Raw genomic sequence first — 57,380 nt, 5'->3', positions numbered from 1 at the left:
TTTTATCAAATTTTAATTCTTGTAGAAGGGGACTTAATTTAGTAACAGCCTCGTTGCCTGTGAATTTCACATCTGTTTTATGGTCTTCAATTTTTGCTTCCATTTTCTTATCGGCTGCTACATTTTTATAATCAGCTTCGTAATCTTTCTTCGTATCTTGATAGTCTGCTTTTAAATCAAATTCATTAAAGTTTAGTTTTAAATCTGCAGGAGCCTCATTTTTTGCTTCTTCAGTCGTTTTCTTATTAGAAGTTGTATCTTCTTTTGCAGGAGCTTTACATCCTGTTAATACAGGTACTAGCATAAGAGCTAATAAAGCTGATAGTAAAATTCTCATTATAAATTCCTCCTTATGTAATTTCTTTCTATACAAGTTTTTCCCAATTTCATGTAATTATGTATAAACCTAATAAATTATTTCCTTAAGGGGGACACATGCTTATTAATTAAATTGAAAGTAATTTGTATGTATATGATTCTTTTTAAAGAATGCCTTTGCGCTTTCTTATCATTAACATAAATAGACATCACTGTATTTGGAAATACAGTGATGCTTTCTAAAACATATTAAACAATCGGCGAATTATTTCCCGCAACATACGTAGCGAATGGTTATTACACAATAATATTTGGTGGAGTTAATTTAGAGAAAAATATTATTTCGTTATTATTTATTATACTAGTTACATAATTGGTAGCGAGAATCACTATAGGTATAACAGGAATAGTAAAGGGAAGAGGTTTTGTAGCTAAAGACGTATAAAGTAAAAAAGGTATCCTTCATGTGGATACCTTTTTTACTAGCGTTTGTTATTTTGCAACTTCTGTCCATTTGTAGTTAAATTCACCGCCGAAGTCAGTTGTTACAAGTCCTTTAATAAATCCGCGTTGTAAGTAAGAACGACCTTGTTGGTATAAAGGAGCGACAGCACCATCTTGTAATAAGATTTTTTCAGCTTGCTTCATTGCTTCAAAGCGTGCTTTTTCATCACCAGCTAAATCAGTTTTTACTTTACGAATAAGCTCGTCGTACTCTTTGTTAGAGTATTTATCGAAGTTATAAGCACTATCTGTTGTGAATAGATCTAAGAATGTAATAGGATCCGCGAAGTCAGGGCCCCAGCCATCGATTCCGATTTCGTAATCACCACTTAATAGTAGTTTTAACTGTTGTTTACGTGGTTGAGGTTTTAAATCCACTGTTAATCCATCTAGATTCTTTTCTAATTCACCTTTTAAATATTCACCAGTCTTTTTAGCTAAAGCATTATCACTTGTTAATAGTTCAATTGTTACTTTGTCAGTACCAAGTTCTTGTTTCGCCTTTTTCCAGTTTTCTTTTGCTGTTTTCACATCATCTTTAACTAGGTTTCCGTTTTCTTTACGGAAGTCATTACCGTCCGGACTTTTTGCGAATTTTGCAGGAACCATTCCTTCTGCCGAGATTGCACCGTTATTTAAAATTGTTTCTACGTACGCTTTTTTATTCATTGCTCCGTTAATAGCGAGGCGTGCATGTTGATTTTTTAATACTGCATTTTTTTGATTTAGTCGTAAGAATTGAATACCGACTTCAGCGCGTTCCTTAAAGTTTGCATCGTTTTTATATTTATCAACAAACTCCGCAGTTAAAGCAACACGATCAATTTGTCCTGAATCATATAAGTTAACTTCTGTAGACTTATCTTTAACGACATTGAAGTTGATTTCTTCTAGTTTTACAGTTTTAGCATCCCAATAGTTAGGGTTCTTCTTCAATTGGAAGCTTTGTTCATGTTTCCAGTTATCTAACGTGAAAGCCCCGTTGTAAATTAAATGATTCGTTTCTAAACCGTATTTATCACCTTGAGATTTTAAATACTCTTCATTAATTGGTAAGAATGTTGAAAATGTTGTTAAGCTTAAGAAGTAGGGAACAGGGCGGTCCAGTTGTACTTCTACAGTTTTATCATCAAGAGCTTTAACACCTAATTGATCGATCGCTGCTTCTTTTTGGTTTATTTGTTTCGCATTTTTTATATCAAAGAATAAGAATGCATATTCAGCAGCTGTTTCAGGATTTACGGCACGTTGCCAAGCGAAAACAAAATCTTTTGCTGTAACAGAAGTACCGTTTGACCATTTTGAATCACGAAGATGGAATGTGTATTTTGTTTTATTTGGACTAATGTCAACCGATTCAGCAACACCAGGAATCGGTGTATTATCTTCCCCCATTGCATATAAACCTTCAAAAACATTTCGCATTACGTTCATAGATTCCCCGTCCGTTGCTTTTGCAACATCCATTGTTGGAATTTCTGAAGCAAATGATAAGTTAATTGCTTGTTTATTAGGTGCTTTATCGTTTGCTTTCGCTCCGCCTGCATTTTCTTTATTTCCCCCGCAAGCAGTTAGTAGTAGACTCGCCCCTAAAACTGATGCAACAACAGGTACAACTTTTTTCTTCATTGTTCTTTCCTCCCTAAATGTGTTGTTCGTAACGTCATAATGTCCATGTCTTAAAGTGTAGCTATAGAAGAAGAGAAAACCTATTATAAATATGTGTATGTAGGTAATCAGGTGTTCTATATGTATATACATGTCGAACTATAATCTATCGTTATATGTTTCAACTTAGTAGACATTACATTTTGGTGGTGAAATATTTCGTTTCTTTGATTATTTAGAATATTAACACTGGAAAGAACTATATGTCAATAATAAAAACAGAATGTTAATTTCTTGAAATAATATATTGAAAAAGTAGATTCCCGTGTATTAAGGAATCTACTTTTAATGTATTTTATGAAAAAATAATTAGTATGGTGGAATAACGTTGATCAAAGTTACAATTTATTTTTCGATTTTTGCCCACTTGAAGTTTAACTGGCCTGCAAAGTCAACTTGCACAATTCCTTTTACATAAGAACGCTCTAAATAAGATTCTCCTTTTTGGTAAAGAGGAGCGATAACAGAGTCCTTAAATAATATTTTTTCTGATGCTAGTAACGCTTCCCAGCGAGCTTTTTCATCACCAGCCAAGGTAGTTTTAACTTTTTCAATTGTGTCATTAAACTCTTTATTAGAGTAATGATCTAAGTTGTAAGGGTTATTCGTCGTAAATAGTTCAAGGAATGTAATTGGATCAGCAAAGTCAGGACTCCAACCGTCAATTCCAATTTCGTAGTCACCTTTTAATAAGAGTGAAACTTGCTGCTTACGCGGTTGAGGTTTTATATTTACTGTTAAGCCGTCTAAATTTTTTTCTAGTTGTCCTTTTAAGAATTCACCAGTTTTCTTTTCAAGGTCACCATCACTGGTTAATAATTCTAATGTGATTTTTTCAGATCCAAGTTCTTGTTTTGCCTTTTTCCATAATTCTTGTGCAGATTTTGTATCGATTTTTGTTAAATCGCCGTTTGCAGTACGGAAGTCTGTTCCGTCAGGTCCTTTTGCAAAGTTTTTTGGAACGAGACTATTAGCTGGTGTAGAGCCATCGTTTAATAACGTATTTACAAAGGATTTTCGGTCAATTGTCTGAGCAATCGCTTGGCGTGCAGAGACATTTTGAAGTACTTTGTTTTGTTGGTTCATACGTAAAAATTGTACGCCTACATTTGGACGTTCTTTAAAGTTCCCATCTTTTTTATACTTATCAACGAAATCAGACGTTAATTTTATACGGTCTAATTGTTTTGATTCAAATAAATTTACTTCCGTTGATTTCTCTTTTACAACGTTGAAATTGATTTCTTCGAGTTTGACATTATCTTTATCCCAATAGGTAGGGTTTTTCTTAAATTTAAAGCTTTGTTCATGCTTCCAATCGTTTAGTGTGAAAGCTCCGTTGTATAAGATTTTATTATCTTCTAAAGCGTACTTATCACCTTGTGCTTTAAAGAATTCCTCGTTGATTGGTAGAAATGTTGGGAACGCCGTTAAGCTAATAAAATACGGAACAGGACGCTCTAATTCTACTTCAAACGTATGGTCATCAACTGCTTTTACACCAAGTTGATCGGCTGGAAGCTCTTTACTATTAATTTTTTTAGCGTTTTTAATATCAAAGAATAAAAAAGCATATTCAGAGGCTGTTGCTGGATCAACAGCTCTTTGCCAAGCGAAGACAAAATCTTTCGCTGTTACAGGTGTGCCGTTCGACCATTTTGAATCTCGTAAATGGAATGTGTATTTCGTTTTATCGCCACTCACTTCATGAGATTTTGCAGCGCCAGGAACAGGTTTATTACCTTCGCCAAGATTGTATAAACCTTCAAATACGTTTCTCATTACTTGACCAGAATCAGTATCTGTAGCACGAGCCGTATCCATTGTTCGAATCTCAGTAGGTGAAGATAAGTTTAAAACTTGCTTACTAGGTGCCTCATCTTTTGCATTTGCTCCGCTTGCTTCGTTTTTATAACTACCGCAACCAGCTAATAAAATACTTACTCCTACAACTGATGCAATACCGGGTACAAACTTCTTTTTCATTTGATTTTCCTCCTAAATAGTTAATAAGATTGGATGATGATGAGGGAATGAAAAACAAAAATCCCTCTTTTCGTATTGAGAAAGAGGGATTTTTACGTACAAGTTATGCACCCGTATATAAACGAAGTCCCTCATTCTATCTTTCAAGCATAAAGCTTGCAGGAAGTGGCACAGTATTCAAAATGAACCTGTTGCCGAGGTTTCAAAGGGCCAGTCCCTCCACCTCTCTTGATACAATGAGTAAATGAATTTTATTAATTTTTGCGTTTCTTTGATAATTCAAAATCTTACACCTTAGATAATGAAGTGTCAATCAAATGGAATATAGTTTAAATTTTCAGTTTTATTTAAAATAAAAAAACCACTGCATATGGCAGTGGTTTCCCTACTAGAAGTTAAAGTTATCTGGATCTGGACCAACGCGATGATTTTCATTTAAAGCTTGAATTGCTTTCATATCCTCCGAGCTTAATTCAAAGTCGAAGATGTTCGCATTTTCAATAATGCGGTGTTCTTTAATAGACTTAGGGATTGTTACAACTTCATTTTGCAGATCCCAACGTAAAATAACTTGTGCAGTTGATTTATTATGTTTTGCAGCAATTTCTTGTAGTGTTGGATTATCCAGTAGCTGCCCTTGCATTAATGGTGACCAAGCCTCAAGCTGGATGTTATGTTCTTTACAGAAAGCATGTAATTCTTCTTGTGCTAAGCGAGGGTGGTATTCCACTTGGTTGACCATTGGCTTGATTTCAGCAATTTCAAATACGTCTTGTAAGTGGTGAATGTGGAAATTACTCACACCGATAGCACGAACACGACCATCTTTATAAAGCTGCTCTAAAGCTTTCCATGATTCATTGTATTTTCCTTTTACAGGCCAATGTACTAAGTATAGATCTAAATATTCTAGACCTAATTTTTCTAATGTAGTTTCAAATGCTTGCAATGTTGACTCGTAACCTTGATCACTATTCCACACTTTTGAAGTGATGAACAACTCTTTACGAGGAATACCAGATTCTTGAATTGCCTGTCCAACGCCTTCTTCGTTTTTATATATCGCAGCAGTATCGATACTACGGTATCCATTTTTTATAGCTGCTTTTACAGAATCAATTACTTCTGTACCATCTTCTACTTTAAAAACACCTAAGCCGAACCAAGGCATTTTTACGCCGTTATGTAATGTTGTATAGTCGTTTAAACTTGTTAAAGTCATATTAATTCCCCCTAGCTTTTTTATTGGTTGCTTCCACTGCTTGTTGAATGACTTCTGAAAAATTATTTTCATATAGAACTTTTAAGCCTTCAGCCGTTGAACCTCCTGGTGTTGTTACTTGTTCGCGGAGCATAGCTGGATCCTGATTTTGCTGAAGCATAGCGGCAGAGCCAGCAATCATTTGAATGACAAGGTGTTTTGCTGTTTCCTCATCAATACCATAGCTTTTCGTTGCTTCAATTAAACCTTCAGCAAAGTGATAGAGAAAAGCAGGTGCACTACCAGTAACTGCGGTAAGTTGGTGAACTTCTTCTTCGGTACAAAACTGTGAGGTACCGATACCCTTTAAAAGAAGTTGTAACGTTTCTTGATGTGTTTCATCTACAGAATGTCCCGTCGTATATAAGGAGATAGACTTTCCGATTTCAGCAGCTGTATTTGGCATAATCCAAGCAACAGGTGTCCCTTGGGGAAGCCTTTCTTCTAGATAAGATGGTCCGATTCCGGCAGCAACTGTCACGACAAATTGATTAGTTAGAAGAGGGGATAGATCCGCTAATAGCTGTTCATGTGCGACAGGCGGCATTGCTAAAACGATTGTATCTACAGATTTAATATGCTGCTTCCAATCAGTTGTAATCGATAGATCATATTGAGTTTGTAATTGCGTTAGTTTTTCTCTGTTGCTTCGGTTGGAAACAATAATTTCTTCGATGTATTCTTTACTTGTTGTAAGTAGTCCAGCAAATATGGCTTCTGCCATACGACCGGCACCAATAAATAAAATTCGATGTTTATTAGGCATATCCTTTATTCCTTTCTGATGAGAATATGTTATAAAAAACGATACCATTTTTAAGAGAATTTTGTAAAAAGAAACGGCTTATAGTGGAGGGAATACAATTGGATAAAAAGGAGTATGAAGATTATTATACTTGAAAAATAGTTATAATTAAAAATCCCTGAAGCATTTATGCTTCAGGGATTGATAAATTATAAGTTTATGCTTTCGTCATACCAAGCAATACAGCGCCGCCGATAATTAAAACACTACCTAGTGCAATAAAGATCAATTGACGTTTTGTTTTCTTTTCACCTAAGAAGACAATCGCACCGAATGTTGAGATAACGATTCCAGTTTGAGATAATGGGAAGCTTGTTGCTACTCCAACACGTGGTAATGAAAGAAGTAAGAATAAGTTTCCTGTTCCCCATAGTAAACCAGATAAAGCATTACGAATTGCATATTTGTTAAATGGTTTATGTTTAGATGTCAGTACAACCGCACCAACAAACATACCAACTGCCTGTGGTAAAATAGCAGACCAACCATCGATGTTATACCAACGAATAATAATTACATATACAAGATAACCGAAAGTAGAAACAATTAAAGTAAGAAGTCCCTTTTTCAATTGTCCTGGTGGCTGTGCATTTTCTTTATCATCTAGTGATGTGAATACAACACCAACTACGATTAATAGGATTGCAATCGTTCCCAGAACAATCGTTGTAGTAGTAGTCCACTCACGAAAAGCGATAACTCCAAAGATAGAAGTTGCAACAAGTTGCATACCAGTAGAAATAGTTACAGTAGTTGAAACACCTAGTTTTTCAACTGTTTTTAATTGGTTTACTTGTCCTAAAGCCCAGAATAAACCTGAAATAAAGCCAACAATCAAGACTGTCATTGTTAAAGTTGGTTGAGTAAATACATACATAGTTGTTGCGAAGAATAGAGCACCGATTGTCATACCTACCGTTTGGCTATATGCACCACCGCCCATTTTTACGCTTACTAATAAGATGTTTCCCCATGCGATTGCAGGAAGAAGCGCTAATAAAATGTCCATTACAAGACTCCCTTCGGTTTTCTATACCAATATAATTACATATCGTTCTAACGATCGGTAATGCCCCACTAATAGAGTAGAAGATTACCGATCGCTAAAACAGGATGAAGAATTTACGATATAAATGCGTTTTCATTTCTTCATTTTTTGAAACACTTTCATATAATAACAGGAAATTACCTATTTTAGAAAGTGAATTCAAATAAAATGTATATTTAAATAAGAGGTAAAAATCAGTCAATTATTAAATCATTTTATTTTTCGGGAAATAAAAAGCAACTTTTGTCGAAAGTTGCTTTAAGAAGTAGTAATTCTTCTATTAATGAGTTGAATGCATAGTAAGAATAGAAAGGACATACTAATCGTTATGATTACAAGCGTCCAAGCTAGTTGCATATTACTTGCATCAATAGCCATATAAATCGCCGTTGGAATCGTCTGAGTTTTTCCAGGTATATTTCCTGCAAACATTAAAGTTGCACCAAATTCACCGAGTGCGCGAACAAAGCTTAAAATCATACCACTTAGTAACGCAGGAAATGCAAGCGGGAGTGTGACATGTAAAAAAACTTGATATTCACTTGCACCAAGATCGCGCGCGCCATCTTCGATTTGTACATTTGCGATAGAAAATCCTGTTTTTGCTGATTGGTACATGAGCGGAAATGCAACAACTGTAGAAGCAATGATAGCAGCAGTAGATGTAAACATAATGGACTGCTGAAATAATGATTCAATCCACTTTCCAATGGGACTGTTATTTCCGAAAATGATAATTAGAAAAAAGCCGATGACAGTTGGTGGAAGCACCATTGGTAATAAGAAAATAGTTTCTAGTAGTACTTTATATCGCCACGAGGAGCGCGCTAATGCTCGTCCAATAATCGTTCCCAAAATCGTAACGATAATGGTGGCGCACGCAGCTACTCGTAAAGATAGAAAGACAGGTGGCAAAATTGTATCAAAGCTCATAGTAATTATGGCAGGATTGTAAATCCATATTTCTTAAAGATAGATTGTGCATCTTTTGACTGCAAATATTCATAGAATGAAGTCGCCTCTTTCTTATGCTTAGATTCCTTTATAACACCTAAAGGATAGTGGATTGGCTCATGAGAATTAGCCGCTGCCGCCTCTACAATTTTCACCTTGTCTGAAACGAGAGCGTCTGTTTTATATACAATACCAGCATCAACATTACCTGTTTCTACATATGTTAACACTTGGCGAACATCTTTTGTAAATACGATTTTATTTTGAACGTCATTCCAAAGATTTTCATGTGTGAGAGAAGCTTTTGCGTATTTTCCTGCAGGTACAGATTCGGGTGTACCAAGTGCGATTTTCTTGATTTTCTCATCTTTTAAATTTTGAAATTTTGTAAGAGAACTATCCTTTGGAACGACTAGAACTAGTTCATTTCCAAGAAGGTTTTTCCCTTCTTTTTCATTAATGAATCCTTTTTTAACAAGAGTTTGGAATTTATCTTCTGCTGCAGAGAAGAATAAATCAGCGGGCGCACCTTGTTCAATTTGTTGTTGCAGCGCACCAGAAGCACCGAAGTTAAAGGAAAGCTTAATATTTGGTTCTTTCTCTTTATATTGTTTTTCAATTTCTTTTAATGCATCTTGTAAACTTGCAGCCGCTGATATAGTCAGCTCCACTGATTCTCCTTCTTTAGCAGCTGACTTTTCTCCGCGTGAACAAGCTGCACTGAATATAAGAAGAAAAGAAAGTATAAGTACCCCAATGGATCGTAATGTAAATTTGTTCATGAAAAAATCCCCCTTTGTTTACTAAACTAATTATAACTAATTATAATTAGATATAACTAGTTATAATTGAATATAATTTGAACGATATAGTTGTTTTTAAAACTAGGAGAAATATTCTTTTCTTTGTTACAATGAAGGGAGAAAGTGAGGAATCGTCTATGGATCATCATTCCTACACAACGGAAGAAGTAGCAAAGCGATTAAAAGTATCAAAATTAACTGTATACGACCTAATAAAAAAAGGAGAACTTCCTTCTTATAGGGTTGGTAGACAAATGCGCATTGATGCAGCAGATTTAGAACAATATATAAAGCAAATGAAAACAGGTAAGGTGCAATTTACTTCTGTAAAGAAGGACGAAATTAGTAGTTCGAATACACGCATCATTAGTGGTCAAGAACTAACGTTAGATATGTTGGCAAAACACATAGAAAATCGTCTGCCAAATTCTAATATATTAAGAGCATATCAAGGTAGTTTAACGAGTTTAGTGAAGATGTACCAAGGAGAAGGAAGCGTCGTTAGTTTGCATTTATTTGATGGCGAAACAGGTACATATAATGTTCCTTACGTAAAACGTATTTTAGTTGGACAACCATATATTATGATTAATTTATTAGCGAGAAATGTTGGGTTTTATGTGCAAAAAGGGAATCCACAAAATATAAAAACATGGGCCGATTTAGCTCAGTCATCTATACGATTTGTAAATCGAGAAAAAGGTTCTGGTATTAGGGTGTTAGTGGATGAGCAATTGCGAATTCAAAAATTAAGTAAAGAAGATATTAGCGGGTATGAATGGGAAGAATCGAATCACCTTGGTGTTGCCTCGCAAGTCGCGAATGGAAAAGCTGATGTTGGGGTAGGATCAGAAAAGTTTTCCCAAATTGTAAATGTAGACTTTATTTCAATAATGAAAGAACAGTATGATTTAGTACTTCTGAAGAATAAAGAAAATGAGGAACTTATTGAGGTTATAAAAGGAATTTTGCAATCTGAAGAGTTTCACAATGAATTAAAAGCAATTGGTGGATATGATATAAGTAAAACAGGCCAAATTATATATGAAACAAACTAAAAAGCTGCTTGTCTATAAGACGAGCAGCCTTTTCTATATAAAGGGGGTTTGGGAAACAAATTGTTAAACGAGACTTTGAGCAAGTGTGTAAATGAAAGCTGTAAGAAGAGTTGCTCCACTTACAAGTCCGATAAAGTGAAACTTTAATCAGTGAGGGGGTTTATCCCCCGCTGATTATTAGTTGAACGAATCGGGCTTTTACGGGCAGTTGATCCCAAACCTAACTTCTTTGATTTCGCTGAATTTTGAGGTAGGAGTCTTACTGCCCGTTAATGCGGGATAAAGTCTGATTTGTTAAATGTAATATTGTTCATAATAATCTCTCCTTATTTGTTTAATGTAGTTGCAACTGCTTTTGCGTCGATAAGTGCGGATAGCACCATGCCCATTGTATTGAAAAATTTGTTTGCTTTCATTTTGTTCATCATGCGTATCCGCTCCTTTTCGAATTGTTGTTACCCTGCTTTCTGTCTTAATTAGATGAAATATGGCCGCCTGCAACTATCGAATTAGCTTACGAAAGACTTACACTTTTGTAAGAAAAAAAGACATTCGTGTAAGAATGTCCTTCACAGCATATTGATATGATGGTGCTCTTTAATTGTTTTTAAAAAGCTGCGCATCGAATTGGTCATGTAACTATCTTTACGGCGTATGAAAACAGTTGAAATACTACCGTATTTCTCGGGAATCGGATGACAGTGTACTTTACCTGCTGTAGAAAGGTGCTGCACCGCAGACTGGGGGACGAGTGTAATCCCAAGACCGAGCGCTACGCTATTTAATATAGTTTCTAATATGTTAAATTCCATAATTCTTTTTGGTAGCAAACCTTCATCTTTAAGCCATCGTTCAAGCTTGGAACGGTATCCACATCCTTGATTAAAAACGAGTAGGGGCGTCGTAGTAAATTCTTCTATATGAAAAGCTTTATTTTGTGTAACAAGCATTAATTTCTCAGTACTAACATCGTATTGTTCAATTAGTGGATGTTTAATAGGACCTGATATAAAGGCACCATCTAATTGGTGATCGAGTACTTCTCTAATAAGTTCTTCTGTTAGACCAGCTTGTAATGATAAATCGACATTTGGATAGCTTTTATAATAAGAAGACAAAATGGTAGGTAATGTACTGACTGTTTCGACTGTACCAATTTTTAATATACCAGATGGTGTTTCACTATCTAAAAACACTTGTTTTAGCTCTTCAACATCTTGCAAAATTTTATGAACATAAACGAGCATTTTTCTTCCTTCAGCTGTTAAAGCCATGCCTCGTTTATGACGGTAAAAGAGTGGTGTTTTTAGCTCGTTTTCTAACAGTTTAATACGTGCGGTTACATTTGATTGTACGTAATTTAATTCTTTTGCTGCGCCGCTTACACTACCGCGGTTGGCAACACTTTGGAAGATTTGTAAGTCTCTTAATTCCATTTTATGCTCCCCCTTGATGTTAACTATCATTATAAATGATAGTTAACATCATTTTGAATCATTTTACGTGATATATTTTTTCTTTTACAATTCTCCTTGTGCAAATAGAAAGAAGCGAGGGATTGTGGTGAGAAAAGGTCAAATGATAATAGGTGCTTTAGCGTGTTTAATTGCAAGTATGTCATGGGGAGCGATGTTTCCGGTTGCTGATCATGCGCTAGAATACATAGATCCGTTTTATTTTTCGTTTATTCGTTATGGGGCGGTAGCAATTGTACTGATTGTATTATTGCTAATGAAAGAAGGAAAGAAAGCATTTCGCTTAGAAGGAAGAGGAAAGTTACTCATCTTTTTTGGAACAATGGCGTTTACCGTATACAATGTATTAATTTTTCTAGGACAAATGTTAATGGGAAAATCAGGTGTAATGGTAGCTTCTATTATGGAGGCGCTTATGCCGATGATTTCAATTTGTATTTTATGGGGATATAAAAATATAAAGCCGAAGAAGTATATGATAACGAGCATGATTATCGCGTTTGTAGGGGCTGTATTTGTTATTACGAAAGGTGATATGAGTTTCTTTTTAACATTGAAAGATAATATGTTTTCACTAGCATTTATATTTGTTGGTGTTGTAGGCTGGGTTATTTATACGATGGGTGGTCAAACGTGTAGCGATTGGTCAACATTACGTTATTCAACATTAACTTGTGTATTTGGGACAGCAGTTACAGGAATTATAACTATGATCATTACCTCACTTGGATATGTATCAGTTCCAAGTATGGGAACGATTTCTGTTGTGAAGTATGATTTGTTATTTATGATGACATTACCAGGTATCGTAGCACTACTTGCTTGGAACTACGGTGTGAAAATTTTATCATCAATTAATGGTATTTTATTTATTAACTTTGTGCCAATTACTACGTTAGTTATTATGATGATGCAAGGATATAAAATAACGACATTTGATGTATTAGGAACATTATTTGTTATTGCAGCGCTTATTCGTAATAATGTTTGTCAGAGAAAAGAAGAAAATATAAATAAACAAGTTTTACAAGAAGAGCAATTGCGTCAAGCTGTTTAATAGGCAACTGGAGGATTTTTACATGTTAGAAAGTTTATTGTTTTTCTTTGCTGCTGGAGTTGCCTGCGAGCTTGCAGCAATTAATCGAAATGGTCGTAAGAATATAAAACAACAAGCTGAACTGATACAGCTTTTAAAAGAATTGAAGGAAAGAAAAAATTAAAAAGACGACCGGCATAGACGGTCGTCTTTTTCTATATAAAGTGAAACTTTAATCAGTGGGGATTTTGTTCATTCCCCACTGATTATTAGCCATCACCAATCGGGCGTTTACGGGCAGTGGATCTCTCACCTAACTTCTTTGCTACAGCCGAATTTTGAGGTGGGAGTCTTACTGCCCGCAAATAGCGGGATGAAGGGGAAAGGGGACACAAAGTTATATAAGCGTAGCAGCGTAGATGAAAGCAGTAAGAAGAACCGCGCCGCTAGCTAGGCCTAAAAAATCTAATTTGTTAAAAGTTATGTTATTCATTATAAATTCTCCTTACTTGTTTAATGTAGAAGCAACAGCTTTTGCATCGATAAGAGCGGAAAATACCATGCCCATTGTATTTAAGAAATTGTTTGTTTTCATTTTGTTCATCATATAAATCCGCTCCTTTTCAAATGGTTGTTGTTACTTTCTAACTTGATTGTATAAGATATTGGGGGGAGTCACTATCGAATTAGCTTACAAGAAAATTACACTTTTGTAAGAATTGAAATTTAACAATAAATACTTATTTTTATTACCAACTCCTAAAACTTAGTGTTATAATTGTTGTGAGAATATGATTCCAATTCGGATGTTTAGAAAGGAACGAAATGAATGTATAAACCAATTACATTTTCGTTGAAATATATATTTAAAATGGCTGGGAAGGTAGAAGTACAAGGGAGAGAGAAATTACCGGAAGATGGCCCTTACGTTGTTGCGTGTACCCATACAAGTTTTATGGACGTTTTAATGTTAGCAGCAGGAATGTACCCAACCCAAATTCATTACATGGCAAAAAAAGAATTGTTTGAAGGGAAATTCAAAAATTGGTTTTTTAAAAATGTAAATGCATTCCCTGTAGACCGTGCGAATCCAGGGCCAAGCACATTGAAAATTCCATCGCGTTTATTAAAAGAGGGAAAAGTGGTAGGGATTTTCCCGAGTGGAACGAGATCATCAGAAGACGTTTCATTAAAAGCTGGGGCTGTTACGATTGCAATGCGTTCTAACGTTCCGTTAATACCGGCAGCTTATGTTGGTCCATCAAGTGTAAAAGAATTGATAAAAGGAAAAAAAGCGCGATTAGTTTTTGGAGACCCAATTCAAATCGATGCTGAAGAACAAATAGATCGAAAAACGGCTATGAAAATGATGACAGATGAATTAAATGCAAAGTTTGAAGAACTAAAGGAAGTTTTGCAGCCGAATCAAAGCTAAAAAAGACGACCGGGTATAGACGGTCGTCTTTTTTATTATTATTTATATAAAGGGGAAAGGGGACACAAAGTTATAGTGTAGCAGCGTAAATGAAAGCAGTAAGAAGAACCGTGCCGCTAGCTAGTCCTAAAAAATCTAATTTATTAAAAGTGATGTTGTTCATAATGCATTCTCCTTACTTGTTTAATGTAGAAGCAACAGCTTTTGCATCGATAAGAGCGGAAAATACCAAGCTCATTGTATTTAAGAAATTGTTCGTTTTCATTTTGTTCATCATATAGATCCGCTCCTTTTCAAATGGTTGTTGCCCTGTTTCTGACTTAATTATATGAAATGTTGCGGAGAGTCACTATCGAATTAGCTTACAGGAAAATTACACTTTTGTAAGAAAAACGAATGAAAGTGTCATGATGAGAAGATTTGACATATGTTCATGTGATTCATTAAGTTAAAAGTAGAGGTGAGTGTATGGCTAATATTAAAGATATTGCAAAGATGGCTGGGGTTTCAGTTACGACTGTTTCGAGGGTATTAAATGATCATCCATATGTAAGTGAAGAAAAAAGGAAAGTTGTTTTAGAAATAGTTGAGAAATTGAATTACTCGCAAAATGCAAATGCTGTTCATTTATCAAAAGGGAAGACGAATATTGTTGGCGTGATTTTACCTTATATTAATCATCCGTCTTTTGATGCGATGGTGGGTGGAATGATGGAAGTTGCGTTAGCTCACAACTATCGAGTGCTTCTTTGTCAAACGAACTACAATAAAAAAGAAGAAATGAAAAGTTTACATATGTTGAAAACAAAGCAACTAGACGGTCTTATCATTTGTTCTCGTGCTAATGAGTGGGAAACTATAGAGCCTTATGCAGCGTATGGGGCGGTTATTGCTTGTGAGGATAATGATATTGAAAGCATATCGAGTGTATATACAGATCATTTTAATGCCTTTCAATTAGGGATGAGTTACCTTATTGGAAAAGGTTATAAGAAGATTGGATATTGTACGGGAAGAAAGTTAGGGCCAAGTAGTAAGAAACGTTTTGATGCTTATAAACAACAGCTACAATTAATAGATGAAGAAGTGATGGAAGATCGGATTTTCACAGAATGCTTTACATTAGAAGATGGTGTAAGAGTTGCACATCAATTCAAGGAGATGGAGAATCCTCCTGAAGCATTAATAGTGGCAGGAGATGAAGTTGCTATTGGGATTATGACAGAAGTTGAAAAATTAGGTATTGAAGTTCCTGAGGATTTAGCGATTATTGGTTTTGATAATCAACCGATTTCTCAAGTTTTACAACTGACAACCATTGACCAAAATTTAAAGGGAATAGGTAAGACGGCTTTTGAAATGTTTTATAGGCAAGTAAGTGATGAGAGTTCTAAACAAGAAAAGGTGGAAATTCCGTATAAACTTGTGGAACGCTCTACGGTTTAGTATTTATCCGTTATGTGTATAATCACATAACGGATTATTTTTTGAAATGTCTTTGACAGGAAACGCGTTTCATACTTTATAAAAGAGTTACACCGGTCTGTAATAATCCATGGATTCTTTTCAAGTGTTAAAACAATGAATAGAATTTGGAGGGATATGCATGAATGAACTTTTATTAAGTATGAAAAAATATGTAGAGGATGACGAAAAGATTTTAGCGTTTGTCGTAGGGATATTTGAAAAGGATGACTTTACTTTATGTTATCAACATGGGATTTTTGTTGCCACTACTAGACGTCTTCTATTTTACGGGAAATTTCCGTGCTATCCTGCGATATTTGAAGAGTATTCGTATTTGCATATAGATGACATAGATTTCCGTCCATATTTCGAATGTACTTGTAATCGTGAAACCATTAGAGCTAAGTATATTCAGAGTGGGAATGTGGAGCGCTTTGTCCGTACAGTTAGAGCGAATATGAATAATTAATCACCCCTTTGTTTAAACATAATATCTTGGTCTTTGTGAGGGAAAATGCGGAATAAAAACAACTTCTAAACCTCTAGGAGATAGTGATACAATGTCAAATGGGGGGAGGGATGAACTATGGTTAATCAACGTATAAAGGAAATCGCATTAATTACAATCGGTTCATTACTATTTGCAATTGGTATTAATTACTTCGCAATTCCAAACCGTTTATCAGAGGGTGGAATCATTGGTTTAACGGTTGTTACTTATTATTTATTTGATTGGTCACCAGGAATTGTGAATTTTGGTTTAAATGCAATTTTATTAGCTGTAGGTTATAAATTTTTTGATAAGAAAACGATGGTTTACACAATTATAGGTATTGTGGAAACATCTTTGTTTTTATACGTTACAGAGCACATTCAGTATCAAGTAAATAGTGATACATTATTAGCGGCTTTATTCGCTGGTGTATTTGTAGGTGTCGGATTAGGATGTATGTTCAAAGCTGGAGGTACATCAGGAGGATCGGCAATTTTAGCGCAGTTAGCAAATCAATATTTAGGTTGGAGCGTCGGAAAAGGCGTACTTATTATTGATATCATTGTAATTGCTGGTTCTGTATTTATAATAGGACAAGAAAAGGCGATGTATACACTTGTAGCTGTATTTGTCGGAGCGAAAGTGATTGATTTCATCGTGGAAGGTATGGATACAAAAACAGCTGTTACGATTATTTCGAATCAACCAGACTTAATTCGAGAGACTATTACGAAAAACATGACACGCGGTGTCACTGTATTAGAAGGACGCGGCGGATATACTGGTAAAAATAAAGAAGTATTATATGTCGTTATTAATAAACAAGAGCTTGTTAAGTTAAAGCAAGTTATTAGTAGAGTTGATGAAGATGCCTTCGTTGTCATTCACGATGTGCGTGATGTACTTGGTGGTGGCTTTAAAGCGAGCTAAAAGATGAACGAGAAAATTCGTTCATCTTTTTTTTATCCCGCATTAACGGGCAGTAAGACTCCCACCTCATAATTCGACACATGCGAGGAAGTTAGGTGGGAGATTAACTGCCCGTAAAAGCCCGATTGGTGAAGGCTAATAATCAGAGGGGGATGGATAAAACCCCCTCTGATTAAAGTTTCACTTTATTCTTACAAAAATGTAAGGGTAATGTAATGGGATTGAATGGTAGATTAAATTCCTGCTCTTTAGAATGGATGTATAAGTATCCTGTAGAGGAGGAAAATCAGTATTATGAAGAAAAAAATGATTACTACTGTGATAGCTATGGTGACGATAGTAGTAGTATTGCTACCTACAAAACTTGGACCGGTTATCGATAAATATAATCCGCTTTATACGACGAAAGAATACTATACAATTGTGGATACGATTGGTCAACATGTCGGTGATGAATGGTATGAATATGAATTTATTGCATTTGATGAACGTGGAAAAGAACAAAAAATAAAGAAGACTGTTAAACATATGTTAAAGAGAGATGAAGCATTAAAAGTGTACGCAAAAGGACGCTACGGCGAGGCGATTGAAGAAATTGAAGCTGTAAATATTCCTATTAATGCGAAGAGTAAACTTTTAACGATGAGATAGCGAATTATACCCCCGCCTATTTTTTGTCGAAAATAAAAATACTAGGTAGGGGTATTTTGAAGTGCATGAAAAAGCCGTAGTCCATATGGACTAAGGCTTTTTTTATTATATAAAGGGGAAGGGGGTACATTGTAGTAGCATGAGTGAAAGGTATAAGAAGAGTAGCTACTAGCAATGTAATTTGGTTATGTGAGTGTTCTTCTTATTTGGCTTACTTTCTAACTTTATTGTACGAGATGTAGGTAAAGGAAACTATCGAATTACATTACACATAGCTTACAAACATGTAAGTATCCTGTAATGTAATTCGATAGTTAGAAGATAGTGAATATAATATATTATAACTAGAAAGTCTTACTGTATTACTTTCTGATTCGTAATGTTAATGAAGAACGAAAAACCAACTAACTTTGAATAGCCCTCATCTTAGCTTAAGATGAGGGCTTTTTTAAACCTTACAATATTGTAAGGTTTACGTAAGTTAATTCGATAGTAATTTTGTCATATTTTTTGCATAATAGATACAAATAGATAAAAAATAATTAGGGATATATTAAGAAGGGAGAAAACTGGGATGCGTAAAGAAGAAGTAGTGAAGTTTCCAATTAAAGATTTCTGTAGCTACTTTACTGTTGCCATAGTATGTATTGGATTATTTGATATAATAACAAATTTAATTGTTAACTAATATAGATGATAAAACAAGAAGGGAGACCCTTTCTTGTTTTTTTTATGGGGGCATAAAGATGAAATGGATTGATAGCCATATACATGTTGATCAATATGAGGATGAAGAGAAAAGTAGATTACTTACAGATGTGGAAAATAGTAAAGAGATACAAGGGCTTATTGCAGTATCTATGAATTATCAATCATGCCTAGAAACTCTATCTTTAGCAAAGCGATATCCTTTTATACATCCAGCAATAGGTTTTCATCCGGAGCAACCGACTCATAAAGAGGAATGTGAGCAAATTTATAAATTAATTGAAGATCATGTAGAGGAAATTGTTGCGATTGGTGAAGTGGGACTCCCATATTATTTAAGGAAAGAAGATGAAAATATTGCTGTCGATCCATACATAGCGGTGTTAAAAGAGTTTGTTGAACTAGCTAGTAAATACGATTTACCAATTATACTGCATGCGGTTTATGAAGATGCTGACACTGTATATGATTTACTTGAAGAATATAAAGTTTCACGTGCACACTTTCACTGGTTTAAAGGAAGTGAAGCGACAATGAAACGGATGATGAGGAACGGTTATTATATTTCTATCACACCGGATGTTTTACATAAGGAGAAAATTAGAAAAATTGTTTCGTATTATCCTTTAAAATATATGATGGTAGAAACAGATGGGCCATGGGAATTTCAAGATGGTGTTATGACGCACCCTAAAATGATTAAAGATGTATTACAAGAAATTAGTGTAATAAAAAGAATGTCTGTAGAGAAAGTTGCAGAGCAAATATATGAGAATACGGTGCGATTTTATCAGGTTATTGAGTGATAGCAAAAAACACCAAGCATCTCGCTTGGTGTTTTTATTATGACTCTAATTTTTTCGCGCGTCTTAATAATAAAAGAAAGACAATTATAATGAACCCAATTATAAGGAAGAACCCATGTTGTTTTATATAATCAATTATGTCCTTCGCACTTGTTGGCTGTTCAGCATGAATGCCGTCTTTATTAGTAGTAATATGAATATCTTTCATTTTTACTTCATTCGTTTCTTTTTGTAAATCAATCCACTCTATGTTTGGAATACCTTCTAGTTCTTTTAATACTTCTTTTAATGGTTTAACGCCCAAGTAAGGATGATAAAATGCACCGATAATTCCATCGGATAATTTTTCGACAGATAAAGCACGTTCTTTCATTTTTGCTATAGCTTGTGGCTTATCTTCTTCAATAAAGCCAACAGTTTCAGGAATTAATTTCATCCCATGTAAAAATGACGGTGTACTTATATAAGCCGGTGAGTGCATTGATTTCCAAGTTGTATCGTTTAGTTGTATTTGTCCTACATAAGTTGAAAAATATTGTGATAGTATTTCATATCCTTTTTGAGACATTGTATAGTGCGGAGCTTCAAAGGCAACTGGATATAATTTAGCTTCTACAAGCTCTGTAATCCTTTTTTCAATATGATCTTTAATATATTTTTCTTCGAAGGCTTTTCCGTTTTCTACGTATTTATTATAGTCTTCTGTAGACTGAAAATCTTCTTTTGTCTTTGGTTTTTCATGGTTCGGTTGGCGAATTGGTTGATCTGTTTTTACATCCCAAAATTCAAAACCTTCGCCAGTTTCACTATCATAAAACTGGTGTGTGTAACCATGCATAACGATAGAGCCACCATTATCTTGCATAAAGCGTAAAACATCGATTAATTCAGAGTTATCCTTTAAAGGTACTGTTTTTCCTGTGTCTGGATCTTTGTAAACAGGGATAACGGTAATCATATAAGGAAGTTTTTTCTCTTTTAGTAATTCAGCAATTTCTTTTAATTGCTTTACATCTACAGCTGGATGAACGTCTTCAAGACGTAAATAAGCTGAAGTTTTATTTGTCATAGGCTTTTGTTCGAAGTAAGAAAATAACATTTCACCCACGTAATGAGACATCCAATCAAAAAGGTTTGGAGTTGCAACATAATACGATGTTCCTTGCTGAATGATTAACGGATGAGTTCCATCAGCACTCAAGGCGTAAGCAAGAGTTGTTCCTTTTGTTTCAACTTTCTTCATCAAGCGTTCTTCATGTAATTCATTTTTTAATTGGTTAGTCGGATATTCTATAGTGTGAATTCGTATATCGGTTTCTTTCGAGGTAATGAAAGAAAAACGATTAGATAATTGTTCAACATTTTGTCCTAAAACTAATACTGGACCTGAGAAGTTTTCTAGAAATTGTTTTACTTCAGTAGAAAGATCTTCTTTTTTCTCTCCGATATAAACAATATGTGTATAAGAAGATGAGTTAGTGGTTTCATTTACCTCTTTTAAACTTTTTACTGTTATATCATTTGTGAAATGTCCTAACTGAGTATTAAGGATTTGTACATTGTTTGTAATTTTATTGTCTGCTGTACTATACAAAATAAGTACTTTTGGCTTGGATGATGATTGTGCAGAGATATGTATAGGAATGAGTAGTAAAATGCTAAAAAGTAGTAGGAATTTTTTCATTTATATATGCTCCTAGTCTATATAGAATTCAATTTACAATTATATACAATAAATGAGTTGTAGTCCATGTAAGTTACATTTTTGTACGTATTTACCAACTGTTTTTTCGCAAAATCGGTCTAAAGCATGATGATAATATGTATAGTTATTTGCTATGATTGAAGGGTAAGAGAATGATAGAGTGTAGGGAATTGTAAAGGGAAGGCTGAAAGGGGACAAATTTCAGCGGAGAAAGAGGTAGAGGTAGTGAAGAAATTCTTTGTAGGATTTTTAGTTGTTCTTGGAGTGTATTTATATTTCCAAGGAAAGTCTGAAGGAATGGGTAAGCTAATGAATGAAACAAGTTATGTTGATTCAGAAGAAGTAAAACAGATGAAACAAATCATTATAGAGGAAGCAAAGAAAGTAAACCTTCCAGAATGGATACCTCTTACAATTGCCGAACATGAAAGTAGGTTAAATCCAAGAAGTGTTGGAGATAACGGAACTTCATTCGGATTGTTTCAATTGCACCGCGGTGGTGGGCTTGCGCCAGATCATTTAACTGATGAAGAGCTGAAAGATCCACGTATAAATGCACAAATTGCAATGCCGTATTTAATGAAAGGTTATAAGCGCGGGGTGCAAAAAGGTTTGACTGATTTTGCATTACTGAAATATATAGCGAATACATCTGGATGGCCAGGGAATTTAGGACCAGAGTGGACGGATAACAATATGAAGTATAACATCGGATTAGAGGATGTATACTATCGAAATAAAGGTGTAATAAAAGAGTAGGTTTTCTATACCTACTCTGTTTTTTTATGAATAATTTCATCCTTTTCTTTCGTGAAATACTGCGCTAGTTGTATTTTCACATCTTCTAGTTTTGTAGAAACTTGCGGTATTTTATATCCTACATACAACGGTGAAACGACAAACCTAGGAACAACTTTACAAATGATTTTCCTGTTTAAGTGATAGAAGAATAAGTTATAACTACTACATCCTTTATGGAAATCTGTCAGTATGTAACGTACAGTTTGCTGAATATAATTTGCCATTTCATCTATAAATGCAATATCTTCAATGATGATATTAAATTCAGTAAAGCCGATAATAGGACGCTCTGAAATGTTGAGTTCAATACGTTCATTTTTTTGGACAATTACCCCTTGGAAATTTGCTTCATCAATATTTTCAAGATAGTCTACATGTTTCATTCCGATAATTTGCATGTGTGCATGGTGCAAACTTCCACCTGAAAATGGACCATGATTTTTGTATAAAATCACAGAAGTGAATTCTTCATTTTCCTGTAAGTTTAACCAATGGTGAATAGAGAAGCGAATTAGTTTTCTCATATGGTCTTCTGTATATGTTGCAATATGTTCTTCACAATTATCTGTTTCGATTAGCACGGTTTGAAAGGTATCCTTTAATGTAGGAAATTTATTCTTTAACCAAATAATAGAGCCCTCAGTTGCTAAAATATCCGTTAAATTTTCTCTGTCACAAAAAGGACATGTAGTACTTCTGTTCCGAATACTTTCTGGTTTTTGTTTACCGATATCGTTTGAAAAATATAGTTGTTGTGTATCCATTTGTATATATGCCCCTTTAAAATATATGTAAAAATCCCGCTTAATACATTCGGGAAAGGGGGAAGGAAATCCTTTAAAGGTAATAGGGAAAAATAAAAGACAAGATATCCTCATTGCAATAGGGTACCTTGTCTTTTATTTTTTCTTTAATAGTGTGTATGGATAATATAGAGCATTTTCATTTTCATTTTGTTTCTTTTTTCTATTTTTTATTGTGTATAAGGCAATTGCTGTACTTGCGATTACAATAATGGCTTTCTTCATATTCATATACCCCTTTTTATTGTTGGTTTAATTCTTGGCTAACTGCTTTTGCATCGATTAAAGCGTGTAAAACCATTTTTACCATGTTCATCATATTCCTTCACTCCTTTTTATAATTCGTTTAGTTCTTTTACAACTGCTTGTCCGTTCACTAATACCTCGAAGATTGCTTTTATGATTTCTTTCATCATGATTGTTTCCTCCTTGTTTTTGTCTCTCTTGTTTATATCTTTATTGTATAGGGAGGCATCTTTTCGTACTATCGCTTTCCATTACGTGAACATAACAGTTTTGTAAGATTTGATGTCACTTATTGAAATGTTTAGTCTATCTTCATTATTTTCAGAAAAATGACTATTCAAACATGAAATGGGAAAGTATAATAAAGAAGTAAGTATTAAATTCCGTACGAAAGGGGTGAATGAGATGAAACGTTCTTTAGCTGCGCGTGCCAAATTTTTAGATTATATCTATTTTTGTCGTGCGATTTTTCATGATGTAGTTGTTAACGGGATACGTATGCCCTTTTTTAACAATTGCATAGTAGCTATTGAACGATAGAAGTCTCTTCACCCATTTTTGATAAACGTGTGAAAAGGGAGCTATTTGGCTTCCTTTTTCTATGCCAAAAACCATGGGGAATGTTTCTTTCCCATGGTTTTTTATATTGAAAGGAGTACGGAAAATGACAATTTGTAGTGTAAATAATGTAAAGAAATCTTTTGGTGGAAACATCATATTTGAAAATATATCGCTTGAAATAAAGAATGGAGAACGTATTGGATTAGTTGGTCGTAACGGTAGTGGGAAGACAACTATCTTTCAGCTTCTAACAGGAATGGAGAGTTTGGATGCAGGAGCCATTCATATGAAGAAAGGTACATGCATCGGTCATGTAGCACAAATTCCAAAATTCAATAATGAAATGAATGTATATGATGTATTAAGCTCCGCTTTTAAAAAGGAAAAAGAGTTGGAGATAGAAATGCATGCTTTAGAAAAAAATATGGCGGAAGAACAAGAATCATCTGCTTTACAAAAATTTATGGAGAGATACGGAGTAATTCAAGAAAGGTACGCGTTTCTCGGTGGTTATGAAATAGAAGCGAATATTATGAAGGTAGCAAATGGTCTACAGGTGACGGAACTATTTCCCCGATCATTTATGGAGTTAAGTGGTGGAGAACAAACAAAAGTAAGCCTTGCGTATATGCTATTGCAGAAACCAGATTTACTTTTATTAGATGAACCAACAAATCATCTGGACTTATTTGCAGTCGAGTGGTTAGAGCAATTTCTAAAAGAGTATACAGGAACAGTTATGGTCATTTCACATGATCGCTATTTCCTTGATGAAGTTGTAACGAAAATTTTTGATTTAGAAGATGGAGAAATTCACGTATATCATACGAACTATTCACAGTTTGTTGAGGAAAAGGAAGAAAGATTGCTTCAAGAATTTCAAGCGTATCAAGAACAGCAAAAGAAAATAAAGAAAATGAAAGAAGCAATTAAGCGCCTACGTGAATGGGCAAATCAAGCGAATCCGCCGAATGAAGGATTGCATAAGAGAGCGAGAAATATGGAACGTGCATTAGAGCGCATAGAGAAACTAAAGAGACCCATTTTGGATAGAAAACAGATGGGACTTCAGTTTGATGGGCAAGAGAGAAGCGGGAAAGATGTTGTTGTAATGAAAGAAGTGAGTAAAGGATTTGCTGACAGATCTTTATTCGAGAAAGTAAATTTGCATATTCGTTTTCAGGAGCGCGCAGCTATCGTTGGACGTAACGGTACAGGAAAGACTACGTTATTAAAATTACTACTAGAAGAAATGAAGCAAGATACTGGTGAAATTCGGATTGGTAGTAGTGTGAAAATCGGTTATTTATCGCAACATGCGTACGGGAATATGAAGAACAATGTATTGGAAGCTTTTAGAGAGTGTGTAGCTGTAGCAGAGGGAGAAGCAAGACATATATTAGCTCGGTTTTTATTTTATGGTCCAGCTGTTTTTAAGAAAGTAACGCAACTTAGCGGTGGAGAAAAAATGAGGTTAAGACTCGCGCAACTTATGTATCAAGATGTTAACTTTCTCATTTTAGATGAACCGACGAATCATCTTGATATTGAATCAAGGGAAGTTTTAGAGGAAGCCCTTGAACAATATAACGGGACAATTTTAGCTGTTTCACATGATCGTTATTTCTTAAATAAATTGTTTGAAAAGACATATTGGATTGATGAGCACAAATTATTTGAGTTTGCAGGGAACTATGCATGGGCTCGTCAAAAGTGGGAAGAAAGAATTGAGAAACAAGTAGCAAAACAGAAGCAGCAACAGCAACAGCAACAGCAAGGGAATAGAGCGTTAGAAGTAATGCCTATAAAAAAGAAGAAGGCTAGGAATTTAGAGGAAGTTGAAAGCGAGTTAATGCATATAGAAGAAGATATATATGCACTTGAATGTAAAATGGAACATGTAGTTGATGTTGAAATGCTTGAACAATTGTATGAAGAAAAAACGAAAAAAGAGTTTTTACGAGCGGAGTTATATAATGAGTTAGAGAATATTGTCGAGTAAAGAGTAGAAAGCTAATTCCTTTCAGTTTTGCTGAAGGGATTAGCTTTCTTTTTTTATAATAATATTTTACGTAAGGGATAAAGTGAAACTTTAATCAGTGGGGGGTGTTCATCCCCCACTGATTATTAGTTGAACCAATCGGGCGTTTACTGCCCGTTAATGCGGGATAAGTAAAAAATGTGTTTCACGTGAAACAGTAATTTTGATAAATCTTTGTTACGCAATTTTCATAGGTTGAGAAACATATGAAATGGTAAGAAGGAAAATAAACGTTATTAGAAGTTTTTTTGATTAGAGTAATTACAAAAGTATTGGCTAATTATTTCCCAAGACATAAGTGTGTGTAATAGAGACTCGGGGATTGAAGATAAAAAAGAAAGCAGAGTTTACAGCTTTACGCGCTGAACTCTGCTTTCTTTTTGTGTATCTTCTTCCCTCATTGAGATTGTAATTGCAATTCCGAGCATAACGAAAAAAGCTAAAAAGAGGACGAACTTTGGGAAGAAAGGGAATAGTAATAGTGCCCCGACTATCATAATTGTTAATAATATATAGTGCAGGACATATTGGAATAGGTTGTCCATGTTTTCGCCCCCTTTTTGGTAATTGATTATTAGTATTCTATGTTTTGTGCTGAAGGAATAGAAGTAGATTTTTAAGTTTTTTAATACGACATACAGGAGAAAGATTGACATGCTTGAAGGAAAGGAATAATCTTGAAATCAATTCATACTATTTTTATAGGTAAAATAAAGATAGTTACAGAAGGAGCGTTATGTTACCACTTAATTAAAAAATAGGAAAGTAAGGGTGAGAATTATGCGAAAGGTTTTTAAAGGGTTACTTGCTACGTTTCTTAGTACATCGGTTTTATTAGCAGGATGCGCTCAAGAAGAGACAAGTACAGATAAAGCAACGAAGATGCCAAAAGTGAAAGATGAATTTATTAAAGCGAGTGACAAAGCAAAAAGTCCAGCAAAGGCAAAGGAAAGAAAAGATACTTTTGTAATTGGAATGCCGAGCCCTGGCGGGATATTCCTTCCGCATTTCATGGAGAATGGATGGGATGGCAATATAACGCAAGCTATCTTTGCTCCTCTTGTTGGGCTGGATAAGGAAGGAAAACCAATCCCGATTCTAGCGAAGAAGTGGGATATTTCGGAGGATCAGCTTACATATACGTTCCATTTGAAAGATGATGTAAAGTTTAGTGATGGTTCGCCGTTAACAGCGGATGATGTAGCATTTACATTAACGTTACTACATGACCAGACATATAGCGGAGCAACTGATATAAGTCAAACAGCAATAAAGGGTGGGCAAGCATATAAAGAAGGAAAGGCTACATCTATCGAGGGGATTCAAGTCATCGATCCGAAAACAATTACGATTACAACTGAAAAGGTAAATGCCCAAACATTATCATTAATTGGTGGAGAAGTTATATCAAAAGCTTATTACGGTAAAGAATATAAGCAAGGAAATTTAGAGTATTTAAAAGAGTTATACGGAAAACCGATGGGAGCAGGAGCTTATAAACTAGATAAATATATTCCAGGTCAAGAAGTTCGTTTTGTAGCAAATGAAAATTATTTTGAAGGTAAACCGAAGATTGAGCACTTTATTTATAAAATTACAAAAGGTGATACGAATTTGCAACAATTTCAAGCGGGAGAAGTAGATTATGATGGCTTCACGACAAATGCGGAAACGATTGAGCAATTAAAAGAGCTAGGTTTCGCTAATATTAATGTGTATACAGGAAGTTCTTACGGCTATATTAAAATGAATTATAAGAAGCCATACTTTAAAGATAAACGTGTACGCCAAGCGTTTATTTACGGATTAGAGCGCCAAAAAGTAATTGATACGTATTTCCAAGGTTATGCTTCACTTGTTAATGTACCAATTACACCAGTTTCGTGGGCGTATACAGAAGAAGGAATCAATAAATACGAATATAATTTAGAAAAAGCGAAGAAATTGCTCGATGAAGCTGGCTGGAAAGCTGGGTCAGATGGTATTCGTGAAAAAGATGGCCAAAAATTGAAGGTAAGTTATTTTGCTTCTTCTGCAAGTAAAATCAATGATGTGATGATCCCCGTTATGAAAGAGGATTATAAAAAGATTGGGGTAGATTTCAACCCTGAATACATGGACTTTAATACGATGATTTCCAAGGTAATTAAAGGAGATTATGATTTAGCCATGGTCTCCACACCGATGATTGATGATCCGAGCGGAACAATTGAGGAGTTTGTTTCGACAAGTAAGCGTAATTATGATGGATATCATAATCCGAAAGTAGATGAATTAGCTAAGCAGGCATTAGAAACATTGGATATTGAAAAACGAAAAGAAATCTATAAAAAACTATATCAAGAGTTAAGTGAAGATCCACCTGTTATTTTCTTAAACAATAGTAAAGTCGTGTCTGCACATAATGCACGAATTCAAGGATTACAAGAAGATAATTATAATGGTATTTTGTTAAGTTTACCTAAATTGAATATTGCTCAATAATTTTTGGAGAATTCTCGAAATATTTATATAGAAATAATTGACAAAATATACTGAAAGATATAAGCTAATAACCATAAAGTCTACCGGAAAGGTCGGAATAAGATTGTTACCCCTCAAAAACAACTATTTTTTTATAACCAAAACCGACTTTTCCGATTGGCTATAAAATGTTGCTGTGGGAGGCATACATTAGGCAAGCAGTTCATAAGGTGTAATTATTAAAAAAAAGTTAGGGTGGGGACAATGAAGAAAAAGATAAAAAAATGGGCTGGTGTATTTTCGGTATTACTGAGTAGTTCGCTTGTGTTATCTGCTTGTGGGGGACAGGAGGATACGGCTTCTACAGAACCAGTAAAACAGCAAGATTTAAAAAATATAAAAGTTGAAAATATTGCTGCGACAGATAAGACGAAAGTACCAGATAAAGCGAAGAATAGAAAAGATACGTTAGTAGTTGGTATTAGTAAACCAGGTGGCGTATTTTTACCATATTTCCAACAAAATGGTTGGGATGGAAACGTCACTTCAGTTATTTTTGCATCTCTTGTATCTACAGATAAACAAGGAAAACCAACTCCAGAATTAGCTGAGAAGTGGGATATTTCCTCTGATCAGTTAACATATACATTCCATTTACGTAAAGATTTGAAATTTAGCGATGGTTCACCATTAACAGCAGATGATGTAGCGTTCACATTGACGCTTTTACATGATAAGGCATATGAGGGTGACAAAGACATTTCTCAATATGCTGTTAAAGGCGGTAAAGAATATAAAGAAGGAAAAGCAAATTCTATTGAAGGAATTCAAGTTGTTGATCCACAGACAATTAAAATTACAACTGAAAAAGTTAATTCACAGGCACTAACAGCCTTAGGTGGAGAGGTGTTATCAAAAGCTTATTATGGAAAAGATTATAAACAAAATGCAAGTTTAGATTACTTAAAAGCGTTATATGAAAAACCGATAGCTGCGGGTCCATATAAATTTGAAAAGTATATCCCAGGGCAAGAAGTGCGATTTGTAGCAAATGAAAATTATTATGCGGGTAAACCAAAAATTCCAAACTTCATTTATAAAATTACTTCTGGTGATACGAAGCTTCAATTATTCCAAACAGGTGAGGTTGACTACACTGGCCTAGGTACTGGTGACGAAGTTCTTGAACAGGCTAAGGCTTTAGAATTTGCAAATATCCAAATCGAAACAGCAGCGTCATTTAGTTATATTTATATGAATAATAATAAGCCGTACTTAAAGGATAAAAAGGTTCGTCAAGCACTTATTTACGGATTAGATCGTAAAAAATATGTTGATACAGCATTGAAAGGATACGGTACGGTAGCTAATGTACCAATTCATCCAACTTCTTGGGCTTATACGGAAGAAGGAGTTAATAAATATGAATACGACAAAGAAAAAGCGAAAAAATTATTAGATGAAGCAGGATGGAAAGTTGGTTCGGATGGAATTCGTGAAAAAGATGGTCAAAAATTAAAGCTTTCTTATTTCGGCCCAAGTTCGGCTAAAGATAGCGATTTATTAATTCCGATTGCAAAAGAGAATTATAAAGAAATAGGTGTAGAATTTAACCCTGAATTTATGGACTTTAATACTATGCTTTCGAAGGTAAACAAAGGTGATTATGATTTAGCTTCTGTTTCGACACCAATTACAAGTGATCCGAGTGAAACAGCTGGTGAATATTTGTCGGGTGTCAATGAGAAGAGTCTTGGTTATAAAAATGCAAAAGTAGATGAGTTAATTCAAAAAGGTATTGAAACGGTAGATATTGAAAAACGTAAACCAATCTATAAAGAACTGTATAAAGAATTAAGTGATGATCCACCAGTAATTCTATTAAACTATCGTAGAACAATTACTGGTTATAACGGGAATATAAAAGGAATTGACCCTGAAAAATACAATAGTATTAGTGCAAACTTACCAGCTCTATCTATCGAAAAATAACGAGAAGAATGTATAAGTAGAAGACATTTTTTCATTCGGCAAGTAGTGTGCCGCTTTGAAAAAATGTTCTTCTATTTTAAGCATAAGATTGGAGAGAAAAAGGGTGAAAACATATATCATTCGTAGGCTGTTACAAATGATTCCTACACTGTTGGGGACATCGATTATTATCTTCTTCCTGTTCGCACTTCTTCCAGGAGATTATATTGATTCAAACCCGAAGATTACACCGGAAAGAGCAGCTGAACTTAGGGAATTGTATGGATTGAATAAACCAATTGTTGAGCGATATTTTCACTGGCTAGGTAATGCATTGCAGGGGGACTTTGGTTTTTCTCTTCAATATCAAGAATCTGTAACGTCATTATTAAATAAATTTATATGGAATTCGTTTATTGTTGCGATTATTGCATTGTTCTTTATTTGGCTAATTGCACTTATTATCGGTGTATTTTCAGCGACAAAGCAACATTCTTTATTCGATAAGCTTGTAACAATTGGTGTATTTGCAGCGATGTCATTTCCTTCATTCTTTATCGGTTTGTTTTTAATTAAAGTGTTTGCGGTTGACTTTAAGCTGTTACCGATAGGCGGGATGATTGATGTTGGGAGTAATTCAACTGGGCTTGCTTACGGAATAGAAGTTGCAAAGCATATGGTTTTACCCGTATTTATTTTAACTCTTCTTGGAGTTGGCTCATTAACTCGTTATTTTAGAACGAGTATGTTAGAGGTTGTACGGCAAGATTACATTCGAACGGCTAGAGCAAAAGGTTTAAAGGAGAAGACCGTTATTTATAAACATGCATTAAAAAATGCAATTTTGCCGGCTATTACATTGCTTGCATTTGAATTACCAGGGTTGTTTTCAGGGGCAATTATTATAGAACAAATTTTCAACTGGCCAGGTATCGGTAATATTCAATTAGAAGCACTTAATTTTCGTGATTATACGGTATTAATGGCATTTACGATGTTTCTTTCGTGTTTGACAATTGTTTCAAACTTTTTAGCGGATATTGTATATGCAGTTGTTGATCCACGTATTCGGTTGAAGTAAGGGGGGGAAAGAGATGGAAACTGTTACAGCAACTACGGAAAAAAAAGAAAAAAAGAAAAGAAGGAATGAATCATCGCCGTGGAGGCAAGCTTTTAAAAGGATAAAGAAAAATAAAATGGCACTTATAGGATTTTACGCATTAGTTTTTATGTTTTTATTTTGTTTTATTGGTCCATTCTTTTCACCGTATGCATCAGGAAAAATACAAGTTACGCTAATTAACAAACCACCTAGTTTTTCTCATTGGCTTGGCACAGATCAATTAGGAAGAGACATTTTAACGAGGCTTATGCAAGCAGGACGGATTTCATTAACAATTGGCTTAGCCTCAATGGTGTTATCCGTTATACTAGGTGCTTTATTAGGAGCGATTGCAGGTTTCTACCGTGGTATCGTCGATAATATTATAATGCGTCTTGCTGATATTTTAATGTCGATGCCAGGATTACCGTTACTTATTATAATGGGAGCTATTTTATCAGAATGGAAAGTACCATCTGATTATCGTCTTTATGTCATTATGATCATTTTAAGTTTAGTAGGTTGGCCAGGACTTGCACGCCTCGTACGAGGTCAAATTTTATCGCTGCGAGAACAATCGTTTATGCAAGCTGCTGATGTACTCGGGATAAACGATTACCGGAAAATTGTATATCATTTAATCCCAAATGTTCTGCCGATATTAATTGTTGTATCCACATTAGGTGTTGCAGGTTCTATTTTAGGAGAGTCTGCACTAAGTTACCTAGGACTTGGCGTTGTCCCGCCTACACCATCGTGGGGAAATATGATTAGTGCAGCAAACTCATTAATCGATTTCCAAAAGCGTCCGTGGTTATGGATCCCGCCTGGTTTTGCAATCTTTATAACAGTTGTATCAATTAATATACTTGGCGATGCACTTCGTGATGCATTAGATCCAAAGATGAAGCGGTAGGTGAGAAAGCATGAGTAAAGCAGTAGTAGAGCTAAAGGATTTACAAACACACTTTCAGACGGAAGAAGGTACAGTAAAGGCTGTCAATCATGTTAGCTTTTCAGTTCGAGAAGGTGAAACAGTTTGTGTAGTAGGCGAATCAGGTTGCGGGAAAAGTGTAACGGCTTTATCTATTATGGGACTTATTGCTGAATCTGGCGGCATCGTTGGTGGTGATATTCTTTATGAAGGAAAAAGTCTTTTAGGAATGAAAGAGAAAGAACTTCGTAGTTTAAGAGGAAATGATATCGCGATGATTTTCCAGGAACCGATGACATCGCTTAATCCGGTCTTTACTGTTGGAGAGCAAATTGTTGAGACGTTAAGAGAGCATGAACTACTTAGCAAAAACGAAGCATACAAAAAAGCAATTGAATTAATTCGTAAAGTTGGTATTGCTCGTGCTGATGAAATTGTCCATTCTTATCCGCACGAATTAAGCGGTGGCATGTTACAACGTATTATGATTGCTATTGCACTTAGTTGTAATCCAAAGTTATTAATTGCAGATGAACCGACAACAGCTCTGGACGTTACGATTCAAGCGCAAATATTAGATTTACTAAGGCAAGTAAAAGAGGAATTTAAAACATCGATTTTATTAATTACACATGATCTAGGTGTTGTAGCAGAAATGGCCGATTATGTTGTCGTTATGTATGGTGGAAAAGTTATTGAAGAGGCACCGGTACTAGAGATATTTCAAAATCCGAAACATCCATATACGCAAGGGCTGCTAAAATCAAAACCAGTAATGGGGAAACGAACAGATAAACTTTATTCTATTCCAGGGCAAGTTCCAAATTTAGTTGGCTTAGATGAGTTTTGCTACTTTAGTGGCCGCTGTGAACATTGCATGGAAATATGCCAAAATGAAGCGCCAAATCTTAATGTGCATGACGAGGATCATAAAGTAGCTTGTTGGTTATATGAGGAGCGTGCTGGGCAATGAGTGAACCATTATTAGAAGTGAAGAACTTAAAAACGTATTTTCCGATTAAGGGCGGCGTATTTAGTAGAACGATTGGACATGTGAAAGCGGTAGATGGGGTAAGCTTTACAATTGATAAAGGAGAAGTGTTTGGCCTTGTAGGAGAGTCTGGAAGTGGGAAAACGACGATAGGAAAAACAATTCTCCGTCTCGTTCAAAAAACAGAAGGTGAAGTGAAATTTAAAGGTCAAGATGTTCATGCTTTATCAAAAGAAGAGCTGAGAAAGCATCGTCCTAATATGCAGCTCGTCTTTCAAGATCCATTTAGCTCATTAAATCCAAGAATGAGAATTGGAGAAGCGCTTGGTGAGCCAATGTTGGCTCACGGACTAGCGACGAAAGAAAATGTCCGTGCAAAGGTGATAGAAGTATTGGAGTTATGTGGTTTAGCGCCTTATCATATTGACCGGTACCCTCATGAGTTTTCCGGTGGGCAACGTCAACGTATCGTTATTGCAAGGGCGATGGTATTAGATCCAGAGTTTATTGTAGCTGATGAGCCTGTTGCGGCATTAGATGTATCTATTCAAGCGCAAATCATTAATTTGTTTAGTGAATTACAGGAGAAAAAGGGATTATCCTATTTATTCATTTCACATGATTTAAGTGTTGTGGAGCACTTATGTACGAAAATTGGAATTATGTATTTAGGAACTATTGTGGAAACAGCACCACGTGATGAGTTATTTGCGAATCCGCTTCATCCATATACAAAAGCATTGTTATCAGCAGTGCCAATACCGGATCCAACAGTTAAGCGAGAACGGATTATTCTAGAAGGGGATATTCCAAGTCCTGCAAATCCACCATCAGGTTGCCGTTTTCATACACGTTGCCCCTTTGCTACAGATATTTGTAAAACGAATGTACCAGAATTCCGTAATGTGGGTGAAGATCATTTTGTTGCTTGTCATCATGTGTAAAAGAAAAGGACTCTTTCAAAATGTGAAAGAGTCCTTTTTTTATTTACTTGATGAAGTTTGTTTTAATACAAATTGCTCAATTGCATGAGCAACACCGTTTTCATTATTTGTTAATGTAACAACGTCACATAATTTTTTTACGTCTTCTTCAGCATTTCCCATTGCAACTGATAAGCCGGCTACTTGTAGCATTGGCACATCATTAAAGTTGTCACCGATTGCAACAGTATCTTCAATTGGTATATTGAAATAAGCTGCCATTTCTTGCAAACCATTGCCTTTATGGCCATGCTTATCCATAATTTCTACATTAGTAGGAGCTGATGCCGTAACTGAAATGTCCGTATCTTCTTGTAAAGTTTGTAATAGCTGTGAACGATGAGCAGCATTAAATGTTAAAATGAAGAATTTAGATATTTCTAATTCTGGATTATTTACGACATCTTCTATTTTTTGGAAATCAGTAATTAAGTTAGATTTCTTTTGTTTTTCTGTAATTCTTTCAAGTTCCTCAAGTGTAACATCTAGTGTATGTTTATTTTCTTCGAATGCCTGCATGACTTGACCTTGCCATGTATAAGGAGAATAAACCCCTTTATTTGTGTACAACTTATATGGGAAACCTTCAGATTCTAGTAATTTTGCAAGCTTGTATACTTTATCATTTTGTAAACAACGCGAGTTAATTACTTTTCCGTCCACATAAACAATTGCCCCATTGCTTGCTCCAACTGGAAGAGATAGTTTATATTCTTCCAATAATTTCAAAGCATCCTCTTTCGCGCGGCCAGAACAAATCATTACAATATGACCAGCCTCTTTTGCGGTTTGGATAGCTTGTAAGTTCTCTTTGGAGATTTCAAGATTAGATGATAGTAGTGTACCATCCATATCTAGTGCGATTAATTTCAAAATGACCACCTCTTTGTTTCCATTATACATAGTTACATAGAGGAAACATATAAACTTATCTTGGAAAGATAGTATTTTATCCCGCATTAATTTCTAGTAAAAGTGCGATTGGTGAGGGGAATAATTAGTAGGGAATGGAACTCTCGTTGATTAAAGTTTCACTTTGGTTTTTAACAAAATAGAGATGAATAATATTATATTTCGCTTTATGACCTTAATGTTACACTAGTGTTACAAATGTGATTGTAGTAGAAAACGCATTAAAACAAGGTTTTTGAGTGTTTATTTAAAAAAACGTAAAAAAAGTGTAATAAAATTTACGTAATTATATTGCAACGTAATAATAGTTATGTTACATTAGTGTTACAAACGTTACGTAATTAATTTCAATGTAACGTTAACATGAAAACTATGAAATAATCATTTCTTAGTAATTACATATAGATAACTTATAAAAAAGGAGAATGAATGATATGAACAACGAGCAAGTATTAAACGTAACAAAAGGTGACTTCTTAGGATCAGCAAGCGGAGCAGTAGTATTAACAGCATTAATCGTATTTCTTTCAAGCGTATTAGTATAATAGAAGTTTTGTAACAAAAATAAGAGAAGGGAGAATGAAAATTATGAACAACGAGCAAGTATTAAACGTAACAAAAGGTGACTTCTTAGGATCAGCAAGCGGAGCAGTAGTATTAACAGCATTAATCGTATTTCTTTCAAGCGTATTAGTATAATAGAAGTTTTGTAACAAAAATAAGAGAAGGGAGAATGAAAATTATGAACAACGAGCAAGTATTAAATGTAACAAAAGGTGACTTCTTAGGATCAGCAAGCGGAGCAGTAGTATTAACAGCATTAATCGTATTTCTTTCAAGCGTATTAGTATAATAGAAGTTTTGTAACAAAAATAAGAGAAGGGAGAATGAAAATTATGAACAACGAGCAAGTATTAAGCGTAACAAAAGGTGACTTCTTAGGATCAGCAAGCGGAGCAGTAGTATTAACAGCATTAATCGTATTTCTTTCAAGCGTATTAGTATAATAGAAATTTTGTAACAAAAACAAAAGAAGGGAGAATGAGGAATATGAACAAGGAACAAGTATTACAAGTAACAAAAATGGATATTTTAGTATCAGCAGGTGGAGCAGCTGTATTGACAGCGTTTATTATATTCCTTACAAATGTATTAGTATGATGAATATTGATAACAATAAGTTTTTATACACCGTACGTACCATTATTCTAAAAAAATAAAGACTCTAGCATATTAGTAAATAGTTAATATGTTGGAGTCTTTTTTGTTTTCCTCTCATATATCCCCTCAAGTATTAATGTTATCCTCTTATCTCGCAAAGGCCCGCTAATTAAAGTTTCACTGTATTTTAAAGAGAAAAAAGTCGAATTTTATATGTAAGAAAAAAAGAGGAATTTGACAGAAAAGATAGAAAATTTTAAAGGTCAGAAATTGTTAGCCTGCTAACTAATTTCTATTAATTGATATTGGAAGCGTTTTTGGTTGGTTTTAAGTATGAACCATTTAATCTATTTACAGGGGGATGAAGATATTATGAAACAAAAATCTATGGATACGCTAGCTGCACAAATGGAGGACTTTTTTCCGGTACGTGATGTAGATCATTTAGAGTTTTACGTAGGAAATGCAAAGCAATCAAGTTATTATCTTGCGAGAGCGTTTGGATTCAAAATTGTAGCTTATTCTGGATTAGAAACAGGAAACCGTGAAAAGGTATCTTATGTTCTTGTGCAAAAAAATATGCGTTTTGTTGTGTCTGGAGCTTTAAGTAGCGATAGCCGTATTGCAGAGTTTGTAAAGACTCATGGTGATGGAGTGAAAGATGTGGCTTTACTTGTTGATGATGTTGATAAAGCTTACTCGGAAGCGGTGAAGCGTGGCGCTGTTGCGATTGCTCCTCCTGAAGAGTTAACAGATGAGGAAGGTACCTTGAAGAAAGCGGTTATTGGTACGTATGGTGATACAATTCACACGCTTGTAGAGCGTAAAAATTATAAAGGAACATTTATGCCAGGATTCCAAAAGATAGAGTTTAATATTCCATTTGAAGAATCCGGTTTAATTGCTGTAGACCATGTCGTTGGTAACGTTGAGAAAATGGAAGAATGGGTTAGTTATTATGAGAACGTCATGGGATTTAAACAAATGATTCATTTTGATGATGACGATATTAGCACAGAGTATTCGGCATTAATGTCAAAAGTTATGACGAATGGAAGCCGTATTAAGTTTCCAATTAATGAACCAGCAGACGGAAAAAGAAAGTCACAAATTCAAGAATATCTAGAGTTTTATAACGGAGCGGGTGTACAGCATCTCGCTTTATTAACAAGTGACATTGTAAAAACAATTGAAGTACTTCGTGCGAATGGTGTGGAGTTTTTAGATACGCCAGATACGTATTACGATGAGTTAACTGCACGAGTGGGGAAAATTGATGAAGAAATTGATAAATTAAAAGAATTGAAGATTCTAGTAGACCGTGACGAAGAAGGTTATTTATTACAAATCTTTACGAAACCAATTGTAGATCGTCCAACTCTATTTATTGAAATCATCCAACGTAAAGGTTCTCGTGGATTTGGCGAAGGGAACTTTAAAGCGTTATTCGAATCAATTGAAAGAGAACAAGAGCGTCGCGGAAATTTATAAAATTTGTATCCACCAGCAAGAGTTTCTTTGTTGGTGGAAATTTCATTTTCATAGGGAGGAATCATGATGAAATTTGTTACATTTCGTCTCCCCTCGAAAGAAATGCGAGCTGGATGGCTTGAAGGTGACAAAGTAATCGATATGAATCTTGCGAGTGATGGACAATTACCTTCTTCTATGTTCGCCTTTTTAGAGAAAGTAGATGAGTATGTAGAAGTATTGCGTAATATTAAGAATCCTGAAAAGGGTATATATTCCTTAGATGAAGTTCAATTAGCAGCGGCAATTCCTAATCCGAGTAGCATTCGAGATTTTTATGCATTTGAACAGCATGTAAAAACAGCCCGCGGAAGAAGAGGGCTAGATGTTGTACCTGAATGGTATGATATCCCCGTTTTTTATTTTACTAACCACCGTGCTGTTATTGGACCAGATGATTTTGTTATTGGTCCGAAGAAGTCTAAAAAACTTGATTATGAGTTAGAGATTGCTTGCGTAATTGGGAAAGAAGGACGAAACATTTCTCGTGAGCAAGCAGAGGAATATATTTTTGGGTACTGTATTATGAACGACTGGAGTGCGAGGGACTTACAAGCAACAGAAATGAAAGTAGGGCTTGGCCCAGCGAAAGGGAAAGACTTTGCAACTTCATTAGGAGCGTATCTCGTTACGAAAGAGGAATTAGACGTTTATCGTAACGGTGATCGTTATGATTTAGAGATGACTGCTCATGTAAATGGGCAACTGTTATCACAAGGGAATTTCCAAGATATTTATTATACATTCTCTGAAATGATTGAACGTGCTTCGGAAGATGTTACGTTATATCCAGGGGATGTTATCGGGTCTGGAACAGTAGGAACAGGCTGTATTTTGGAGCTTGGTACGGAAGAGTGGCTGCAAGCTGGAGATGTTGTAGAACTTACGATTACTGGTTTAGGTACATTACGTAATACGGTCAAAAAAGAGATGGAAGCAGGTGATGGGCATGTATTATCGTCACATGGGGGAGCTACCTCATAAACGACATGTACAATTCCGTAAAAAGGATGGATCGCTTTATCGTGAACAGGTAATGGGAACAAAAGGTTTTTCTGGTACGCAGTCTATTTTGTATCATCATTATATGCCAACGGAAGTAGGTCATGCGGCATTATCGCATTCTTGTCAGTTACAGTATGAAGAGGATGCCCTTCTTGCTCATCGTCACTTTCGCACGAAAGAAAATAAGAAAAATGGTGATGCAGTAAGTGGAAGAACCTTCATACTTGGAAATGAAGATTTGTTAATTGGAGTAGTGAGTCCGGCAGAAAAAATGGATTATTTCTATCGTAATGGTGATGGCGATGAAATGTTATTCGTTCATTATGGAACAGGAAAAATTGAGACGATGTTTGGAACGATTCACTATAGAAAAGGTGATTATGTAACGCTTCCAATTGGAACGATTTATCGTGTTATTCCAGATGAGGGAGAGACTAAGTTTCTTGTTGTAGAGGCAAATAGCCAAATTACAACACCAAGTCGCTATCGCAATGAATATGGGCAACTGTTAGAGCATAGTCCGTTTTGTGAAAGAGATATTCGTGGTCCGGAGAAATTGGAGACATATGATGAAAAAGGTGAGTTTGTCGTAATGACAAAGTCGAGGGGTTATATGCATAAGCATGTTTTAGGGCACCATCCGTTAGATGTTGTTGGATGGGATGGTTATTTATATCCATGGGTATTTAATGTTGAGGATTTTGAACCAATTACAGGTCGTATTCATCAGCCACCACCAGTACATCAAACATTCGAAGGTCATAATTTTGTTATTTGCTCTTTCGTACCACGCTTATATGATTATCATCCAGAATCAATTCCGGCACCATATTATCATAGTAATGTGAATAGTGATGAGGTACTTTACTATGTAGAAGGTAACTTTATGAGCCGAAAAGGTGTGGAAGAAGGTTCTATTACGCTTCACCCGAGCGGGATTCCACATGGGCCGCATCCTGGAAAAACAGAAGCGAGTATAGGGAAGAAAGAAACACTTGAATTGGCTGTTATGATAGATACATTCCGTCCGCTTCGTATTGTAAAACAAGCACATGAGACGGAAGATGAAAAGTATATGTATAGCTGGATTGAAGAGGGTTCATATACTGTGAAATAAGTAAAAAGAGGCATGCTCAATAAAGGAGCATGCCTCTTTTGTGGAATCGACATGTATAATAATACCAAAAACAGTTATGAAAAGATATATAGATATGATTGTGTGAATCTTTTTATAGAAAGAATGATAAGGGTATAGCGCGTATCTCGATGATTTTCTGTTTATTCCGACAAAAGTATTGACTAAAAAACGTACTGTGGGTAAAATAAAAAAATAAATTAAATTTTCAGATAACTAAAATCATGGAGGAGCACAGTATGAAGCAAATTTTTCAAAAGAAGCCGATTTCAACGTTACTGCAAGAAAGTAAACAAAAGACATTATCGAGAACGTTAGGGGCACTTGATTTAACAATGCTTGGAATCGGAGCAATTGTTGGAACTGGTATTTTTGTTCTTACTGGCGTTGTAGCAGCGAAACATTCTGGACCAGCTATTATATTATCATTTGCTATAGCTGCATTAGCTTGTGCCTTTGCTGCATTTTGTTACGCTGAATTTGCTTCTTCAGTTCCTGTCTCAGGGAGTGTGTACACGTACACGTATGCGACGATGGGAGAAGTATTTGCATTCTTAATTGGATGGGATTTAATGCTCGAGTATTTATTAGCTACATCTGCTGTAGCCAATGGATGGTCAGCGTATTTTCAATCGTTATTAAAGGGATTTGGGATTCATATTCCGACCATTCTCTCCTCGGCTCCTGGTACAGGAAAGGGTGGAATAATTGATTTACCTGCAGTTCTAATTATTCTAGTTATGACAGCTCTTTTATCTAGAGGTGTTCGTGAAAGTGCACGAATAAATAATATCATGGTATTTATTAAAATAGCGGTTGTTCTTATCTTTATCTTTGCTGGGTTTAATTATGTAAAACCTGAAAATTGGACGCCTTTTATGCCATTTGGTTTAGATGGTGTAATGGCTGGAGCTGCTACAGTATTCTTCGCATTCATAGGATTTGATGCAGTTTCAACAGCTGCAGAAGAAGTGAAACGTCCGCAACGTGATTTACCAATCGGCATTATCGCATCGTTATTAATTTGTACTGTTCTTTATATCGTTGTTTCACTTATTTTGACAGGAATTGTTCCATACGGACAGCTAAATATATCAGATCCAGTTGCCTTTGCACTTCAATTTATTGGACAAGATAGTTTAGCGGGAGTAATTTCGGTAGGAGCAATTACAGGGATTACAACTGTAATGCTAGTTATGATGTATGGGCAAGTTCGTGTTTCGTATGCGATGAGCCGAGATGGGCTGTTGCCGAAGCGTCTTGCTAAAGTTCATCCGAAATTTAAAACACCATTTTTAAATACATGGACAACTGGGATTATTGCAGCACTTATTTCAGGGTTAATTGATTTAAATGTTTTAGCACACCTTGTAAATATGGGGACATTGTCAGCCTTTGCACTTGTAGCAGTTGCGGTTATTGTCCTGAGAAGAACTCATCCTGACTTACCAAGGGCATTTAAGGCGCCTCTTGTACCATTTTTACCAGCGTTAACGGTAATTTTTTGTTTATACTTAATGCTTCAGTTATCCGGAACAGCGTGGATTAGTTTTGGGGTATGGATGGTTATTGGTATAGCAGTTTACTTTTTATATAGCCGAAAACATAGTGCTTTAAGTAATAGTAAAAAAGAAGAAGATGTAGCAAATTTATAAGTGGAAAAATCCATTCTAATTCTGTTAGAATGGATTTTTGTTTTGAAAATTTACATTTTTCTGAATTTGTTATAAGATAATTGTTGGTTAATTAAGGGGGGGGAGTATGAAAAATACATGGCGTGAGCTAAGGGCGATGGATCGTAACGTATGGATTCGATTTATCGGTGAGACATTGAACGGAATTGCGATGATGATGTTAATGCCTTTTTTTGCACTATATTTAAAAGATAAGGTAGATTCTTTATTACAAGTTGGAATTATTATGGCGCTTTCTCCAATTGCTGCAAGCTTTGGCTCACTTATAGGCGGAAGAATAGCTGATATATATGGAAGAAAGCCAATCATGATATTTTCGATGGCGAGTAATGCATTACTAATGCTCGGTTTTTTATTTATAGAAGGGTTTATCCCATATGCCATTTTATCTATTTTTTTAGGGTTAAGTAATTCTCTATTTCATCCAGCGGCATCAGCGATGGTTGCAGATGTGACGGCGCCAGAAAAAAGAACAGAGGCATATGGTTTATTGCGAATGGGACACAATATTGGTGCTGCAATTGGACCGATAATGGGAGTATCAGTAGTTGTTTTATCGAAGAACCTTGTTTTTATTATCGCTTCGTCGACAATGCTATTTTATGCATTACTTGTATTAATTTTTATTCAGGAGACAATGCCAAAAGCCGCAGATAAAAAAGAAGAGAATGAAGAGAAGGAATCAGGTGCGGTTTGGAAAATTTTAATGAGAGATAAGGCGTTAATGATTTATTTGTTAGCGGGAATCATTATTTCTATGGGGTTTTCTCAAACAGAAGGCATGTTGCCGCTGCACTTTGATAACGAAATGAAGGGCATTAATAATCCATATCCATATTTAATGGCGCTAAATGGACTATTAGTTGTTTTATTTCAATTTCAAATTTCAAAATGGGCGGCAGATAAACCTGTCGGAAAGACGATGTTATACGGTGCGTGTTTGTTCGGAATTGGTTTGTTTTTTATAGGGTGGTTACCGAAGTGGTTTGGAGGATTAGATACAAATGCTACAATTATTTTAATAACGTTACTGTTCGTTTATGCAATATACACGTTAGGTGAGATGATTATGTCACCTGTACAGATGACGTTTGTAGCGAATTTGGCCCCTGAGCATTTGAGAGGAACATATATGGGAGCGGCCAGTTTGCAGTGGATCACAGGGGGGGCATTTGGTCCGCTTCTTGGTGGTTTTCTATTGGATCGTTTGCTTGGTCACTTCTTATTTACAATTTTAGGTGTTGGATGTGTAGTTGCAGGCTTTGTATATGTTTCTTTAGATCGTCTTGTTGAAAAAAGGCAAAAAGACACACTGACCAAACGATCTTCTTAATAAATAGATGGCATACACAAAAAGGAGATTTCTACATATTTTAGGTACATAACTAGATTAGATTGAAATTTTATTTTAGGATTTAATTTTGTGCAGTTGTGAAAAAAATAAATAGAAAGCCAATGAGTGATGTCTTTTAATTATCTGTGGAAGTTACATTTTATTTCAAATAGGAACTACCTATTTTTATAAAAAGTGCTAAAATAGAAAAATGAAAACAATTGGTTAGGGTGATTTCAGTGACAAAAATTAAATTAGGTTTACTATACGGTGGAAAATCAGCTGAGCATCAAGTTTCGCTACAAACGGCTCTTGCTGCTATTAAAGCATTAAATCAAGATAAATTCGAGATTCATCCAATTTATATTACAGAACAAGGTCAATGGGTACGCGGTGAGCGTATTGAAGGTGAAGTAACAGACGTTGAAACTTTAAAAATGAGCGGTGCAGAAAATGCGATTTCCCCGTTATCATTAAGCACAGAAATTATTCCGTCTGCAACTTCGGGGGAAGATGCTATTGACGTTATTTTCCCATTACTACATGGGCCAAACGGTGAAGATGGAACGGTTCAAGGATTATTAGAATTAATGAACATTCCTTATGTAGGTAACGGTGTATTAGCATCAGCTGCTGGTATGGATAAAGTCGTTATGAAAAATATCTTTGCAGAAGCTGGATTGAAACAAGCGAAATATGCATCTTTCATTCGTAGCGCATGGGAAAAAGATAGTGAAATAGCGTATGAAAAAGTAGAAGAAGTATTAGGATATCCTTGCTTCGTAAAACCAGCAAACCTTGGTTCAAGTGTTGGTATTAATAAGTGTAACGATCGTGAAGAGCTTGAGAATGCATTCGAAGAGGCATTCCAATTTGACCGTAAAATTATTGTAGAAGAAAATATTGTAGGTCGTGAAGTAGAAGTTGGTGTATTAGGTAATGATGAGCCGAAATGTTCTGTTGTAGGTGAAATTGTACCAAAAAAAGATTTTTATGATTACAAATCGAAATACATCGATGGTGATACAGCGTTAATTATTCCAGCTGAAATGACAGAAGAAGAGTCTAATGTAATTAAGCGAGATGCAATTATTGCATTCCAATCATTAGATGGTTCGGGCTTAACACGAGCTGATTTCTTCTTAACGAAAGATGGAGAAGTATATATTAACGAAGTAAACACAATGCCAGGATTCACGCCGTTTAGTATGTTCCCGCTATTATGGCAACATACAGGGTTACCGTATCCGGAATTAATTGAAGAGTTGATTCGTTTAGCGATTGAACGTCACGAAGAAAAACAAAAAATTAAATATACAATCTAACAAAAAAGGAGGAAGCACTATTCGAAGGAATAGTGCTTCCTCTATGTAAGGAGTGTTTTTTTATGATTAAGCGAACGTTAAAACAAGTAGAGAAAATGGTAGATGGTACTGGATTAGCAGAGAAATATGAGGGAATTACTGTACAAGGAGCATCTATTGATACGAGAAAGATTGAAAAAGGAAACTTATACGTTCCGATTCAAGGTGAACGTTTCGATGGACATGCTTTTGTAGATAAAGCTGTTGAAAACGGGGCGATTGCTACATTGTGGATGAAAGGTGTAGAAAACCCACCTGAAAATCTTCCAGTTATTTTTGTAGAAGATACACTAGCAGCATTGCAAATGTTAGCGAAAAACTATCGTGATCAATTGGATGTAAAAGTTGTTGGTGTAACGGGTAGTAATGGTAAAACATCTACGAAAGATATTGTAACAAGTATTCTTGCGACTAAATTTAAAGTTCAAAAAACAGAAGGTAATTTCAACAACCATATCGGTTTACCTCTTACTATTTTAAATTTAGAGGAAAATACAGAAGTAGCTGTATTAGAAATGGGCATGTCAAGCCAAGGAGAAATTGAATTTCTATCTAAGTTAGCTCGTCCTAATGCAGCTATTATCACGAACATTGGTGAGGCACACTTAATGGATTTAGGATCTCGTGAGGCGATTGCTGAAGCGAAGTTAGAAATTGTTACAGGTTTACAAAAGGGTGGCGTGTTCGTATATAATGGAGATGAGCCGCTATTAACGAATCGTGTTCCAGAAATGAATTTAGCAGCAGAAACAGTTACATTTGGTGATGCGAGAGCAAATGATTACTATCCAACTACTGTAACATTACAGGCAACTGGAACACACTTTAAGATGAACAGGGATGAAACTTTGTCATTCTATCTACCGGTGCTAGGAAAGCATAATGTATATAATACACTTGCTTCAATGGCAATTGCGAAACATTTTGGTGTAACGTGGGAAGAAATGAAAAAAGGTTTAGTAACACTTCAAATGACAGGTATGCGTATGGAAATTGTAAAAACAGATAGTAGTTTAACAATTATCAATGATGCCTATAATGCGAGTCCAACGGCTATGGAAGCTGCGTTCCACCTAATGAATGGCTTAGATGGATTTGCTAAAAAAATTGTTGTGCTTGGTGATATGTTAGAACTTGGAAATCAAGAAGTGCAATTTCATTATGAAGTAGGTAAATTAATTGACCCAGCAAAGATCTCATATGTATTCACATATGGTAAATTAGGGGCTCAAATTGCTGAAGGTGCAAAAATTAATTTCCCTAAAGACCGTGTAAAAGCGTATGATAGTAAAGAAGAGTTAACAAAAGAGTTGCAAGCAGTAGTTGATGCAAAAGATGTTGTGCTAGTAAAAGCGTCTCGCGGTATGAAATTAGAAGAAGTAATTACGATGTTGAAATAATTGGTGTATATAAATAGGGATGATAGCCACGAAAATAGTGGAAACTTATAATAAGCGCTTACAGTAAATGATAAAAAAATAAAAGTAAAGAAAAAAGCTCTGAATATGAAATAAGGTAACAGTTGGGGTTTGCTTTTTACACCTACAAAACTTATAATTGATAAAGTGTAATAACGTTTAGAAGTATTTTCGTGAAGAATATACGCCCGGTTATACGTCAGTATTCAGGAAAAGGGCTTTTCCGCAAGTTCGGAAAACGCCTTTTTTTAAATGATAAGTATAGGATAGAAAAGGAGAAGTAACATTGACAACATTTCGAGAATTAGGATTAAGTGAGTCTTTACTACAATCTGTTGAAAGTATGGGCTTTGAAGAGGCTACGCCGATTCAAGCTGAAACAATTCCATATGCATTGCAAGGTAAGGATATTATTGGGCAAGCGCAAACAGGTACAGGGAAAACAGCAGCATTCGGATTACCACTATTAGATAAAGTGAATACAAATAAAGAAGCAGTTCAAGGTATTGTTATCGCGCCAACGCGCGAATTAGCAATTCAAGTTGGAGAAGAGCTATACAAACTTGGTAAACATAAACGTGTTCGTATTCTACCAATTTATGGTGGTCAAGATATTAACCGCCAAATTCGTGCTCTAAAAAAACACCCACACATTATTGTTGGTACGCCGGGTCGTATTTTAGATCATATTAACCGTAAAACACTTCGCTTACAAAACGTAGAGACTGTTGTTCTTGACGAAGCGGATGAAATGTTAAACATGGGCTTCATTGAAGATATTGAAGCGATTTTAACAGATGTGCCAGAAACACATCAAACATTATTATTCTCAGCGACAATGCCAGATCCAATCCGTCGTATTGCTGAGCGTTTCATGACTGAGCCTCAACACATTAAAGTAAAAGCAAAAGAAGTAACAATGCCAAACATTCAGCAGTTCTATTTAGAAGTGCAAGAAAAGAATAAGTTTGACGTGTTAACACGCTTACTAGATATTCAATCTCCAGAGCTTGCAATCATATTCGGTCGTACAAAGCGTCGTGTTGATGAATTATCAGAAGCATTAAACTTACGTGGTTATGCAGCAGAAGGTATTCATGGTGACTTAACACAAGCAAAACGTATGTCTGTATTACGTAAATTTAAAGAAGGTGCTATCGAAGTTCTTGTTGCAACAGACGTTGCTGCACGTGGTCTTGATATTTCAGGCGTAACACACGTATACAACTTCGATATCCCGCAAGATCCAGAATCATACGTTCACCGTATTGGTCGTACTGGCCGTGCAGGTAAAAAAGGTATTGCAATGTTATTTGTAACACCACGTGAATCAGGACAATTAAAAAATATTGAGCGTACAACAAAACGTAAGGTTGATCGTATGGAAGCACCGACACTTGACGAGGCATTAGAAGGTCAACAACGTTTAATCGCTGAAAAACTTCAAAGCACAATCCAAAATGAAAACTTATCATACTACAAGCGTATTGCAGAAGAAATGTTAGAAGAGAATGATTCTGTAACAGTAGTAGCTGCTGCTTTAAAAATGATGACAAAAGAGCCGGATACAACTCCAATCGCTTTAACATCAGAACCACCAGTTGTTTCAAGAGGTGGCGGTGGCGGTTCTAAAAAACGCGGTGGTAACGGAAGTGGATACCGTGATGGTAACCGTAATCGTAGTCGTGATGGACGCGGCGGTGGCGATGGTCGTAACCGTGATCGCAATCGTGGTGGAAGTGGAAGTGGAAGCGGAAGTGGCGATGGTCGTAACCGTGATCGTAATCGTGATGGTGGAAGTGGTAGCCGTGATGGTGGTAGCCGTGATGGTAACCGTGGTCGTAAAGGTGAAGGTCGCCCTGGATCTTCAAATGGACGCGGCGAAAGAAAACATCATAGCCGTCCACAAGCTTAATAAAAAAGAGAATGCCCTTTGCTGGCATTCTCTTTTTTTATTTCTGTAATTGTGCATACTACATAATAAATCGTATAGAAATGAGGTGCTATATGCTTGTAAGACTTGGGTATGTTGCGATGAGTGTGCATTTGAAGAATGCATCTCCATCTCAAACGATGACATATGCACAGTTTCAGCGGATTGATGATCGAGAGGCTGCGATTCGTAAACTCGAAAGAATCGCTAATTCAAATTTGGAAAATTGCTTACGATTATTAAAGCATAATAAAGGACATGATATATCTTTCTTTCGACTTAGTTCCAAGCTTATTCCTTTAGCGAATCATGAGGAGTTGTTAGATTGGAGCTATATTCGTCCTTTAAAAGAAAATCTGAAAGAATTAGGTGAATATGCAATTCGTATGAATATGCGAATTGACTTCCATCCAGACCATTTTGTTGTACTAAATTCACCTGAGGAGAGTATTTTCAAACAATCTGTAAAGACATTGCAGATGCACAAAAAATTGTTAAAGGGTATGGGAATTGAGCATAAGCAACGATGTGTATTACATGTGGGAGGAGGTTATAAAGATAAGGAGCTCGCATTAGAACGCTTTATAGAAAATTGGTCAACTGTTCCAAGAGGTATTCAAGAGATGATTATATTAGAAAATGATGACACGACCTTTTCTTTAGAAGAAACATTGTATTTAGGTGAGAAATTAGACATTCCAGTCGTGTTTGATTTGCATCATCATATGATGAATAATGACCAGGAAGATTGGCATGAAGATTGGGCGCGTGTTGTACATACGTGGGAATCGTCTTTGTTACCAATTAAAATGCACATCTCTAGTCCTAGAGATGGAAAAAACCCAAGAGCACATGCGGATTTTATTGATGTAGATACCTTCTTATCTTTTTTGAGAAAGATAAAGGGGAGTGTTCCGCAAATTGATTGTATGATTGAGGCGAAGAAAAAGGACGAGTCTTTATTTCAACTAATGAGAGATTTAAGTAAACAAACAGATGTGGAAATTGTCGATGGTGCGAGCTTCTATATTAAATAAGCTCTGCGCCATCGGTTTTTTTTGTCCCACTATTTGCCGGGAAGTAAGACTCCCGCCTCAAAATTCAGCGAATGCGAGGAAGTTAGGTGGGAGCCCTGCTGCCCGTAAAAGCCCGATTGGTGAAGGCTAATAATCAGTGGGGGATAGACAAAACCCCTTTTTTAATAAAGTTTCACTTTATTAAAAAAGGGGTGCACATGCCGCCGATGATCAGTCCTGTTAAATGGCTTATAGGATTGGCAGAGGGATTAAAGAAAGTAAATAGTAGTAATATAAGTATCATTATTGAAAAAATAGCGATGTCTCTTGGTTTTGAAGAACGGTATTGACTATACAATAGGAATAATTGGGCGCCTAGTAATCCGAAAATACCACCAGATGCTCCGGCGTGAATATATTCAAGAGGCATAATAATATAAGAAGAAATATTCCCGAGAATGCCAGATAGGAAAAAAATAATGATGAAAGAAAAGTGTCCTAGTTGTTTTTCAATAGAAGAACCAAGTAAAAATAAACAAATACTATTAGAAAGAAAATGTTGTAAGTCTACGTGTACAAGTAAGGAAGTTATGACACGCCACCATTCTCCGTTAGCAATATATTCATTGTAGGCTGCCAGGTGAAAGAGGGAAAAGTCACTCAATATAATCATGACTAATTGTATAAGAAGTAAAGAGACGATAATCGGTTGTAGGGAAATGCGAGTGGATGGTATTAGCATGTTGTTAGTATCACTCCTTTTGCATCAGAAAGATTCTCTGTTATTCTTACAATATGAATGAAGAAAGCTAAATAGAAGAAGGGGATTTTGAAATGATTGTAGGGATTGGAATCGATATTATTGAGTTGAATCGAATTGAAAAAATGCTAGATGGAAAGCTTAAGTTTATGGAACGTATTTTAACTGAAAAAGAACGTGGCGTTGCCGATGGGCTGAAAGGAAGTCGTCTTACAGAATTCGTAGCTGGAAGATTTGCAGCAAAAGAGGCGTATTCTAAAGCGGTAGGGACCGGTATCGGGAAAGAAGTGAGTTTTTTAGATATTGAAGTAAGGAATGATGATAGAGGTAAGCCGATTATCATTACAAATACAGAGCATATTGTTCATTTATCAATTAGTCATAGTAAAGAATTTGCCGTTGCTCAAGTTGTTTTGGAAAGCTCGTCACGCTAGTCTGCATATTTTATATCTTTGTCTCATATATTTGAGGTAGCGATAAGGAAGGCATATCTTCCATTCATTTATAGGGGCAAAGGGGCTGAAGTGATGAAAAGGCGTCTGTTTTTAGTTCTTGTCGGTTTATTGACCGTTTTTGTGTTGGCGGGTTGTATGGAAAAGAAACAGGAAGATGTTGTGAGAGATTTAGAAGCGAAAGTTAAAAGTATGAAGAGTTATCAAGCTGAAGCGAAATTATCTATTAAAACAGGAAATGAGCCTCAGGAGTACAATGTAGAAATTTGGCATAAAGAACCTTCGTATTATCGTGTGAATTTGCAGAATGCGAAAAAGGATCAGAGTCAAATTATTTTAAGAAATGATGAAGGTGTATTTGTATTAACACCGGCGCTTAATAAGAGTTTCCGTTTTCAAAGTGATTGGCCGCAAAATAGTAGCCAGGCTTATTTATATGAATCACTTGTAAGAGATATTTTGCAAGATAAGAAAAATCTCTCTTTCGAGAAAACAGATAAGTATTATGTATTTAAAACAAAAACAAATTATCAACATCAAAATATGTTGCCGAAACAAGAAATTAAGCTGAATAAAAGTGATTTAACACCAGTTTCTGTGAAGCTGATGGATAATGATCAAAATGTCCTTGTAAAAGTAGATTTCACTAAAGTAAAGTTTGATGCAAAGTTTGATAAAGGTGCATTTGATACGAAACAAAATATGTCTAGAGCACAAGTGGATGTTCAGACGGCAGCGAAAGAAGACAAACCGTTTGCTATTTTGTATCCGCGTGATACGCCGCAAGGCATGACTTTGAAAGAGGAAGAAGAGTTGGAGACAGACAGTGGCAAGCGTGCAATACTCACATACACTGGAAGTAAGAAATCCTTTACTTTAATACAAGAAAAGGCAAAAGTTGCAGAGGCCTCATCGGCGGTAAGTGTAAGTGGAGAGCCGGTTGATCTTGGTTTCACGATTGGTGCATTGACGAAAGACTCTGTAACGTGGTCGCATAACGGAGTAGAATATATGCTCGTGTCTAAAGGTTTAGAGTCGAATGAGTTGTTGATGGTTGCTCGTTCGGTTACAGCGAAGCAGGTGAAGTAAACATCTTAGACGTGGTGATATATGTGCACCGCGTCTTTTCTTAGTTTGAAGGTGGATTTCATAAAAGAAGCATATAAAAGAATAAGCTTCGCATATCGTGTATAAGGAAGTGTATTTATGGAAGACGCACCGTTTTACCGTGACACCTGGGTGGAAGTGGAATTAGATGCGATTTACAACAATGTTACGCATATTAAAGAGTTCATTCCAAGTGATGTAGAGATTTTTGCTGTAGTTAAAGCGAATGCATATGGGCACGATTATGTACCGGTGGCTAAAACTGCATTAGAAGCAGGAGCGACAAGATTAGCAGTTGCTTTTTTAGATGAAGCCTTAGTGCTTCGGAGGGCTGGTATTACTGCACCGATTTTAGTATTAGGTCCTTCTCCGCCCCGTGATGTAAATGTAGCTGCTGAAAATGATGTAGCATTAACTGTTTTTCAAAAAGAATGGGTGGAAGAAGCGATAAAGCTCTGGGATGGTTCATCAATAATGAAATTCCATATTAATTTTGATAGTGGTATGGGGAGAATCGGAATACGTGAACGCAAAGAATTAAAAGGGTTCTTAAAGAGTTTAGAAGGTGCGCCATTTTTAGAGTTAGAAGGAGTATATACGCATTTTGCAACAGCGGATGAGGTTGAGACTTCTTACTTTGATAAGCAATATAATACATTCTTGCAGCAGTTAAGTTGGTTGAAAGAATTTGGAGTGAATCCTAAATTTGTCCATACAGCCAATAGTGCTGCAACGTTAAGGTTTCAAGGGATTACATTTAATGCGGTGCGAGTTGGTATTGCGATGTATGGATTATCCCCATCTGTAGAAATACGTCCTTTTTTACCATTTAAATTGGAACCGGCGTTGTCACTTCATACGAAAGTTGCTCATATTAAGCAAGTGATCAAAGGGGATGGGATTAGTTATAATGTCACATACCGAACGAGAACGGAAGAATGGATTGCGACAGTTGCAATTGGATATGCAGATGGCTGGCTTAGAAGGTTGCAAGGGTTTAAAGTACTTGTAAATGGTGAAAGAGTACCGATTGTAGGGCGAGTGACAATGGATCAATTGATGATACATCTTCCTTGTGAAGTGCCACTTGGTACGAAAGTTACACTCATTGGGAGACAAGGTGATGAGTATATTAGTGCTACCGAGGTCGCTGAATATTCCGGGACTATTAATTATGAAATTATCGCAACGATAAGCTTCCGTGTACCGAGAATATTTATACGACACGGTAAAGTTGTAGAAGTAATCAATTATTTGAACGATATATAGAAGAAGGTATTATCGCTCAGTATCTCGTCATTTAGGGGATTTTCGCTAATGGAAAATAGGCTCTTTTTTGCTAGGGATCTTCTTTTTATAATTGTTATTAATATAAGTTACAATGAAATGTTGCGGAAAGGATTGCTTTATTTCTTGTTTGAAAGAGATGAAAAGTAAAAGAAGATGAATGTTTTGTTTATGAATTGGAAAACATAAGCAGGGAATAAGGAAGTCTTTGCAACAGGCTCCATACAATGGTATTATTACAATAGGTGTCATATATATATTTGGGTGTGTAGTTGACGGTGGAGGTGTATTTTTGTGTCCGAATCAAGTGTAACTACTGAAATCGTGGTTCGGTTGCCAAAGCAAATGGTAACGGAATTGGACGGAATTGGAAAACAAGAGAATAAGAATCGCCATGAACTAATTTGCCAGGCAACACAACTGTTATTGCGTCAACATAAGACGAAGAAACGCTACCAACATGAATCAATGCGACGTGGGTACATTGAAATGGGAAAAATTAATCTTGGTATTGCATCTGAAGCTTTCTTAGCAGAGTATGAAGCAGCTCATACAGTAGAACGCTTAGTTAGCGGGGGGTAATATTTTGATTGTAAAACGCGGCGACGTGTATTTTGCAGACCTTTCCCCAGTTGTTGGTTCTGAGCAAGGAGGCGTTCGTCCGGTTCTTGTCATTCAAAATGACATCGGAAATCGTTTTAGTCCGACTGTGATTGTAGCGGCTATTACTGCACAGATTCAAAAAGCGAAATTACCCACTCATGTGGAAATTGATGCGAAAAAGTATGGTTTTGAGAGAGATTCTGTTATTTTACTCGAGCAGATTCGAACAATCGATAAGCAACGCTTAACGGACAAAATCACTCATTTAGATGAAGTGATGATGAGTCGTGTAGATGAAGCGTTACAAATTAGTTTAGGACTAATAGATTTTTAAATCGGCAGTTTAAGTTGCTCTCTTTACAGGGCAACTTTTTTTTATTATAGAGGAGGTTACGGTTGGATATGGAAATGGTAGATAATCGACAAGGGTTAATGAAAATGTTAGTGAAAGAATTAGGCTTTACAGAAAAGCAAGTTCGTCATGTTATTCAATTAACAGAAGAAGGTAACACAGTTCCATTTATCGCTCGTTACCGAAAAGAATGGACAGGATCCTTAGATGAGGTGCAAATTCGTGCAATCTTAGAAAGATGGCAATATATGATGCAATTAGAAGATAGGAAAGAAGAGGTTCTTCGTCTTATTGGTGAAAAGGGGAAACTAACCGAAGAGTTACGTCGTCATATTGTTGCTGCAAAAAAACTTCAGGAAGTAGAAGATTTATATCGTCCATATAAAGAAAAAAGAAGAACGAAAGCTACAATTGCTAAAGAAAAGGGATTAGAACCGTTAGCTGAGTGGCTATTGTTATATAAAAAAGAAAATCCAGCAGAGAAGGCTATGGAATTTGTTAATGCAGAAAAAGAAGTGGCGTCTGCAGAAGATGCGTTGCAAGGTGCGCAAGATATTATTGCGGAACTTGTTTCGGATAATGCGGCATATCGTAGTTGGATTCGCAATACTACTTTCCGACAAGGGATTATGTCTTCATCTGTAAAAGATAAAGAAAAAGATGAAAAGAATATATATGAAATGTATTATGGCTATGAAGAACCGTTGCAAAAAGTAGTGCCACATCGTGTACTAGCTATGAATCGTGGTGAAAAGGAGGACGTATTAAGAGTTTCTGTTATCACGCCAATTGAAGAAATCCTTCAGTTTTTACATAAAAAAATGATTCTTGATGAAGCTTCTAAAAGTGCACATTATGTACAATTAGCGACGGAAGATGGATATAAGCGATTAATTCAACCTTCAATAGAAAGAGAAATTCGTAAAGAATTAATGGAAACGGCCGAAGAACAAGCGATTCATATTTTCTCTGAGAATTTACGTAATTTATTATTACAACCTCCGATGAAAGGGAAAGTTGTGTTAGCGGTAGATCCAGCATATAGAACCGGTTGTAAATTAGCTGTAGTAGATGATACAGGAAAAGTTCTTCACATAGATGTTATTTATCCGCATCCGCCTGTTCGTAAATATGAGGATGCAAAAACGAAAATCCTTTCAATTATAGATAAATATGAAGTTGAAATGATAGCGATTGGAAATGGTACAGCTTCGAGGGAAACGGAAGAATTTATAGTAGATGTATTACAAAATGTAGAACGAGATGTATTTTACATTATTGTAAATGAAGCGGGTGCTAGTGTGTACTCAGCATCTGATGTAGCTCGCGAGGAGTTTCCGAATTTACAGGTTGAAGAAAGAAGTGCTGTTTCAATTGGGAGACGTCTGCAAGATCCACTTGCAGAGCTTGTGAAAATTGACCCTAAATCTGTTGGGGTGGGACAATATCAACATGATGTATCTCAAAAGAGATTAAATGAATCATTAACATTTGTAGTAGAGACAGCAGTTAACCGAGTTGGTGTTAATGTAAATACAGCTTCAGTTGCATTGTTGCAATATGTTTCGGGGTTATCAAAAACAGTTGCGAAAAATATTGTAGCTAAGCGTGAGGAAGATGGGAAATTCGCGAAGCGAACGGAGTTAAAGAAAATCCCGCGTTTAGGTGCAAAAACATATGAACAATGTATCGGGTTTTTACGTATATTAGAAGGAGCGAATCCATTAGATCGCACAGGGATTCATCCAGAGCAATATAAAAATGTTGAATTACTATTAAAGAGCTTAGGGTTATCGAAGAGTGATGTGGGGAAACCAAATTTGCAAAAGAGTTTAGAAGGAGTAGATATTTCTAAATTATCTCAAGAGACGGAGATTGGTGAGCCGACACTAGTTGATATTATGGATGCTTTAATTAGCCCGGAACGAGATATGAGGGATGAGTTGCCAAAGCCACTTTTGAAAAAGGGGATTTTAAAATTAGAAGATTTAAAGCGTGGTATGGAATTAGAGGGAACGATCCGCAATGTTGTTGATTTCGGTGCCTTTGTTGATATTGGTGTGAAGCAAGATGGTTTAGTACATATTTCTAAACTAAGCAAACAATTTGTAAAGCATCCATTAGATATTGTATCCGTGGGACAAATTGTAAAGGTATGGGTAGATGATATTGATACGAAAAAAGGTCGTGTTGCATTATCAATGTTACCGATTGAATAGTAAGAAAAGAGAGCAGATGAAACTGCTCTTTTTTTATGAACTGGAAAGTTTAATTGATTATGAGCTTTGATGTATTTTACTATAATAAAACCAGCATTCATTTAGTAACTTGATTTGATACCGGTTTTTCTCAAAATATGCACGTTGCATTTGTTTCTTTAGCCACGTGGGCATAGGAATCCCTCCTTGTTTAATCCTGCTCTCAAAAAAGTAGCTCCTTTTAGTTAAGGTAACTTTGATGAGAGGTTGGTGAGTGGATTTCTAGCAATGCTGCATTTTTAGAAATCACGCTTCTTGAATGAGGATGGGTATATGTACTATTTACTATATGTATAAGAAGAGAGAAAAGTGTGAAAATATTTTTTAGTTTAGGAGGAATGAGAATGGATGAGCAAGAAATTCAGCGGTTAGTGGAAGAGGTATCGTTACAATGCTTTGGAATGCCGTTTTTACATAAAGCAATGTTTAATAGTAGGTTACGTACAACTGGTGGGCGCTATCTATTGAAGAATCATAATATAGAATTGAATTATCGATATTACGAAATATATGGTAAAGGAGAGTTAGTCGGGATTGTTAAACATGAACTTTGTCATTATCACTTACATATCACAGGAAAGGGGTATAAGCACCGAGATAGAGATTTTCGTGAGTTATTAAAGAAAGTAGGTGCACCACGTTTTTGCAAACGAATGATTAGTGAGGAGGAAACGAAAGTTTCTATGTATGAATGTATGGGGTGTTCATTTCAATATGTAAGAAGACGTCAAATAAATACACAAAGATATGTATGTGGAAAGTGTAAAGGACAACTAAAACTGGTAGTGAAAACATCTTGACAGTGAAAACGCAATCCAGTATATTATAAACATGTCACGTTTGCGCAAGACGTTGTGAAAAAACTTCTTGACTTACGATGAGAATTTTTATAAGATACAAATTGTCTTCATTATTCCGCAGTAGCTCAGTGGTAGAGCTATCGGCTGTTAACCGATCGGTCGTAGGTTCGAGTCCTACCTGCGGAGCCATACAGAGAAGTACCCAAGTGGCTCAAGGGGCTCCCCTGCTAAGGGAGTAGATCGCTAACGCGGTGCGAGGGTTCGAATCCCTTCTTCTCTGCCATACATATTGGCCCGTTGGTCAAGTGGTTAAGACACCGCCCTTTCACGGCGGTAACACGGGTTCGAATCCCGTACGGGTCACCACTTCGGAGGATTAGCTCAGCTGGGAGAGCACCTGCCTTACAAGCAGGGGGTCGGCGGTTCGATCCCGTCATCCTCCACCATATAAATTATATGAATAATATTGTCGCGGGGTGGAGCAGTACGGTAGCTCGTCGGGCTCATAACCCGAAGGTCGCAGGTTCAAATCCTGTCCCCGCAACCAAACATTCTCGTAATGTGGTTGCTAACACTTATCATATAATTATATAAATAATATTATCGCGGGGTGGAGCAGTACGGTAGCTCGTCGGGCTCATAACCCGAAGGTCGCAGGTTCAAATCCTGTCCCCGCAACCAAATGGTCCCGTGGTGTAGTGGTTAACATGCCTGCCTGTCACGCAGGAGATCGCCGGTTCGACCCCGGTCGGGACCGCCATTTTAACTTCTGCTATATGGCAGTTGTTTTTTATTGGACATTATGGTACAATAACATTTGTCTTTGAAAAGAAGATAACTATTTCGATGGGCTATAGCCAAGCGGTAAGGCAACGGACTTTGACTCCGTCATGCGCTGGTTCGAATCCAGCTAGCCCAGCCATTTACGAGCCATTAGCTCAGTTGGTAGAGCATCTGACTTTTAATCAGAGGGTCGAAGGTTCGAATCCTTCATGGCTCACTTTTGTTTTTTCCGCGCGGTCGTGGCGGAACGGCAGACGCGCTAGGTTGAGGGCCTAGTGGGGGAAACCCCGTGGAGGTTCAAGTCCTCTCGGCCGCATCAAAAAATCTTTTAAAAAAGTACTTGCATTTGAAAATGTAGTATGATAAGATAATTGAGTCGCCAAAATACAACGACGAAAAAACATCATGAATAAGCGCCCGTAGCTCAATTGGATAGAGCGTTTGACTACGGATCAAGAGGTTAGGGGTTC

General features: G+C 35.9%; 57 protein-coding genes, 11 tRNA genes, 1 pseudogene and 1 riboswitch (2 of these 70 cut by a window edge). Of the genes and pseudogenes, 50 read left to right on the top strand and 19 right to left on the bottom strand.

Going from position 1 to position 57,380, the window contains the following annotated elements; genetic code table 11:
* The 8 genes from ACE38F_RS00575 to modA all read right to left on the bottom strand — a co-directional run.
* On the bottom strand, positions 1 to 337 hold the 5' portion of the coding sequence (locus tag ACE38F_RS00575; protein ID WP_215554994.1) for a YusW family protein. Its footprint begins 131 nt before the window's first position; 337 of the gene's 468 nt are visible here — the first part of the coding sequence; it begins with the start codon at positions 335 to 337; its stop codon lies off the left edge, out of view.
* 473 nt (positions 338 to 810) lie between these two features.
* Positions 811 to 2,451 carry a peptide ABC transporter substrate-binding protein gene (locus ACE38F_RS00570; RefSeq protein WP_375371283.1) on the bottom strand — a complete coding sequence of 547 codons (1,641 nt, stop codon included), beginning with the start codon at positions 2,449 to 2,451 and terminating at the stop codon, positions 811 to 813.
* 384 nt (positions 2,452 to 2,835) lie between these two features.
* The gene (locus ACE38F_RS00565) at positions 2,836 to 4,476 is read right to left on the bottom strand and encodes a peptide ABC transporter substrate-binding protein (RefSeq protein ID WP_375371284.1); all 1,641 of its coding nucleotides are present in this window, start codon (positions 4,474 to 4,476) and stop codon (positions 2,836 to 2,838) included.
* 133 nt (positions 4,477 to 4,609) lie between these two features.
* Positions 4,610 to 4,714: riboswitch (SAM riboswitch) on the bottom strand.
* A 150-nt stretch (positions 4,715 to 4,864) separates the two neighbouring features.
* Positions 4,865 to 5,698, bottom strand: a complete 834-nt coding sequence (locus ACE38F_RS00560) for an aldo/keto reductase (RefSeq protein WP_375371285.1) — start codon at positions 5,696 to 5,698, stop codon at positions 4,865 to 4,867.
* Between the two features lies 1 nt (position 5,699).
* Entirely contained in the window at positions 5,700 to 6,503 is an 804-nt protein-coding gene (gene proC / locus ACE38F_RS00555) for a pyrroline-5-carboxylate reductase (protein WP_215554998.1), read from the bottom strand.
* Positions 6,504 to 6,699: 196 nt separating this feature from the next.
* On the bottom strand, positions 6,700 to 7,551 hold the full coding sequence (locus tag ACE38F_RS00550) for a GRP family sugar transporter (protein ID WP_215554999.1): 852 nt from the start codon (positions 7,549 to 7,551) through the stop codon (positions 6,700 to 6,702).
* 297 nt (positions 7,552 to 7,848) lie between these two features.
* Positions 7,849 to 8,523, bottom strand: coding sequence for a molybdate ABC transporter permease subunit (gene modB, locus ACE38F_RS00545; RefSeq protein WP_375371286.1), 675 nt, complete (start codon positions 8,521 to 8,523; stop codon positions 7,849 to 7,851).
* A gap of 5 nt (positions 8,524 to 8,528) precedes the next feature.
* Positions 8,529 to 9,326 (bottom strand): molybdate ABC transporter substrate-binding protein, encoded by a 798-nt coding sequence (gene modA, locus ACE38F_RS00540; protein WP_215555001.1) that lies wholly within the window; start codon positions 9,324 to 9,326, stop codon positions 8,529 to 8,531.
* 131 nt (positions 9,327 to 9,457) lie between these two features.
* Here modA and ACE38F_RS00535 point away from each other — a divergent pair, with 131 nt between their 5' ends.
* Positions 9,458 to 10,405: a substrate-binding domain-containing protein gene (locus ACE38F_RS00535; protein ID WP_375371304.1), complete on the top strand. Its 948-nt coding sequence runs from the start codon at positions 9,458 to 9,460 to the stop codon at positions 10,403 to 10,405.
* A gap of 63 nt (positions 10,406 to 10,468) precedes the next feature.
* Here ACE38F_RS00535 and ACE38F_RS00530 read toward each other — a convergent pair.
* Together ACE38F_RS00530 and ACE38F_RS00525 are read right to left on the bottom strand one after the other, a co-directional pair.
* Positions 10,469 to 10,549, bottom strand: a pseudogene (locus ACE38F_RS00530) (DUF3948 family protein); the annotation flags it as partial.
* Between the two features lie 425 nt (positions 10,550 to 10,974).
* Complete coding sequence (locus tag ACE38F_RS00525) at positions 10,975 to 11,841, bottom strand: LysR family transcriptional regulator (RefSeq protein WP_215555003.1); 867 nt, start codon at positions 11,839 to 11,841, stop codon at positions 10,975 to 10,977.
* A gap of 127 nt (positions 11,842 to 11,968) precedes the next feature.
* Between ACE38F_RS00525 and ACE38F_RS00520 the strand changes: the two genes are divergently transcribed.
* Together ACE38F_RS00520 and ACE38F_RS00515 are read left to right on the top strand one after the other, a co-directional pair.
* The gene (locus tag ACE38F_RS00520) at positions 11,969 to 12,937 is read left to right on the top strand and encodes a DMT family transporter (protein ID WP_375371287.1); all 969 of its coding nucleotides are present in this window, start codon (positions 11,969 to 11,971) and stop codon (positions 12,935 to 12,937) included.
* Between the two features lie 22 nt (positions 12,938 to 12,959).
* Positions 12,960 to 13,100, top strand: coding sequence for a YrzO family protein (locus ACE38F_RS00515; protein WP_002151322.1), 141 nt, complete (start codon positions 12,960 to 12,962; stop codon positions 13,098 to 13,100).
* Between the two features lie 213 nt (positions 13,101 to 13,313).
* Here ACE38F_RS00515 and ACE38F_RS00510 read toward each other — a convergent pair whose 3' ends face one another.
* Positions 13,314 to 13,409, bottom strand: a complete 96-nt coding sequence (locus ACE38F_RS00510; protein WP_375371288.1) for a DUF3948 family protein — start codon at positions 13,407 to 13,409, stop codon at positions 13,314 to 13,316.
* A gap of 336 nt (positions 13,410 to 13,745) precedes the next feature.
* Here ACE38F_RS00510 and ACE38F_RS00505 point away from each other — a divergent pair, with 336 nt between their 5' ends.
* Complete coding sequence (locus ACE38F_RS00505) at positions 13,746 to 14,351, top strand: lysophospholipid acyltransferase family protein (protein ID WP_375371289.1); 606 nt, start codon at positions 13,746 to 13,748, stop codon at positions 14,349 to 14,351.
* Positions 14,352 to 14,421: 70 nt separating this feature from the next.
* Here ACE38F_RS00505 and ACE38F_RS00500 read toward each other — a convergent pair whose 3' ends face one another.
* Positions 14,422 to 14,514, bottom strand: coding sequence for a DUF3948 family protein (locus ACE38F_RS00500; protein ID WP_012260201.1), 93 nt, complete (start codon positions 14,512 to 14,514; stop codon positions 14,422 to 14,424).
* A 305-nt stretch (positions 14,515 to 14,819) separates the two neighbouring features.
* Here ACE38F_RS00500 and ACE38F_RS00495 point away from each other — a divergent pair, with 305 nt between their 5' ends.
* From ACE38F_RS00495 to ACE38F_RS00475, 5 genes are all read left to right on the top strand, one after another.
* The gene (locus ACE38F_RS00495; RefSeq protein ID WP_375371290.1) at positions 14,820 to 15,797 is read left to right on the top strand and encodes a LacI family DNA-binding transcriptional regulator; all 978 of its coding nucleotides are present in this window, start codon (positions 14,820 to 14,822) and stop codon (positions 15,795 to 15,797) included.
* 160 nt (positions 15,798 to 15,957) lie between these two features.
* Positions 15,958 to 16,287, top strand: coding sequence for a PH domain-containing protein (locus ACE38F_RS00490; protein ID WP_002139893.1), 330 nt, complete (start codon positions 15,958 to 15,960; stop codon positions 16,285 to 16,287).
* A 117-nt stretch (positions 16,288 to 16,404) separates the two neighbouring features.
* Positions 16,405 to 17,241, top strand: a complete 837-nt coding sequence (locus ACE38F_RS00485; RefSeq protein WP_002159558.1) for a YitT family protein — start codon at positions 16,405 to 16,407, stop codon at positions 17,239 to 17,241.
* 294 nt (positions 17,242 to 17,535) lie between these two features.
* Positions 17,536 to 17,892 carry a YxeA family protein gene (locus tag ACE38F_RS00480; RefSeq protein WP_375371291.1) on the top strand — a complete coding sequence of 119 codons (357 nt, stop codon included), beginning with the start codon at positions 17,536 to 17,538 and terminating at the stop codon, positions 17,890 to 17,892.
* A gap of 746 nt (positions 17,893 to 18,638) precedes the next feature.
* Positions 18,639 to 19,406 carry a TatD family hydrolase gene (locus ACE38F_RS00475; RefSeq protein ID WP_375371292.1) on the top strand — a complete coding sequence of 256 codons (768 nt, stop codon included), beginning with the start codon at positions 18,639 to 18,641 and terminating at the stop codon, positions 19,404 to 19,406.
* 37 nt (positions 19,407 to 19,443) lie between these two features.
* Here ACE38F_RS00475 and ACE38F_RS00470 read toward each other — a convergent pair whose 3' ends face one another.
* A complete protein-coding gene (locus tag ACE38F_RS00470; protein ID WP_375371293.1) occupies positions 19,444 to 21,090 on the bottom strand; it encodes a DUF2334 domain-containing protein in 1,647 nt (548 codons plus the stop codon).
* A 246-nt stretch (positions 21,091 to 21,336) separates the two neighbouring features.
* Between ACE38F_RS00470 and ACE38F_RS00465 the strand changes: the two genes are divergently transcribed.
* Positions 21,337 to 21,870, top strand: coding sequence for a transglycosylase SLT domain-containing protein (locus tag ACE38F_RS00465; protein WP_375371294.1), 534 nt, complete (start codon positions 21,337 to 21,339; stop codon positions 21,868 to 21,870).
* Between the two features lie 11 nt (positions 21,871 to 21,881).
* On the opposite strand, the gene ACE38F_RS00460 is transcribed toward ACE38F_RS00465, so the two are convergent.
* Both ACE38F_RS00460 and ACE38F_RS00455 read right to left on the bottom strand, forming a co-directional pair.
* Positions 21,882 to 22,676: a DUF4931 domain-containing protein gene (locus ACE38F_RS00460; RefSeq protein ID WP_435868538.1), complete on the bottom strand. Its 795-nt coding sequence runs from the start codon at positions 22,674 to 22,676 to the stop codon at positions 21,882 to 21,884.
* Between the two features lie 135 nt (positions 22,677 to 22,811).
* Positions 22,812 to 22,946, bottom strand: a complete 135-nt coding sequence (locus ACE38F_RS00455) for a spore coat protein B (RefSeq protein WP_219300618.1) — start codon at positions 22,944 to 22,946, stop codon at positions 22,812 to 22,814.
* A 420-nt stretch (positions 22,947 to 23,366) separates the two neighbouring features.
* Between ACE38F_RS00455 and ACE38F_RS00450 the strand changes: the two genes are divergently transcribed.
* Complete coding sequence (locus ACE38F_RS00450; protein WP_079999070.1) at positions 23,367 to 23,501, top strand: RAxF-45 family protein; 135 nt, start codon at positions 23,367 to 23,369, stop codon at positions 23,499 to 23,501.
* A 124-nt stretch (positions 23,502 to 23,625) separates the two neighbouring features.
* Positions 23,626 to 25,524, top strand: a complete 1,899-nt coding sequence (gene abc-f, locus ACE38F_RS00445; protein WP_375371295.1) for a ribosomal protection-like ABC-F family protein — start codon at positions 23,626 to 23,628, stop codon at positions 25,522 to 25,524.
* Positions 25,525 to 25,910: 386 nt separating this feature from the next.
* Here the strand turns inward: abc-f and ACE38F_RS00440 are convergent, their stop codons facing one another.
* On the bottom strand, positions 25,911 to 26,108 hold the full coding sequence (locus ACE38F_RS00440; RefSeq protein WP_215555015.1) for a hypothetical protein: 198 nt from the start codon (positions 26,106 to 26,108) through the stop codon (positions 25,911 to 25,913).
* 235 nt (positions 26,109 to 26,343) lie between these two features.
* Between ACE38F_RS00440 and ACE38F_RS00435 the strand changes: the two genes are divergently transcribed.
* From ACE38F_RS00435 to ACE38F_RS00410, 6 genes are all read left to right on the top strand, one after another.
* Positions 26,344 to 28,047, top strand: coding sequence for an ABC transporter substrate-binding protein (locus ACE38F_RS00435; RefSeq protein ID WP_375371296.1), 1,704 nt, complete (start codon positions 26,344 to 26,346; stop codon positions 28,045 to 28,047).
* Between the two features lie 243 nt (positions 28,048 to 28,290).
* Positions 28,291 to 30,018, top strand: a complete 1,728-nt coding sequence (locus tag ACE38F_RS00430; protein WP_341307871.1) for an ABC transporter substrate-binding protein — start codon at positions 28,291 to 28,293, stop codon at positions 30,016 to 30,018.
* 103 nt (positions 30,019 to 30,121) lie between these two features.
* Positions 30,122 to 31,078, top strand: a complete 957-nt coding sequence (locus ACE38F_RS00425; protein ID WP_002091399.1) for an ABC transporter permease — start codon at positions 30,122 to 30,124, stop codon at positions 31,076 to 31,078.
* Positions 31,079 to 31,091: 13 nt separating this feature from the next.
* Entirely contained in the window at positions 31,092 to 32,015 is a 924-nt protein-coding gene (gene opp4C / locus ACE38F_RS00420) for an oligopeptide ABC transporter permease (protein ID WP_000451066.1), read from the top strand.
* 10 nt (positions 32,016 to 32,025) lie between these two features.
* Positions 32,026 to 33,006: an ABC transporter ATP-binding protein gene (locus ACE38F_RS00415; RefSeq protein ID WP_375371297.1), complete on the top strand. Its 981-nt coding sequence runs from the start codon at positions 32,026 to 32,028 to the stop codon at positions 33,004 to 33,006.
* The gene (locus tag ACE38F_RS00410; RefSeq protein WP_078176780.1) at positions 33,003 to 33,968 is read left to right on the top strand and encodes an ABC transporter ATP-binding protein; all 966 of its coding nucleotides are present in this window, start codon (positions 33,003 to 33,005) and stop codon (positions 33,966 to 33,968) included. Before ACE38F_RS00415 ends, ACE38F_RS00410 begins: the two co-directional genes overlap by 4 nt.
* Before the next feature lie 39 nt (positions 33,969 to 34,007).
* On the opposite strand, the gene ACE38F_RS00405 is transcribed toward ACE38F_RS00410, so the two are convergent.
* A complete protein-coding gene (locus ACE38F_RS00405; protein ID WP_002187510.1) occupies positions 34,008 to 34,880 on the bottom strand; it encodes a Cof-type HAD-IIB family hydrolase in 873 nt (290 codons plus the stop codon).
* Between the two features lie 473 nt (positions 34,881 to 35,353).
* Here ACE38F_RS00405 and ACE38F_RS00400 point away from each other — a divergent pair, with 473 nt between their 5' ends.
* The 14 genes from ACE38F_RS00400 (at position 35,354) to uvsE (ending at position 48,529) form a co-directional block, all read left to right on the top strand.
* Positions 35,354 to 35,464, top strand: coding sequence for a DUF3948 family protein (locus ACE38F_RS00400; RefSeq protein WP_001058532.1), 111 nt, complete (start codon positions 35,354 to 35,356; stop codon positions 35,462 to 35,464).
* Between the two features lie 34 nt (positions 35,465 to 35,498).
* Positions 35,499 to 35,618 carry a DUF3948 family protein gene (locus ACE38F_RS00395; protein ID WP_002074222.1) on the top strand — a complete coding sequence of 40 codons (120 nt, stop codon included), beginning with the start codon at positions 35,499 to 35,501 and terminating at the stop codon, positions 35,616 to 35,618.
* A gap of 43 nt (positions 35,619 to 35,661) precedes the next feature.
* Positions 35,662 to 35,772 carry a DUF3948 family protein gene (locus tag ACE38F_RS00390; RefSeq protein ID WP_001058532.1) on the top strand — a complete coding sequence of 37 codons (111 nt, stop codon included), beginning with the start codon at positions 35,662 to 35,664 and terminating at the stop codon, positions 35,770 to 35,772.
* Positions 35,773 to 35,806: 34 nt separating this feature from the next.
* The gene (locus ACE38F_RS00385; protein WP_000700011.1) at positions 35,807 to 35,926 is read left to right on the top strand and encodes a DUF3948 family protein; all 120 of its coding nucleotides are present in this window, start codon (positions 35,807 to 35,809) and stop codon (positions 35,924 to 35,926) included.
* A 43-nt stretch (positions 35,927 to 35,969) separates the two neighbouring features.
* Positions 35,970 to 36,080, top strand: coding sequence for a DUF3948 family protein (locus ACE38F_RS00380; RefSeq protein WP_002113412.1), 111 nt, complete (start codon positions 35,970 to 35,972; stop codon positions 36,078 to 36,080).
* Between the two features lie 372 nt (positions 36,081 to 36,452).
* Positions 36,453 to 37,571, top strand: coding sequence for a 4-hydroxyphenylpyruvate dioxygenase (hppD, locus tag ACE38F_RS00375; RefSeq protein WP_375371298.1), 1,119 nt, complete (start codon positions 36,453 to 36,455; stop codon positions 37,569 to 37,571).
* A 66-nt stretch (positions 37,572 to 37,637) separates the two neighbouring features.
* Complete coding sequence (locus ACE38F_RS00370; protein WP_341307865.1) at positions 37,638 to 38,594, top strand: fumarylacetoacetate hydrolase family protein; 957 nt, start codon at positions 37,638 to 37,640, stop codon at positions 38,592 to 38,594.
* Entirely contained in the window at positions 38,560 to 39,732 is a 1,173-nt protein-coding gene (locus ACE38F_RS00365) for a homogentisate 1,2-dioxygenase (protein ID WP_341307864.1), read from the top strand. The genes ACE38F_RS00370 and ACE38F_RS00365 overlap by 35 nt, the downstream gene beginning before the upstream one ends.
* 257 nt (positions 39,733 to 39,989) lie before the next feature.
* Positions 39,990 to 41,405, top strand: a complete 1,416-nt coding sequence (locus tag ACE38F_RS00360) for an amino acid permease (RefSeq protein WP_002159541.1) — start codon at positions 39,990 to 39,992, stop codon at positions 41,403 to 41,405.
* 106 nt (positions 41,406 to 41,511) lie between these two features.
* Entirely contained in the window at positions 41,512 to 42,777 is a 1,266-nt protein-coding gene (locus tag ACE38F_RS00355; RefSeq protein WP_341307863.1) for an MDR family MFS transporter, read from the top strand.
* Between the two features lie 239 nt (positions 42,778 to 43,016).
* Entirely contained in the window at positions 43,017 to 44,102 is a 1,086-nt protein-coding gene (locus ACE38F_RS00350; RefSeq protein WP_215555022.1) for a D-alanine--D-alanine ligase, read from the top strand.
* Between the two features lie 62 nt (positions 44,103 to 44,164).
* On the top strand, positions 44,165 to 45,541 hold the full coding sequence (locus tag ACE38F_RS00345; protein ID WP_375371299.1) for a UDP-N-acetylmuramoyl-tripeptide--D-alanyl-D-alanine ligase: 1,377 nt from the start codon (positions 44,165 to 44,167) through the stop codon (positions 45,539 to 45,541).
* Positions 45,542 to 45,845: 304 nt separating this feature from the next.
* Complete coding sequence (locus tag ACE38F_RS00340; protein WP_375371300.1) at positions 45,846 to 47,474, top strand: DEAD/DEAH box helicase; 1,629 nt, start codon at positions 45,846 to 45,848, stop codon at positions 47,472 to 47,474.
* Positions 47,475 to 47,566: 92 nt separating this feature from the next.
* Positions 47,567 to 48,529, top strand: a complete 963-nt coding sequence (gene uvsE, locus ACE38F_RS00335; RefSeq protein WP_375371301.1) for a UV DNA damage repair endonuclease UvsE — start codon at positions 47,567 to 47,569, stop codon at positions 48,527 to 48,529.
* A 172-nt stretch (positions 48,530 to 48,701) separates the two neighbouring features.
* Here the strand turns inward: uvsE and ACE38F_RS00330 are convergent, their stop codons facing one another.
* A complete protein-coding gene (locus ACE38F_RS00330; RefSeq protein ID WP_375371302.1) occupies positions 48,702 to 49,250 on the bottom strand; it encodes a rhomboid family intramembrane serine protease in 549 nt (182 codons plus the stop codon).
* Between the two features lie 92 nt (positions 49,251 to 49,342).
* Between ACE38F_RS00330 and acpS the strand changes: the two genes are divergently transcribed.
* The 6 genes from acpS (at position 49,343) to ACE38F_RS00300 (ending at position 55,288) form a co-directional block, all read left to right on the top strand.
* Entirely contained in the window at positions 49,343 to 49,702 is a 360-nt protein-coding gene (gene acpS / locus ACE38F_RS00325) for a holo-ACP synthase (RefSeq protein WP_215555027.1), read from the top strand.
* A 156-nt stretch (positions 49,703 to 49,858) separates the two neighbouring features.
* The gene (locus ACE38F_RS00320) at positions 49,859 to 50,809 is read left to right on the top strand and encodes a LolA family protein (RefSeq protein ID WP_341307990.1); all 951 of its coding nucleotides are present in this window, start codon (positions 49,859 to 49,861) and stop codon (positions 50,807 to 50,809) included.
* 117 nt (positions 50,810 to 50,926) lie between these two features.
* The gene (alr, locus tag ACE38F_RS00315; RefSeq protein ID WP_215555028.1) at positions 50,927 to 52,096 is read left to right on the top strand and encodes an alanine racemase; all 1,170 of its coding nucleotides are present in this window, start codon (positions 50,927 to 50,929) and stop codon (positions 52,094 to 52,096) included.
* Between the two features lie 312 nt (positions 52,097 to 52,408).
* Positions 52,409 to 52,696, top strand: a complete 288-nt coding sequence (locus ACE38F_RS00310) for an antitoxin EndoAI (protein ID WP_000004570.1) — start codon at positions 52,409 to 52,411, stop codon at positions 52,694 to 52,696.
* A gap of 4 nt (positions 52,697 to 52,700) precedes the next feature.
* The gene (ndoA, locus tag ACE38F_RS00305) at positions 52,701 to 53,051 is read left to right on the top strand and encodes a type II toxin-antitoxin system endoribonuclease NdoA (RefSeq protein WP_000635965.1); all 351 of its coding nucleotides are present in this window, start codon (positions 52,701 to 52,703) and stop codon (positions 53,049 to 53,051) included.
* Between the two features lie 68 nt (positions 53,052 to 53,119).
* A complete protein-coding gene (locus tag ACE38F_RS00300) occupies positions 53,120 to 55,288 on the top strand; it encodes a Tex family protein (RefSeq protein ID WP_215556551.1) in 2,169 nt (722 codons plus the stop codon).
* A 57-nt stretch (positions 55,289 to 55,345) separates the two neighbouring features.
* Here the strand turns inward: ACE38F_RS00300 and cmpA are convergent, their stop codons facing one another.
* Positions 55,346 to 55,462, bottom strand: coding sequence for a cortex morphogenetic protein CmpA (gene cmpA, locus ACE38F_RS00295; RefSeq protein WP_001143642.1), 117 nt, complete (start codon positions 55,460 to 55,462; stop codon positions 55,346 to 55,348).
* Between the two features lie 209 nt (positions 55,463 to 55,671).
* Between cmpA and ACE38F_RS00290 the strand changes: the two genes are divergently transcribed.
* From ACE38F_RS00290 to ACE38F_RS00235, 12 genes are all read left to right on the top strand, one after another.
* Entirely contained in the window at positions 55,672 to 56,127 is a 456-nt protein-coding gene (locus ACE38F_RS00290; RefSeq protein ID WP_215555029.1) for a SprT family protein, read from the top strand.
* A gap of 114 nt (positions 56,128 to 56,241) precedes the next feature.
* Positions 56,242 to 56,316 (top strand) — tRNA-Asn (locus tag ACE38F_RS00285).
* A gap of 3 nt (positions 56,317 to 56,319) precedes the next feature.
* Positions 56,320 to 56,410, top strand: a tRNA-Ser gene (locus ACE38F_RS00280).
* A gap of 8 nt (positions 56,411 to 56,418) precedes the next feature.
* Positions 56,419 to 56,493, top strand: a tRNA-Glu gene (locus tag ACE38F_RS00275).
* A gap of 4 nt (positions 56,494 to 56,497) precedes the next feature.
* A tRNA-Val gene (locus tag ACE38F_RS00270) sits at positions 56,498 to 56,573 on the top strand.
* Between the two features lie 24 nt (positions 56,574 to 56,597).
* A tRNA-Met gene (locus tag ACE38F_RS00265) sits at positions 56,598 to 56,674 on the top strand.
* A 57-nt stretch (positions 56,675 to 56,731) separates the two neighbouring features.
* Positions 56,732 to 56,808: transfer RNA gene (locus tag ACE38F_RS00260), tRNA-Met, on the top strand.
* Between the two features lie 3 nt (positions 56,809 to 56,811).
* A tRNA-Asp gene (locus ACE38F_RS00255) sits at positions 56,812 to 56,887 on the top strand.
* A gap of 87 nt (positions 56,888 to 56,974) precedes the next feature.
* Positions 56,975 to 57,049, top strand: a tRNA-Gln gene (locus ACE38F_RS00250).
* A gap of 5 nt (positions 57,050 to 57,054) precedes the next feature.
* Positions 57,055 to 57,127 (top strand) — tRNA-Lys (locus tag ACE38F_RS00245).
* Positions 57,128 to 57,143: 16 nt separating this feature from the next.
* A tRNA-Leu gene (locus ACE38F_RS00240) sits at positions 57,144 to 57,226 on the top strand.
* A 97-nt stretch (positions 57,227 to 57,323) separates the two neighbouring features.
* Positions 57,324 to 57,380, top strand: a tRNA-Arg gene (locus ACE38F_RS00235) (it continues 20 nt past the right edge of the window).

Origin of the sequence: Bacillus altaicus (assembly GCF_042136375.2) — a bacterium.
Classification (GTDB): domain Bacteria; phylum Bacillota; class Bacilli; order Bacillales; family Bacillaceae_G; genus Bacillus_A; species Bacillus_A cereus_U.
This window is presented reverse-complemented; position numbering and strand designations above follow the sequence as displayed.

What these genes read in the sequence shown, in the direction of transcription:
- ACE38F_RS00505 (WP_375371289.1), top strand. Translation starts at nt 13,746, where the DNA reads ATGTATAAACCAATTACATTTTCGTTGAAATATATATTTAAAATGGCT.
- ACE38F_RS00385 (WP_000700011.1), top strand. Translation starts at nt 35,807, where the DNA reads ATGAAAATTATGAACAACGAGCAAGTATTAAGCGTAACAAAAGGTGAC.
- ACE38F_RS00565 (WP_375371284.1), bottom strand. Translation starts at nt 4,476, where the DNA reads ATGAAAAAGAAGTTTGTACCCGGTATTGCATCAGTTGTAGGAGTAAGT.
- alr (WP_215555028.1), top strand. Translation starts at nt 50,927, where the DNA reads ATGGAAGACGCACCGTTTTACCGTGACACCTGGGTGGAAGTGGAATTA.
- ACE38F_RS00365 (WP_341307864.1), top strand. Translation starts at nt 38,560, where the DNA reads ATGTATTATCGTCACATGGGGGAGCTACCTCATAAACGACATGTACAA.
- ACE38F_RS00450 (WP_079999070.1), top strand. Translation starts at nt 23,367, where the DNA reads ATGAAACGTTCTTTAGCTGCGCGTGCCAAATTTTTAGATTATATCTAT.
- ACE38F_RS00535 (WP_375371304.1), top strand. Translation starts at nt 9,458, where the DNA reads ATGAAGGGAGAAAGTGAGGAATCGTCTATGGATCATCATTCCTACACA.
- ACE38F_RS00370 (WP_341307865.1), top strand. Translation starts at nt 37,638, where the DNA reads ATGAAATTTGTTACATTTCGTCTCCCCTCGAAAGAAATGCGAGCTGGA.
- ACE38F_RS00430 (WP_341307871.1), top strand. Translation starts at nt 28,291, where the DNA reads ATGAAGAAAAAGATAAAAAAATGGGCTGGTGTATTTTCGGTATTACTG.
- ACE38F_RS00515 (WP_002151322.1), top strand. Translation starts at nt 12,960, where the DNA reads ATGTTAGAAAGTTTATTGTTTTTCTTTGCTGCTGGAGTTGCCTGCGAG.
- ACE38F_RS00410 (WP_078176780.1), top strand. Translation starts at nt 33,003, where the DNA reads ATGAGTGAACCATTATTAGAAGTGAAGAACTTAAAAACGTATTTTCCG.
- hppD (WP_375371298.1), top strand. Translation starts at nt 36,453, where the DNA reads ATGAAACAAAAATCTATGGATACGCTAGCTGCACAAATGGAGGACTTT.
- ACE38F_RS00570 (WP_375371283.1), bottom strand. Translation starts at nt 2,451, where the DNA reads ATGAAGAAAAAAGTTGTACCTGTTGTTGCATCAGTTTTAGGGGCGAGT.
- opp4C (WP_000451066.1), top strand. Translation starts at nt 31,092, where the DNA reads ATGGAAACTGTTACAGCAACTACGGAAAAAAAAGAAAAAAAGAAAAGA.
- ACE38F_RS00560 (WP_375371285.1), bottom strand. Translation starts at nt 5,698, where the DNA reads ATGACTTTAACAAGTTTAAACGACTATACAACATTACATAACGGCGTA.
- ACE38F_RS00345 (WP_375371299.1), top strand. Translation starts at nt 44,165, where the DNA reads ATGATTAAGCGAACGTTAAAACAAGTAGAGAAAATGGTAGATGGTACT.
- ACE38F_RS00380 (WP_002113412.1), top strand. Translation starts at nt 35,970, where the DNA reads ATGAACAAGGAACAAGTATTACAAGTAACAAAAATGGATATTTTAGTA.
- ACE38F_RS00435 (WP_375371296.1), top strand. Translation starts at nt 26,344, where the DNA reads ATGCGAAAGGTTTTTAAAGGGTTACTTGCTACGTTTCTTAGTACATCG.
- ACE38F_RS00300 (WP_215556551.1), top strand. Translation starts at nt 53,120, where the DNA reads ATGGAAATGGTAGATAATCGACAAGGGTTAATGAAAATGTTAGTGAAA.
- ACE38F_RS00495 (WP_375371290.1), top strand. Translation starts at nt 14,820, where the DNA reads ATGGCTAATATTAAAGATATTGCAAAGATGGCTGGGGTTTCAGTTACG.
- uvsE (WP_375371301.1), top strand. Translation starts at nt 47,567, where the DNA reads ATGCTTGTAAGACTTGGGTATGTTGCGATGAGTGTGCATTTGAAGAAT.
- ACE38F_RS00510 (WP_375371288.1), bottom strand. Translation starts at nt 13,409, where the DNA reads ATGAATAACATAACTTTTAACAAATTAGATTTTTTAGGCCTAGCTAGC.
- ACE38F_RS00490 (WP_002139893.1), top strand. Translation starts at nt 15,958, where the DNA reads ATGAATGAACTTTTATTAAGTATGAAAAAATATGTAGAGGATGACGAA.
- ACE38F_RS00525 (WP_215555003.1), bottom strand. Translation starts at nt 11,841, where the DNA reads ATGGAATTAAGAGACTTACAAATCTTCCAAAGTGTTGCCAACCGCGGT.
- ACE38F_RS00390 (WP_001058532.1), top strand. Translation starts at nt 35,662, where the DNA reads ATGAACAACGAGCAAGTATTAAATGTAACAAAAGGTGACTTCTTAGGA.
- ACE38F_RS00360 (WP_002159541.1), top strand. Translation starts at nt 39,990, where the DNA reads ATGAAGCAAATTTTTCAAAAGAAGCCGATTTCAACGTTACTGCAAGAA.
- ACE38F_RS00355 (WP_341307863.1), top strand. Translation starts at nt 41,512, where the DNA reads ATGAAAAATACATGGCGTGAGCTAAGGGCGATGGATCGTAACGTATGG.
- ACE38F_RS00500 (WP_012260201.1), bottom strand. Translation starts at nt 14,514, where the DNA reads ATGAACAACATCACTTTTAATAAATTAGATTTTTTAGGACTAGCTAGC.
- ACE38F_RS00455 (WP_219300618.1), bottom strand. Translation starts at nt 22,946, where the DNA reads ATGAATATGAAGAAAGCCATTATTGTAATCGCAAGTACAGCAATTGCC.
- ACE38F_RS00550 (WP_215554999.1), bottom strand. Translation starts at nt 7,551, where the DNA reads ATGGACATTTTATTAGCGCTTCTTCCTGCAATCGCATGGGGAAACATC.
- ACE38F_RS00470 (WP_375371293.1), bottom strand. Translation starts at nt 21,090, where the DNA reads ATGAAAAAATTCCTACTACTTTTTAGCATTTTACTACTCATTCCTATA.
- ACE38F_RS00460 (WP_435868538.1), bottom strand. Translation starts at nt 22,676, where the DNA reads ATGGATACACAACAACTATATTTTTCAAACGATATCGGTAAACAAAAA.
- ACE38F_RS00320 (WP_341307990.1), top strand. Translation starts at nt 49,859, where the DNA reads ATGGAAAAGAAACAGGAAGATGTTGTGAGAGATTTAGAAGCGAAAGTT.
- abc-f (WP_375371295.1), top strand. Translation starts at nt 23,626, where the DNA reads ATGACAATTTGTAGTGTAAATAATGTAAAGAAATCTTTTGGTGGAAAC.
- ACE38F_RS00395 (WP_002074222.1), top strand. Translation starts at nt 35,499, where the DNA reads ATGAAAATTATGAACAACGAGCAAGTATTAAACGTAACAAAAGGTGAC.
- ACE38F_RS00475 (WP_375371292.1), top strand. Translation starts at nt 18,639, where the DNA reads ATGAAATGGATTGATAGCCATATACATGTTGATCAATATGAGGATGAA.
- ACE38F_RS00480 (WP_375371291.1), top strand. Translation starts at nt 17,536, where the DNA reads ATGAAGAAAAAAATGATTACTACTGTGATAGCTATGGTGACGATAGTA.
- cmpA (WP_001143642.1), bottom strand. Translation starts at nt 55,462, where the DNA reads ATGCCCACGTGGCTAAAGAAACAAATGCAACGTGCATATTTTGAGAAA.
- acpS (WP_215555027.1), top strand. Translation starts at nt 49,343, where the DNA reads ATGATTGTAGGGATTGGAATCGATATTATTGAGTTGAATCGAATTGAA.
- modB (WP_375371286.1), bottom strand. Translation starts at nt 8,523, where the DNA reads ATGAGCTTTGATACAATTTTGCCACCTGTCTTTCTATCTTTACGAGTA.
- ACE38F_RS00415 (WP_375371297.1), top strand. Translation starts at nt 32,026, where the DNA reads ATGAGTAAAGCAGTAGTAGAGCTAAAGGATTTACAAACACACTTTCAG.
- proC (WP_215554998.1), bottom strand. Translation starts at nt 6,503, where the DNA reads ATGCCTAATAAACATCGAATTTTATTTATTGGTGCCGGTCGTATGGCA.
- ACE38F_RS00330 (WP_375371302.1), bottom strand. Translation starts at nt 49,250, where the DNA reads ATGCTAATACCATCCACTCGCATTTCCCTACAACCGATTATCGTCTCT.
- ACE38F_RS00290 (WP_215555029.1), top strand. Translation starts at nt 55,672, where the DNA reads ATGGATGAGCAAGAAATTCAGCGGTTAGTGGAAGAGGTATCGTTACAA.
- ACE38F_RS00400 (WP_001058532.1), top strand. Translation starts at nt 35,354, where the DNA reads ATGAACAACGAGCAAGTATTAAACGTAACAAAAGGTGACTTCTTAGGA.
- ACE38F_RS00485 (WP_002159558.1), top strand. Translation starts at nt 16,405, where the DNA reads ATGGTTAATCAACGTATAAAGGAAATCGCATTAATTACAATCGGTTCA.
- ACE38F_RS00440 (WP_215555015.1), bottom strand. Translation starts at nt 26,108, where the DNA reads ATGGACAACCTATTCCAATATGTCCTGCACTATATATTATTAACAATT.
- modA (WP_215555001.1), bottom strand. Translation starts at nt 9,326, where the DNA reads ATGAACAAATTTACATTACGATCCATTGGGGTACTTATACTTTCTTTT.